This is a genomic window from Streptomyces sp. NPDC058691 (assembly GCF_042714775.1).
Taxonomy (GTDB): Bacteria; Actinomycetota; Actinomycetes; order Streptomycetales; family Streptomycetaceae; genus Actinacidiphila.
This window is the reverse complement of record NZ_JBHXSO010000025.1, coordinates 54,221-110,757: the sequence shown is the minus strand read 5'-3', so window position 1 is coordinate 110,757 and position 56,537 is coordinate 54,221. Positions and strand designations below refer to the sequence as shown.

At 73.4% G+C, this 56,537-nt stretch carries 51 protein-coding genes (2 of these 51 running past the window's edge); 24 read left to right on the top strand and 27 right to left on the bottom strand.

The window, feature by feature from the left end:
* Positions 1-348: the 5' portion of a hypothetical protein gene (locus ACFWVC_RS19680; protein WP_384287114.1), read on the bottom strand. 165 nt of this gene lie to the left of the window's left edge; 348 of the gene's 513 nt are visible here — the first part of the coding sequence; the start codon lies at positions 346-348; its stop codon lies off the left edge, out of view.
* Between the two features lie 118 nt (positions 349-466).
* Positions 467-2,404 (bottom strand): amino acid transporter, encoded by a 1,938-nt coding sequence (locus ACFWVC_RS19675; RefSeq protein ID WP_384287110.1) that lies wholly within the window; start codon positions 2,402-2,404, stop codon positions 467-469.
* A 488-nt stretch (positions 2,405-2,892) separates the two neighbouring features.
* Here ACFWVC_RS19675 and ACFWVC_RS19670 point away from each other — a divergent pair, with 488 nt between their 5' ends.
* Positions 2,893-4,464: a Na+/H+ antiporter gene (locus ACFWVC_RS19670; protein WP_384287106.1), complete on the top strand. Its 1,572-nt coding sequence runs from the start codon at positions 2,893-2,895 to the stop codon at positions 4,462-4,464.
* A 17-nt stretch (positions 4,465-4,481) separates the two neighbouring features.
* Here ACFWVC_RS19670 and ACFWVC_RS19665 read toward each other — a convergent pair whose 3' ends face one another.
* Positions 4,482-5,024 (bottom strand): universal stress protein, encoded by a 543-nt coding sequence (locus ACFWVC_RS19665; RefSeq protein ID WP_384287103.1) that lies wholly within the window; start codon positions 5,022-5,024, stop codon positions 4,482-4,484.
* Between the two features lie 240 nt (positions 5,025-5,264).
* Between ACFWVC_RS19665 and ACFWVC_RS19660 the strand changes: the two genes are divergently transcribed.
* From ACFWVC_RS19660 to ACFWVC_RS19640, 5 genes are all read left to right on the top strand, one after another.
* Positions 5,265-5,672, top strand: coding sequence for an SAV_915 family protein (locus tag ACFWVC_RS19660; protein WP_384287100.1), 408 nt, complete (start codon positions 5,265-5,267; stop codon positions 5,670-5,672).
* A 131-nt stretch (positions 5,673-5,803) separates the two neighbouring features.
* Positions 5,804-7,963, top strand: coding sequence for a potassium-transporting ATPase subunit KdpB (kdpB, locus tag ACFWVC_RS19655; protein ID WP_384287096.1), 2,160 nt, complete (start codon positions 5,804-5,806; stop codon positions 7,961-7,963).
* Between the two features lie 2 nt (positions 7,964-7,965).
* Positions 7,966-8,805 carry a potassium-transporting ATPase subunit C gene (locus ACFWVC_RS19650; RefSeq protein WP_384287091.1) on the top strand — a complete coding sequence of 280 codons (840 nt, stop codon included), beginning with the start codon at positions 7,966-7,968 and terminating at the stop codon, positions 8,803-8,805.
* A gap of 2 nt (positions 8,806-8,807) precedes the next feature.
* Entirely contained in the window at positions 8,808-10,430 is a 1,623-nt protein-coding gene (gene kdpA / locus ACFWVC_RS19645; RefSeq protein ID WP_384287088.1) for a potassium-transporting ATPase subunit KdpA, read from the top strand.
* Between the two features lie 597 nt (positions 10,431-11,027).
* The gene (locus tag ACFWVC_RS19640) at positions 11,028-11,549 is read left to right on the top strand and encodes an HD domain-containing protein (RefSeq protein ID WP_384287085.1); all 522 of its coding nucleotides are present in this window, start codon (positions 11,028-11,030) and stop codon (positions 11,547-11,549) included.
* A gap of 9 nt (positions 11,550-11,558) precedes the next feature.
* On the opposite strand, the gene ACFWVC_RS19635 is transcribed toward ACFWVC_RS19640, so the two are convergent.
* From ACFWVC_RS19635 to ACFWVC_RS19625, 3 genes are all read right to left on the bottom strand, one after another.
* On the bottom strand, positions 11,559-13,757 hold the full coding sequence (locus ACFWVC_RS19635; protein WP_384287081.1) for an FUSC family protein: 2,199 nt from the start codon (positions 13,755-13,757) through the stop codon (positions 11,559-11,561).
* Positions 13,758-13,861: 104 nt separating this feature from the next.
* A complete protein-coding gene (locus tag ACFWVC_RS19630; protein ID WP_384287074.1) occupies positions 13,862-14,551 on the bottom strand; it encodes a peptidoglycan-binding protein in 690 nt (229 codons plus the stop codon).
* A gap of 146 nt (positions 14,552-14,697) precedes the next feature.
* Positions 14,698-15,699: an AbfB domain-containing protein gene (locus tag ACFWVC_RS19625; protein ID WP_384287067.1), complete on the bottom strand. Its 1,002-nt coding sequence runs from the start codon at positions 15,697-15,699 to the stop codon at positions 14,698-14,700.
* A 324-nt stretch (positions 15,700-16,023) separates the two neighbouring features.
* Here ACFWVC_RS19625 and ACFWVC_RS19620 point away from each other — a divergent pair, with 324 nt between their 5' ends.
* The gene (locus ACFWVC_RS19620; RefSeq protein WP_384287063.1) at positions 16,024-17,514 is read left to right on the top strand and encodes an MFS transporter; all 1,491 of its coding nucleotides are present in this window, start codon (positions 16,024-16,026) and stop codon (positions 17,512-17,514) included.
* A 21-nt stretch (positions 17,515-17,535) separates the two neighbouring features.
* Here the strand turns inward: ACFWVC_RS19620 and ACFWVC_RS19615 are convergent, their stop codons facing one another.
* Together ACFWVC_RS19615 and ACFWVC_RS19610 are read right to left on the bottom strand one after the other, a co-directional pair.
* Positions 17,536-18,051, bottom strand: a complete 516-nt coding sequence (locus ACFWVC_RS19615) for a DUF664 domain-containing protein (RefSeq protein WP_384287059.1) — start codon at positions 18,049-18,051, stop codon at positions 17,536-17,538.
* A 40-nt stretch (positions 18,052-18,091) separates the two neighbouring features.
* On the bottom strand, positions 18,092-19,030 hold the full coding sequence (locus ACFWVC_RS19610; RefSeq protein ID WP_384287055.1) for a LysR family transcriptional regulator: 939 nt from the start codon (positions 19,028-19,030) through the stop codon (positions 18,092-18,094).
* Between the two features lie 63 nt (positions 19,031-19,093).
* Between ACFWVC_RS19610 and ACFWVC_RS19605 the strand changes: the two genes are divergently transcribed.
* Entirely contained in the window at positions 19,094-20,011 is a 918-nt protein-coding gene (locus ACFWVC_RS19605) for a DMT family transporter (RefSeq protein WP_384287049.1), read from the top strand.
* Here the strand turns inward: ACFWVC_RS19605 and ACFWVC_RS19600 are convergent.
* Positions 19,978-20,721 carry a class I SAM-dependent methyltransferase gene (locus ACFWVC_RS19600; protein ID WP_384287044.1) on the bottom strand — a complete coding sequence of 248 codons (744 nt, stop codon included), beginning with the start codon at positions 20,719-20,721 and terminating at the stop codon, positions 19,978-19,980. The genes ACFWVC_RS19605 and ACFWVC_RS19600 overlap by 34 nt on opposite strands.
* A 56-nt stretch (positions 20,722-20,777) precedes the next feature.
* Positions 20,778-22,319 (bottom strand): S1 family peptidase, encoded by a 1,542-nt coding sequence (locus tag ACFWVC_RS19595; protein ID WP_384287042.1) that lies wholly within the window; start codon positions 22,317-22,319, stop codon positions 20,778-20,780.
* 234 nt (positions 22,320-22,553) lie between these two features.
* On the opposite strand from ACFWVC_RS19595, the gene ACFWVC_RS19590 reads away from it, so the two are divergent.
* Positions 22,554-23,000 (top strand): SRPBCC family protein, encoded by a 447-nt coding sequence (locus ACFWVC_RS19590; RefSeq protein ID WP_384287038.1) that lies wholly within the window; start codon positions 22,554-22,556, stop codon positions 22,998-23,000.
* A gap of 66 nt (positions 23,001-23,066) precedes the next feature.
* On the opposite strand, the gene ACFWVC_RS19585 is transcribed toward ACFWVC_RS19590, so the two are convergent.
* The 6 genes from ACFWVC_RS19585 to ACFWVC_RS19560 all read right to left on the bottom strand — a co-directional run bounded on the left by ACFWVC_RS19585 (position 23,067) and on the right by ACFWVC_RS19560 (position 27,416).
* On the bottom strand, positions 23,067-24,185 hold the full coding sequence (locus ACFWVC_RS19585; protein WP_384287033.1) for a chemotaxis protein: 1,119 nt from the start codon (positions 24,183-24,185) through the stop codon (positions 23,067-23,069).
* Between the two features lie 114 nt (positions 24,186-24,299).
* Positions 24,300-24,530, bottom strand: a complete 231-nt coding sequence (locus ACFWVC_RS19580) for a hypothetical protein (RefSeq protein WP_384287155.1) — start codon at positions 24,528-24,530, stop codon at positions 24,300-24,302.
* On the bottom strand, positions 24,517-24,783 hold the full coding sequence (locus tag ACFWVC_RS19575) for a DUF6400 family protein (RefSeq protein WP_384287029.1): 267 nt from the start codon (positions 24,781-24,783) through the stop codon (positions 24,517-24,519). Before ACFWVC_RS19575 ends, ACFWVC_RS19580 begins: the two co-directional genes overlap by 14 nt.
* A 118-nt stretch (positions 24,784-24,901) precedes the next feature.
* A complete protein-coding gene (locus tag ACFWVC_RS19570) occupies positions 24,902-25,492 on the bottom strand; it encodes a VanZ family protein (RefSeq protein WP_384287027.1) in 591 nt (196 codons plus the stop codon).
* Between the two features lie 171 nt (positions 25,493-25,663).
* Positions 25,664-26,857: a PP2C family protein-serine/threonine phosphatase gene (locus ACFWVC_RS19565; protein WP_384287025.1), complete on the bottom strand. Its 1,194-nt coding sequence runs from the start codon at positions 26,855-26,857 to the stop codon at positions 25,664-25,666.
* Positions 26,858-26,909: 52 nt separating this feature from the next.
* Positions 26,910-27,416, bottom strand: a complete 507-nt coding sequence (locus ACFWVC_RS19560) for a MarR family winged helix-turn-helix transcriptional regulator (RefSeq protein WP_384287023.1) — start codon at positions 27,414-27,416, stop codon at positions 26,910-26,912.
* A 50-nt stretch (positions 27,417-27,466) separates the two neighbouring features.
* On the opposite strand from ACFWVC_RS19560, the gene ACFWVC_RS19555 reads away from it, so the two are divergent.
* On the top strand, positions 27,467-27,898 hold the full coding sequence (locus ACFWVC_RS19555; RefSeq protein WP_384287021.1) for a nuclear transport factor 2 family protein: 432 nt from the start codon (positions 27,467-27,469) through the stop codon (positions 27,896-27,898).
* 85 nt (positions 27,899-27,983) lie between these two features.
* Here the strand turns inward: ACFWVC_RS19555 and ACFWVC_RS19550 are convergent, their stop codons facing one another.
* Positions 27,984-28,997, bottom strand: a complete 1,014-nt coding sequence (locus ACFWVC_RS19550; protein ID WP_384287019.1) for a ricin-type beta-trefoil lectin domain protein — start codon at positions 28,995-28,997, stop codon at positions 27,984-27,986.
* 231 nt (positions 28,998-29,228) lie between these two features.
* Here ACFWVC_RS19550 and ACFWVC_RS19545 point away from each other — a divergent pair, with 231 nt between their 5' ends.
* From ACFWVC_RS19545 to ACFWVC_RS19520, 6 genes are all read left to right on the top strand, one after another.
* Positions 29,229-29,777 (top strand): sigma-70 family RNA polymerase sigma factor, encoded by a 549-nt coding sequence (locus ACFWVC_RS19545; RefSeq protein ID WP_384287017.1) that lies wholly within the window; start codon positions 29,229-29,231, stop codon positions 29,775-29,777.
* 194 nt (positions 29,778-29,971) lie between these two features.
* On the top strand, positions 29,972-33,814 hold the full coding sequence (locus tag ACFWVC_RS19540) for a S8 family peptidase (RefSeq protein WP_384287014.1): 3,843 nt from the start codon (positions 29,972-29,974) through the stop codon (positions 33,812-33,814).
* Positions 33,815-33,964: 150 nt separating this feature from the next.
* Complete coding sequence (locus ACFWVC_RS19535) at positions 33,965-34,966, top strand: helix-turn-helix domain-containing protein (protein WP_384287012.1); 1,002 nt, start codon at positions 33,965-33,967, stop codon at positions 34,964-34,966.
* Positions 34,967-35,175: 209 nt separating this feature from the next.
* Positions 35,176-35,811: a hypothetical protein gene (locus tag ACFWVC_RS19530; protein WP_384287009.1), complete on the top strand. Its 636-nt coding sequence runs from the start codon at positions 35,176-35,178 to the stop codon at positions 35,809-35,811.
* A 324-nt stretch (positions 35,812-36,135) separates the two neighbouring features.
* Complete coding sequence (locus ACFWVC_RS19525) at positions 36,136-36,390, top strand: hypothetical protein (protein WP_384287007.1); 255 nt, start codon at positions 36,136-36,138, stop codon at positions 36,388-36,390.
* A 399-nt stretch (positions 36,391-36,789) separates the two neighbouring features.
* The gene (locus tag ACFWVC_RS19520) at positions 36,790-37,107 is read left to right on the top strand and encodes a hypothetical protein (protein ID WP_384287004.1); all 318 of its coding nucleotides are present in this window, start codon (positions 36,790-36,792) and stop codon (positions 37,105-37,107) included.
* A gap of 136 nt (positions 37,108-37,243) precedes the next feature.
* On the opposite strand, the gene ACFWVC_RS19515 is transcribed toward ACFWVC_RS19520, so the two are convergent.
* The 3 genes from ACFWVC_RS19515 to ACFWVC_RS19505 form a co-directional block, all read right to left on the bottom strand.
* On the bottom strand, positions 37,244-38,599 hold the full coding sequence (locus tag ACFWVC_RS19515) for an FAD-binding oxidoreductase (protein WP_384287002.1): 1,356 nt from the start codon (positions 38,597-38,599) through the stop codon (positions 37,244-37,246).
* A gap of 130 nt (positions 38,600-38,729) precedes the next feature.
* Entirely contained in the window at positions 38,730-40,133 is a 1,404-nt protein-coding gene (gene sthA, locus ACFWVC_RS19510) for a Si-specific NAD(P)(+) transhydrogenase (RefSeq protein ID WP_384287000.1), read from the bottom strand.
* A gap of 100 nt (positions 40,134-40,233) precedes the next feature.
* Complete coding sequence (locus ACFWVC_RS19505; RefSeq protein ID WP_384286998.1) at positions 40,234-41,481, bottom strand: glycosyl hydrolase; 1,248 nt, start codon at positions 41,479-41,481, stop codon at positions 40,234-40,236.
* Between the two features lie 351 nt (positions 41,482-41,832).
* Between ACFWVC_RS19505 and ACFWVC_RS19500 the strand changes: the two genes are divergently transcribed.
* Complete coding sequence (locus ACFWVC_RS19500; RefSeq protein ID WP_384286995.1) at positions 41,833-42,927, top strand: LacI family DNA-binding transcriptional regulator; 1,095 nt, start codon at positions 41,833-41,835, stop codon at positions 42,925-42,927.
* Positions 42,928-43,544: 617 nt separating this feature from the next.
* On the opposite strand, the gene ACFWVC_RS19495 is transcribed toward ACFWVC_RS19500, so the two are convergent.
* Positions 43,545-44,012 carry a winged helix-turn-helix transcriptional regulator gene (locus tag ACFWVC_RS19495; protein WP_384286992.1) on the bottom strand — a complete coding sequence of 156 codons (468 nt, stop codon included), beginning with the start codon at positions 44,010-44,012 and terminating at the stop codon, positions 43,545-43,547.
* Between the two features lie 103 nt (positions 44,013-44,115).
* Between ACFWVC_RS19495 and ACFWVC_RS19490 the strand changes: the two genes are divergently transcribed.
* Together ACFWVC_RS19490 and ACFWVC_RS19485 are read left to right on the top strand one after the other, a co-directional pair.
* Positions 44,116-45,675 carry an MFS transporter gene (locus tag ACFWVC_RS19490; RefSeq protein WP_384286987.1) on the top strand — a complete coding sequence of 520 codons (1,560 nt, stop codon included), beginning with the start codon at positions 44,116-44,118 and terminating at the stop codon, positions 45,673-45,675.
* 12 nt (positions 45,676-45,687) lie between these two features.
* The gene (locus ACFWVC_RS19485; protein WP_384286985.1) at positions 45,688-46,125 is read left to right on the top strand and encodes a PaaI family thioesterase; all 438 of its coding nucleotides are present in this window, start codon (positions 45,688-45,690) and stop codon (positions 46,123-46,125) included.
* On the opposite strand, the gene ACFWVC_RS19480 is transcribed toward ACFWVC_RS19485, so the two are convergent.
* From ACFWVC_RS19480 to ACFWVC_RS19455, 6 genes are all read right to left on the bottom strand, one after another.
* Positions 46,119-46,790 carry an alpha-ketoglutarate-dependent dioxygenase AlkB family protein gene (locus ACFWVC_RS19480; protein ID WP_384286983.1) on the bottom strand — a complete coding sequence of 224 codons (672 nt, stop codon included), beginning with the start codon at positions 46,788-46,790 and terminating at the stop codon, positions 46,119-46,121. The genes ACFWVC_RS19485 and ACFWVC_RS19480 overlap by 7 nt on opposite strands.
* A complete protein-coding gene (locus tag ACFWVC_RS19475) occupies positions 46,787-47,635 on the bottom strand; it encodes an ABC transporter substrate-binding protein (RefSeq protein ID WP_384286980.1) in 849 nt (282 codons plus the stop codon). Before ACFWVC_RS19475 ends, ACFWVC_RS19480 begins: the two co-directional genes overlap by 4 nt.
* On the bottom strand, positions 47,632-48,366 hold the full coding sequence (locus ACFWVC_RS19470) for a 2OG-Fe(II) oxygenase (RefSeq protein WP_384286976.1): 735 nt from the start codon (positions 48,364-48,366) through the stop codon (positions 47,632-47,634). The genes ACFWVC_RS19475 and ACFWVC_RS19470 overlap by 4 nt, the downstream gene beginning before the upstream one ends.
* Positions 48,367-48,380: 14 nt before the next feature.
* Entirely contained in the window at positions 48,381-48,890 is a 510-nt protein-coding gene (locus ACFWVC_RS19465; RefSeq protein WP_384286972.1) for a methylated-DNA--[protein]-cysteine S-methyltransferase, read from the bottom strand.
* A 118-nt stretch (positions 48,891-49,008) separates the two neighbouring features.
* Positions 49,009-50,499, bottom strand: coding sequence for an AlkA N-terminal domain-containing protein (locus ACFWVC_RS19460; protein WP_384287151.1), 1,491 nt, complete (start codon positions 50,497-50,499; stop codon positions 49,009-49,011).
* 71 nt (positions 50,500-50,570) lie between these two features.
* Complete coding sequence (locus tag ACFWVC_RS19455) at positions 50,571-50,993, bottom strand: hypothetical protein (protein ID WP_384286967.1); 423 nt, start codon at positions 50,991-50,993, stop codon at positions 50,571-50,573.
* A 163-nt stretch (positions 50,994-51,156) separates the two neighbouring features.
* Between ACFWVC_RS19455 and ACFWVC_RS19450 the strand changes: the two genes are divergently transcribed.
* The 5 genes from ACFWVC_RS19450 to ACFWVC_RS19430 form a co-directional block, all read left to right on the top strand.
* Complete coding sequence (locus ACFWVC_RS19450; protein ID WP_384286963.1) at positions 51,157-51,990, top strand: hypothetical protein; 834 nt, start codon at positions 51,157-51,159, stop codon at positions 51,988-51,990.
* 491 nt (positions 51,991-52,481) lie between these two features.
* Positions 52,482-53,774, top strand: a complete 1,293-nt coding sequence (locus ACFWVC_RS19445; RefSeq protein WP_384286958.1) for an ABC transporter substrate-binding protein — start codon at positions 52,482-52,484, stop codon at positions 53,772-53,774.
* 44 nt (positions 53,775-53,818) lie between these two features.
* Complete coding sequence (locus ACFWVC_RS19440) at positions 53,819-54,673, top strand: carbohydrate ABC transporter permease (protein ID WP_384286956.1); 855 nt, start codon at positions 53,819-53,821, stop codon at positions 54,671-54,673.
* On the top strand, positions 54,673-55,596 hold the full coding sequence (locus tag ACFWVC_RS19435) for a carbohydrate ABC transporter permease (protein ID WP_384286954.1): 924 nt from the start codon (positions 54,673-54,675) through the stop codon (positions 55,594-55,596). Before ACFWVC_RS19440 ends, ACFWVC_RS19435 begins: the two co-directional genes overlap by 1 nt.
* Positions 55,593-56,537, top strand: partial view of an alpha-galactosidase gene (locus ACFWVC_RS19430; protein WP_384286952.1) — the 5' portion only. Its footprint extends 1,167 nt past the window's final position; 945 of the gene's 2,112 nt are visible here — the first part of the coding sequence; the start codon lies at positions 55,593-55,595; its stop codon lies beyond the right edge, outside the window. Before ACFWVC_RS19435 ends, ACFWVC_RS19430 begins: the two co-directional genes overlap by 4 nt.

The window sequence follows — 56,537 nt, the reverse complement described above, 5'->3', positions numbered from 1 at the left end:
CCGCGGATCGACCTCCACGCGGCGACCGGAGGCGTCGTACAGCAGCAGGTGCGCCCCGGGGCCCTGGTGCTGCCGCAGCGCCACCAGGGCGTCCGTGCGCACCGTATGGGTGCGCAGCGTGCCGCGTACCGAGAGCCAGCCCTCGCCCGCCGTCACGCGCGGCGGCACCAGCACCGCCAGGACCAGGACCGAGAGGCCCGCCCAGAGCCCGGCGCGCGCGGCGCCGAGCGTGCCGGCGGCCGCGTCGAGCACCAGGGCGAGGGCGAGGAAGCCGAGCGCGCAGCGCGCCGCGAACCGTGCGTCCCCGGCCCAGCGGCGGTCGGTGTACCCGGTGGTGGTCCGCTTCATGCGGCCGACCGTAGGAGCGGCCTCCCCCGGGGTGACCGGGGTTGACGCGCCCCTGACGGTCCGCCGCGGGATCCTGGCGCGGTCCTGACGGCCGGTCGCGGGTGGGCCGGCGGCCGGGTCAGCCGACGTGCACGCGGGGGCGGCGGGTGCGGTCGGGCTCGGCCTCGCGCAGGACCTCACGGGTGACGGGGGCGACCTCGCCCTGCCCGAAGAGGAAGAAGCGCAGGAAGTTCGCGAACGGGGTGCCCTCGGTCCACTCGAAGTAGATGTGCGGCCGCTGCCCGCAGGCGTCGCGCACGTGCAGGAGCAGGGCGGCCAGCGCGTTGGGGATGGACGAAGACTCCAGCGTGAGGACCCGGTAGCGGCCGTGCAGCACCTCGCCGCGCACGGTGAGGCCGGACTCGAACTCCGAGGGGTCGGAGACGGTGACCTCGACGAAGACGAAGTCGTCCTCCGCCGGGATGTCGTTGTCGGTGCGGATCTGCTGGATCTTGTCGCGGTACTCCGCCAGGTCGCGGCGGTCCGGCTCGTTGGCGATGAAGCGGATCCTGCGGTGGGCGATGTCGCGGACGAAGCGCTGGGCCATGTCGTCCAGCGTCACGCTGGTGACCCGGAGTTCGAAGGCGCGGGCCAGCCGGGACAGCAGGGAGATGAGGATGATGCCCGCGATGAAGCAGGCACCGATCTTCACGCCGTCCGGGCGCTCGATGACATTGACGACGGTGGTGTAGAGGAAGACCGCCGAGATCACGGCGAACGCGATGGTCCAGCCGCGCTGGCGGGCCTTGCGGGCGGCGATGGTCACCGCGATGGCCGCGGAGCTGATCAGCACCAGCACGCCGGTGGCGTACGCGCCGCCCTGCGCGTCGACGTCCGCGTCGAAGATCCACGTGACCAGGAACGCGACCAGGGTGAAGACCAGCACCATCGGGCGCACCGCGCGCGCCCAGTGCGGGGCCATGCCGTAGCGGGGCAGGTAGCGCGGCATCAGATTGAGCAGGCCCGCCATGGCCGAGGCGCCGGCGAACCACAGGATGCAGATGGTGGAGACGTCGTAGACGGTGCCGAACACGTTGCCCAGGTACTCGTGCGCCAGGAAGGCCAGCGCGCGGCCGTTGGCCTGGCCGCCGGACTCGAACTCCTTGGCGGGGATGAGGAGCGTGGTGATGAAGCTGGTGGTGATGAGGAAGCAGCTCATGATGACCGCGGCCGTGGTCAGCAGCTTCTTCGTCCCGCGGATCCGCCCGGTGGGCTTCTCCTCGGTGTCACTGGGGTCGCCCTGCACATGGGGCATGACGGCGACGCCGGTCTCGAAGCCGGACAGGCCGAGCGCCAGCTTGGGGAAGACCAGCAGGGCCACGCCCACCATCGCGAGCACGTTGCCGTGTTCCGCCGTCAGCGCGCTGGACCAGTCGGTGACGACGTGCGAGGCGGTCGCCACGTGCCACAGACCGACGATGACCACCACCACGTTCAGCGCGAGATAGAGCCCGACCAGGGCCACGGCGACGCCGATCGCCTCCAGGAAGCCCTTGAGGAACACCGCGCCGAGCAGCGCCACCAGGAACAGCGTGATGATCATCTCGTGGCCGTGCAGCACGCTCGTCAGGTGCGGGTTCTCCACCAGGTGGGTGGAGGCGTCCGCCGCCGACAGCGTGATCGTGATCAGGAAGTCCGTGGCCGCGAAGCCCAGCAGCGTCAGCACGAAGAGCTTGCCCTGCCAGAACGACAGCAGCCGCTCCAGCATCGCGATCGAGCCCTCGCCGTGCGGGCTCTCCTCCGCCACCCGCCGGTACACCGGCAGCGCGCCCGCCAGGGTCACGATCACCAGGACGATCGTGGCGACCGGCGACAGCAGGCCGGCGGCGAGCGCCGCGATGCCCGGCTGGTATCCCAGGGTGGAGAAGTAGTCGACACCCGTCAGGCACATGACCCGCCACCACCGCTGCCCGCGATGGGCGCTCTCGGGTACCGGCTGCCCGCCCTGCTGGTGCCGGGCCATGTCGGACAGGCCCTCCAGCAACCACGCGCGCAGCCGACTCGGATGAGCGGACATGGCCACGTTGCACTCCCGTCGACAACAGTCAAGATTCCGCCGTCGGCGGACGGCCACGTCAGCGTACGCAGACCGGCCGGGGCCTTCGGCGCACGCCACGGCGGCGCGACGGCACCGCGGTGCCCCGACGCCGGCTCCCGCGTGAGCGGCCGAGGCGGCCCGAGCGCCGCGGCGCTCGGTGCGCGCCGACGGCCGTCCGGTGATCAATTCCGCAGGTAGGGGCGGGAATCAAGGGCGCGCGGGGGAGCGGGAGCGCCGGGCCGGGTGACGGTCCGGCGGGCGGTGGGGTCCCCCGGGCCGCCAGGGGCCGGTCCTTGACGGGCTCCATACGGCTGACGCGCAATCCTGACGTGTTCTTAACGCCCCGCCTCCCCCGGGGACCCGGACGGGCGCCGGAGCCGGGTAGATTCGTCTGCGGTGTGCCGGGAAGTCTGGTCGGCGGACAGTGCGCAGCAGCCGCAACAGCTCCTTCCCGTGGGGACCCTCACATGACCGTCCTGACCGCCGTCCTCCTGCTCGTGGCCCTGGCGTCCGCCGTCGCCACCGGCGCCCGGCACTGGCGGGTCCCCGCGCCCTCGCTGCTGGTCGTTGCCGGGCTGATCGTGGGACTGCTGCCGTGGGTGCCCGCGGTGCACGTCGCACCCGAGGTGATCAGTGTCGTCGTGCTGCCCCCGCTGCTGTACGCCTCCGCCGAGGAGATCTCCTGGCGGGAGCTGCGCCGGGTGTGGCGCCCGGTCACGGTCCTCGCCTTCGGGCTCGTCGTGACCTCGGCCGCCGCCGTCGCTGCCGTGGCGACCGCCGTGACACCGCTCGGCGGGCCGATGGCGCTGGTGCTCGGTGCCGTGCTGGCCAGCACCGACCCGGTCGCCGTGACCGCCCTCGGGCGCCGGCTGTCGCTGCCGCCGCGGGTGAAGGTGCTGGTGCAGTCCGAGAGCCTCTTCAACGACGCCACGAGCCTGGTGCTGTTCAAGGTCGCCGTCGGCGCGGCGGTCGCCTCGGGCTCGCTGCTCACACCGGCCGCCGCGGGCCGCTTCCTCGAACTGGGCGGTGGCGGCGCGCTGGTCGGCGCCGCCGTGGCCGGACTCGTCACGCTCCTGCGCCGGCGCACCGAGGACCCGGTCCTGGAGACGGTCGTCTCGCTGGTCACGCCGTACGGCGTCTACGTGCTCGCCGAGGATCTGCACACCTCCGGGGTCACGGCGGTCGTCCTGGCGGGCGTGGTGCTGGGCAGCGCCGGGCACCGGTTCACGAACGCGCCGATCCGGCTGCAGATCCACGCCGTCTACGCCACCGTCGTCTTCCTGCTGGAGAACGTCGTCTTCGCGCTCATCGGCCTCCAGCTGCCGACGCTCGTGCGCGAACTCGAACCGTCGGCGCGGGGCCTGCCGCTGCTGGTCGGGGTGGTCGCGGTGGCCGCCACCGTCGTCGTCGTACGGCTCGTGTGGGTCTTCCCGCTCTCGGCCGTCATGCAGCACCGCCGCAAGGACGGCCCGGTCTCCTGGCGGGTGCCGCTGGTGACCTCGTGGGCCGGTACGCGCGGGGTCATGCCGCTGGCCGCGGCGCTGTCGGTGCCCGTGGTGACGGCGGGCGGGGCACCGCTGCCGCACCGCTCGCTCGTGCTCACCCTGACGACCGGCGTGGTGGTCCTGACCGTCGTCGCCCAGGGGTTCACCCTCGCCCCGGTGGTGCGGCGCTCGGGCATCGCGCTGGAGCCGGAGCACACCGCCCGCGAGGAGGCCCGTGCCCGGGACGCCCTGTCCCGCGCGGGGCTGCGCTACCTCGACCAGCTCGACGACCTGGAGGCCGCCCCGGCGTCCGTCGTCGTCCAGCTGCGCCGCCACCTGGAGGCCGGACTCGACGAGGGGGACGAGAGCCCCGGGGCGGACCGTGCCGCCGCCTTCGCCGAGGCCGTCGCCGCCCACCGGGACCTGCGCCGGGCGCTGATCGGCGTGCAGAGCGACGAACTGCGGCGGCTGTACGAGACCGGCCAGGTGAGCGACGCCACGCTGCGCGCCGTCCAGCGGGCCCTGGACCTGGAGGAGGCCGGGCTCAGCGGGTGAGTGGGCGAGTGGCCGAATCAGAGCGTGAAGGAGTCCTGCGGCCCCCGCCCGAGGCCGAATCGCGCGCGTGACCCGCGGCGCTCGGCCTCCTCGAGCTGCGAGAGCAAGGGCGACGGCGGTACGGCGAGCACCGGGCAGCGCGCGTGGTCCAGGCAGTGGCGGGCCACCGACGGGGACAGCAGGCGCCGCAGCAGGCCGTGCGAGCCGGTGCCCACGACCAGCAGATCGGACTCCTGGTCGGCGACCCGCACCAGAGCGGGACCGGGCAGGCCGAGGGCGATGACGGGACGCAGCGGCGGGTCCAGGGGGATGCTGCCCCCGAAGGCCGTGTCCAGAGCGGCGAACAACTGCCGCCGCGCGAGGGATTGCCAGCGGTCGAGCAGGGGCGGTGACGGCGGCCGGCTGGAGCCGAAATCGACCCCGACGTTCTCCCAGGCGATCACCACCGTCAGCGCCGCCGATCGGCGGCGGGCCTCCTCGACGGCCCGGTGGAGTGCCGCCAGGCTGCCGAGGGAACCGCTGACACCGACCACTACGCGGTCTTCGCGGGGCTCTTGCATGACTCCCATGCAAACGCCGCGCCGCCGGCAGGCAACGGTCCTTGTCGCGATCCTGACGTCGCCGCCCCGGGGCCTGACGGAGCCCTGACCCGCCCGCGGCCGCGGCGTCAACAAATCGCCGCGCGCCGTCAACGTCCCGTCAGGGAGGGCCGTCACCCCCCGTGCCCCGGGCATAGCTTCTGGTGCGCCCCGGTCCGACGTGCCCGGACCGGGGCCCTGTCTTCCCTCTTGGAGGAATCCATGACCGAGCCCGCCGCCGAGGACGACCCCGAGCCTTGCGAACGCACCCCGGCCGGAGCCGGCGGGACGCTCTGCGTCCCGGTCCGGCCGGGACCCGCCGGTTGCGTCGCGCGCATGTTCCGCACGCCGCTGGGCGACCGCACCGCGGTCGCCTTCACCACACCGGAACGCCTCACCGCGACCCTCGGTGAGGAACAGAACTGGATCAGCCTCTCCGAGTCCGCGCTGCGCTCGCTGGCCCGGCCGCTCGGTGTCACCGCCCTCACGGTGGACCCCCAGTTCGCCGCCCCGGCCGTCAAGGAAGATCCCGACGAGTCGCCCGACCGGTTCGGCTCCCAGCTCATGGGCGTCCTGCGGGTGACCGGTGCGATCGCCCTCGTCGACGCACTGTGTCTGTGGATCAACTGACGAGTCCGCAGTCCGGCCCCCGCAAGGGCCCCTCCTGAACGCCCTCCGGGCAGGTGCCGTCCCCGCGTTGCCCTGCCCGGAGGTGCCCGACCGCCTCCGCATCACCGCCTGATTCCCCCGGAGCACCGCAGATGACCACAGCCACAGCACGCGTAGAACAGGCTCCGGGGAGCGAGGCGGAACCGCCCGGTCCCGGCCGGGACCGCCGGGTCGGCGCGGGCCTGCTCGATCCCCAGCAGCTGTGGCCGGCCCTGCCGGAGGCGCTGCGCAAGCTCAACCCGGTCACGCTCTTCCGCAACCCGGTCATGTTCGTCACCGAGATCGGAGCGGCGCTCACCACCGGGCTCGCGGTCGCCCACTCCTCGCTGTTCGCGTGGCTGATCACCGCGTGGCTCTGGCTCACCGTCGTCTTCGGCAACCTCGCCGAGGCCGTGGCGGAGAGCCGCGGCAAGGCGCAGGCGGACTCGCTGCGCAGGACCCGCCGGCAGACCACCGCCCGCCGCCTGACGGAGACGGGGGAGGAGACCGTCCCCGCGGTGGCCCTGCGGCGCGGCGACAGGGTGGTCGTGGCGGCCGGCGAGCTGATCCCCGGTGACGGCGACGTCGTCGAAGGCGTCGCCAGCGTCGACGAGTCCGCGATCACCGGAGAGTCCGCACCCGTCATCCGCGAGTCCGGCGGCGACCGCTCCGCCGTGACCGGCGGCACCAAGGTGCTGTCGGACCGCATCGTCGTACGCGTCACCCAGGAACCCGGCGACAGCTTCCTGGACCGGATGATCGCCCTCGTCGAGGGTGCCAACCGGCAGAAGACCCCCAACGAGCTGGCCCTCAACCTGCTCCTGGTCATGCTGACCTTCGTCTTCCTGATCGCCGTCGTCACCCTGCAGCCCATGGCGATCTTCTCCAAGGGCATCACCGGCGCCGCCCCCGACAGCACCGCGCTGACCGCGGACGGCGTCACCGGCATCGTCCTGGTCTCCCTGCTGGTCTGCCTCATCCCGACCACCATCGGGGCGCTGCTCTCGGCGATCGGCATCGCGGGCATGGACCGGCTCGTGCAGCGCAACGTGCTCGCCGCGTCGGGACGCGCCGTGGAGGCGGCGGGCGACGTGAACACCCTGCTGCTCGACAAGACCGGCACCATCACCTACGGCAACCGCCAGGCCGGCGGGTTCCTGCCGATCGGCGGCGTCGAGCCGGAGCAACTCGCCCAGGCCGCCCTGCTGTCCAGCCTCGCCGACGAGACCCCCGAGGGCCGCTCGATCGTCGCCCACGCCCGCGAGCACTTCGCACCGACCCGGCACCGCGCCGACGAACTCGACCTGCCGGACGCCGCATGGGTGCCCTTCAGCGCCGTCACCCGCATGTCCGGCGTGGACCTGCCCCAGGGCGGGCGGCAGTTGCGCAAGGGCGCCGCCGCCGCGATCGCCGGATGGGTGCGGGAGAACGGCGGCACGGTGCCGGCCGGTTTGGACGTGTACGTCGAGCAGGTGTCGGCCTCCGGCGGCACCCCGCTGGCGGTGGCCGAGCGCCCGGCCGACGGGCCGGCCCGGGTGCTCGGCGTCGTCCACCTCAAGGACGTCGTCAAGCCCGGCCTGCGCGAACGCTTCGAAGAGCTGCGCCGCATGGGCATCCGCACCGTCATGATCACCGGCGACAACCCGATCACGGCCCGCGCCATCGCCGAGGAGGCGGGTGTCGACGACTTCCTCGCCGAGGCCACCCCCGAGGACAAACTCGCGCTGATCAAGCGGGAGCAGGAGGGCGGCAACCTGGTGGCGATGACCGGTGACGGCACCAATGACGCCCCTGCGCTGGCGCAGGCGGACGTCGGCGTGGCGATGAACACCGGTACCTCGGCCGCCAAGGAGGCCGGGAACATGGTCGATCTCGACTCCGATCCCACGAAGATCGTGGAGATCGTCGAGATCGGCAAGCAACTGCTGATCACCCGCGGGGCGTTGACGGCCTTCTCGATCGCCAACGACATCGCCAAGTACTTCGCGATCCTCCCGGCCATGTTCGGCGGGGTGTACCCCGCGCTCGACGCCGTCAACATCATGCGGCTGCACTCGCCGTCCTCCGCGATCCTGTCCGCCGTCGTCTTCAACGCCGTCGTCATCGTCGCGCTGATCCCGCTCGCCCTGCGGGGCGTTCGCTACCGGCCGTCCTCCGCCTCCGCCCTGCTCACCCGCAACCTGTGGGTGTACGGCCTCGGCGGCGTCGTCGTCCCCTTCCTCGCGATCAAGCTGATCGACCTCGCCCTCGTCCAGTTCGTCCCCGGGATCTGACCATGCCTCCCCTCACCCGCCTCCCGCACTGGGCGGCCCATCACCTGGCCGCCGTGCGGGTCGTCGTGGCACTCACCGTGCTCGTCGGCCTGGCCTACCCGCTCGGCATGACCGCGCTCGGGCAGTTGCCGGGGTTCCGCCAGACCGCCCACGGCACCGCCCTCGGCAGGTCGTACACCGACACCAAGGGCCGCCCGTTGCCCGGGTACTTCCAGTCCCGGCCCTCCAACGCCGGTGCCGGCTACGACCCGGCCGCCTCGGCGGCCGGCAACCTCGGGCCCGAGAGCGTCGTCGACACCCCGGACAGGCCGAGCCTGCTCACCCAGGTCTGCGCGCGCAGCAAGGCGGTCGGCGAGCTGGAGCGCGTCGACGGCTCCCGCCCCTACTGCACCGCCGACGGCGTCGGCGCCGTGCTCGGCGTCTTCCGCGCGGGCGGCACCACCGGCGGCGTGGAGCGCGTGATCAGCCTCAACCAGCCGTGCCCCGCAAGGCCGTTCACCGCCTCGTACGAGGGCGTGGCCGTCGTGTGCGCCACACCGGAGACCGACTGGTCCCAGGCCGTCGTCGTCCCCGTTCGCGGCGACGCCCCGGCCCATCCCGTGGTGCCCGCGGACGCCGTCACCGCGAGCGGCAGCGGCCTCGACCCGGACATCAGCCCCGCCTACGCGCGCCTCCAGGCCCCCCGCGTCGCCCGCGAACGCGGACTGCCCGAGAGCAGCGTCCGCGCGCTCGTCGCCAAGTACACCACCGGCCGCGCGCTCGGTGTGCTCGGCGAGCCGGCCGTCGACGTCGTCGAACTCAACAGCGCGCTCGACCGCGCCCGTCCGCTCCAGGGAGCCTGAGCATGACCGTCTTCGGCTGGCTCCAGGCCACCCTCGTCATCGCCGTGGTCGTGGGCCTGCACGTCCCGCTCGGCGACTACCTCGCCCGCGCCCTCGACGGCGGGCGCCATTTCGCCCCCGAGCGGCTGCTGTACCGCGTCTGCGGCATCGACCCCGACAGCGAACAGAACTGGCGGCACTACCTCTTCGCGCTCCTGGCGTTCTCCGCCATGAGCATCGCCGCCCTCTTCGCGCTCTTCACCTTCCAGGACCGGCTGCCCTGGTCGCTCGGCCGTGACGGCATGCCCTGGCAGCTCGCGCTGCACACCGCGGTCAGCTTCACCACCAACACCAGCTGGCAGAACTACGCCGGCGAGTCCACCACCGGTCACCTCGCCGTCATGGCGGGCCTGGGCACCCAGGCCTTCGCCTCCGGCGCCGTCGGCATCTGCGCCGCCCTCGCGCTCGTCCGCGGCCTGGTACGGCGCGGCACCGACGAACTCGGCAACTTCTGGGTCGACCTGATCCGTTCGACCTTCCGTGTGTTCCTGCCGCTGGCCGTCGTCTCCGGGCTGCTGCTCATGGCACTCGGCGTGCCGCAGCACCTGTCCGGCGTCGACCAGCTCGCCGGCCCGGTCGGCTCCTGGGAGCCCATCAAACTCATGTCGGGCGACGGCGGCGGCTTCTTCAACGCCAACAGCGCCCACCCCCTGGAGAACCCCTCCGCCTGGACCAACACCGTCGAGATCGTGCTCATGCTGCTGATCCCGACCGCACTCATCCGCACCTACGGCCGCATGGTCGGCAGCCTGCGGCAGAGCTGGACGCTGCTGGCCGTCGTGGGCATCCTGTTCGGCCTGCTGCTGGTCGCCGGCAACCTGGCGCAGGGCGCCCACACCGGCACCGTGACGGCGGCCGTCGGCGGCCAGACCGAGGGCACCGAGACCCGTTTCGGAGTCCCCGCGAGCACCCTGTTCGGCGTCTCGGCCACCGCCTCCGCCGACGGCGCGGCCAACGCCTCGTACGACAGCTTCTCCAGCCTCGGCGGAGGCGTGCTCCTCGCGGGCATGATGCTCGGCGAGATCGCGCCCGGCGGCACCGGCAGCGGGCTGTACGGCCTGCTCATGGCGGTCCTGGTCGCGGTCTTCATCGGCGGGCTGATGGTCGGCCGCACACCCGAGTACCTGCGCAAGCGCATCGGCTTCGGCGAGATGCGGCACGTCGTGCTCTACGCCCTGGTCGCCCCGACCGCGATCCTGGTCTGCTCGGCGATCGCGGTCGCCCTGCCCGAGGGCCGCTCGTCCATGGGCAACACAGGGCCGCACGGGCTCAGCGAACTGATCTACGCGTACACGAGCAACACGGCCAGCAACGGCAGCGCGATGGCCGGGTTCAACGGGGCCACCGACTTCCACAACCTCCTCATGGTGGCCGCGATGCTGGTCGGGCGCTACGTGCCGATCGTCTTCGTGCTCGCCCTCGCCGGGCGGCTCGCCCGGCAGCGCCCCGGTGTGGTCACGGCCGGCACCCTGCGGCCGTACGGCGTCAACTTCGTCGTCCTCGCCACCGGGGCCGCGCTCGTCCTCGCACTGCTCAACTTCCTGCCGGCCCTGTCCCTCGGGCCGGTCGCGGAGGGGCTGCTGTAGCCGCCCGGCGATGCCATGGTGCGAGCCGGGCGGGCGGTCCGTGTTTTGGAGCCGTCCGCCCGGTTCGCGTGCATCGGGGCCCGGTGGCGTGGAGCCGGGCTCCCCGGGGGGACTGAAGCGCGTGACCGGTTCTGGCGCCCGTGCCCGCTGAGGGAGGGAGGCCGATTCCGTCGGCCGCGCCGCCGCGGTCCACGCTGGTGGGCGCTGTCCGGTGGGCGGTTGTTCACCGCTGCCACGCCCGGTTTCAGCGCGGTGCGGGCGTCATGGCCGGGTCCGGCCGGTACAGGCCGGGGAGGAGGCGGGTGTCGACGGCGGCACCGCCGTCGTTGCGCCGCGGCGTGCACGGCCGGCAGGCCGGCGTCGGGCAGGGCGGCGCCCACGCGGTCGGGGTGAGGCGCGTGCGTATGACCGGTCCGGCGCCCGCGCGGGCCGGAGCAGCGGGGCTCCTTCGCCCTCGTCCAGGGGCGGGCACGGTCTCTCCCCGGCGGGTGAGGGCCTCGGCGTCGAGGACTCTCGGTCTGCCACGGCACCGCCGCCCGCCGGGCGTTCGCCGCAGGCGCTGGACGGGCCGGGCGGCACCCCGGAGGATGGGGTGCCGTGAAGGTGAACAGCGTCTCCGACGCCGACGCGCTGGCGAGCAGCGCGCACGAGGGGCAGACCGACCGTATCGGCGTGCCCTATGTCGAGCATGTCCGCGCCGTCGCCGCGGGGCTCGCGCCCTTCGGGGCCGAACTGCAGATGGCGGGGCTCCTCCACGACGTCATCGAGGACACGCCCTGGACCGCGGAGCGGTTGCGCGCCGCGGGCGTACCCGACCGCGTCGTCGCCGTCGTCGAGCAGGTGACCAACCAGCCCGGCGTCGCCTACGAGGACAAGCTGCGGCGGATCGCCGGCAGCCGGGACGCCACCCTGGTCAAGATCGCCGACAACGCCCACAACAGCCGGGACGACCGCGCCGCCCGCCTCGACCCCGCCGCGCGCGAACGCCTCGCCGCCAAGTACCGGGCCGCCCGCGAGGTGCTGTGGCCGGCCGCGTCCCGCGAGGACATCGCGGCGATACTCGCCATCGTCAACCCGGACCTGCTCGCCGCGCTGCCGGCGGAGGACGGTGCTCCCTGAGGGCCGCGCTCAGTTCGAGGCCGTCGCCGGGGCCCGCGGCGCGGGGCGGGCCGCGGTGATCGCGGCCTGGAGACTGGCCAGCCAGATCGCGGCGTCGACCGCGTAGTAGAGCAGCGGGTCGGGGGGCCGGCCCCCCGAGGCCGCGCAGACGTCCTTGATGACCGTGCGGTCCGTCGGCACCTCGTCCTGGTGCGGGTCCTCGGCGACGGGGCGTTCGCGGCCCAGGCGCAGGTCGTAGCTGAACGGCAGCGCCACGCCCCGCAAGTGGTGGGCCGCGTCGCGCAGGTGCGCGGCGCTCAGCGGCCAGGCGGACAGCGCGCCCGGTGGGCAGTTCTCCAGCAGGGTCTGCCCCATCGTGATGACGCGGTTGCCGGCCAGCATGATCACCTGGAAGTCGGTGTCCCCCGACGACGCGTGCCGGGGGTCGTGCCGCTCGGTGGCGTACTGGGCGTAGGTCGCCTCGGCGATCAGCTGGGCGAGCCGCGCCTGCGGAAGGGCGTCGGTGGCCCGGACCCCGTCGGTGATCGTGCCGGTGATGTCGGCGACCGCGCGGCTGCCCTGGTCCAGGAGGCGGGCGCAGGCACGCCGCAGCTCGCCGGTTCCGCCGTGCGGCCAGGCGAGCAGCCCGACGACGGCGCCCGTCACGGCCCCGGTGAGCACGTCCAGCACGCGGGCGGCGGCCAGTTCGGGCCCGCTGCGGGCGATCTGGGTGAACGCGGCGGCCACGGTCAGGGTGAAGAACGCCTGGCCCCAGCCGGGCCCGAGCACCGGGCCCGCCGCGAAGGCCAGCAGCATGCACGGCGGCAGCAGCGCGGCGAACACCAGCGGCGTGCCCGCGGCGAGGTACAGGATCAGCGCCGCGACCACGGCTCCGGCGAGCGTTCCGCGCAGCGCGGGCCGCAGCGCGGTACGCGTGTCGACGGCGCTGGTGCGCATCACGGTGAGCGTGGTCAGCAGCGCCCAGAAGCCGTGCGACAGGCCGAGCGCGCCGACGACCAGCCGGACCGCCGCGAGGGCCACGGCGATGCGCACCGCGTTCTGGAAGTACACCGACCGGGGGGTGAGATGGGCGCGCAGCCGGTGGTAGTACAGCTCCGCCGTGGAGCGCCCGGCGTACCAGAAGGCACTGGCACGGACCTCCGGCGAAGCGCTGTCCGCCGGCACGCGGGCGCCGAGCGCGATCCGGACCGCCGTGACCACGAAGTCCGCCGTGTGCGTGATGTCCAGCGCGATCGCGCCGTTGCGCACCATCGTGGCGGAGTCCGTGCCCTTCCCGCGCGGCCGTACGCGGTGCGACTCGAAGGCGCTCGCGGCGGCACCGCAGACGGCCTGCATGGGCGGCGGGGCCCGGCCGGTCAGCGCGCGGTCCACGTCCTCGCAGGCCGCCGCCGAGGTCAGCAGCAGCCCCACGGCGGCCGGTTCCGGCGGGGCCGCCCCTTCGTCCGCCGACTCCGTGAGCTGCTGTGTCTGCGCGAGCAGATGCCGCATCTGCGAGGCCGCCTCGGACAGCGCCCGGTCCCGCGCGGACGCCGACGCCGGGCGCTCGTCCGTCGGCACGTGGCTCATCCGCAGATCCTGCGAGGCCTTGAGCAGTGTCCGCGGGTCCTGTCGGCGGGGCGGGTCCGCCGCCAGTCCGTACAGCGCGTCGGCCGCCGCCCGGGCGGCCCGCGCGAGCCGGTGCTCGTACCGCCCGGGGCACGGCGCGGGCCACAGGCAGATCTCCGCGACGCAGATGAGCACGATCCCGGCCACCAGGCCCGCCAGTCGCTGACCGAGGGTCGACGGCGCGTACGGCGGGAAGCACGGAAGGATGTAGAACAACTGCAGCCCGTTGGCGAGGCCCACCAGCTTCGGCCCGCCGACCCCGCTGAACGTGACGAGGAAGCCCACCGCCAGCATCCCCAGGGCCGCGGTCCAGGACTGCGCCGCCAGCAGCGTGCCGAGCGTCACCAGCGCCATCGCGACCGGCAGCGCCTTCAGCAGGGTGCGCGCCCGCTCGCGCGGTGTACCGGGGACGGACGACAGACCGCCCGCCGCGACGGCGCCGAACAGGGCGTAGATGGCCACCGTCCGGTCGCCCAGGCCGTATCGCGCGGCGTAGAAGCCCGTGCAGGCCACCACGGTCACCCGCGCCGAACGCCGCAGCGTGCCCAGACCCGGATCCCGGGCCCGAAGCCACTCCAGTCCGTTCCGGCGCGCCTCTCCCATCGTCAAACGGTAGGCCGCCCGATGACGCCGGGCCACCGCGGCACGGGGGGCGGGCCGCGGCGGCGCACGGCTCAGGCCGTGGTGCCCCCGCGGACGCGCCGGGGTCAGCCCGAGACGGTGCCGGGGGTGCGGGACTCCAGGTCGCGGCGGGTGGCGTCGCCGTATTCGCCGCTCTCGTCGCCGCGGATGCCGTACCAGACCTGGAAGCGGGCGACCGCGGCCGTCAGGCGCCGGTCGAAGCGGCCGTCGACCGCGCCGCCGGTGTAGACGTCGGGGATGCGCAGCAGGCGGGCCTGGAGTTCGCTGACGGCGGGGCCGCTGTCGCCCTCGCGGAGCGCGCCGGAGGCGGTTCCGGCGGCGGGCGGCGCCGTGGTGGCGGGCGCGGTGGGGACCGTGGGGGCCGCGGGCGTGAGGGTGGCGCCGGGGGAGAGCAGCGCGAGGGCGAGGCCGAAGCCGGCGGCGCCGGCGCCCGCGACGAGGGCGCCGAGACCGGTCAGGCGGGCCGTGCGGGACGAGCGGCGCCCCTGGGAGCCGCCGCGGACGGGAGGATCCGGGGGCCTCGCCGGCGCGGGGCGCTTGCCGGGGGGCGGTGCCGCCGCCGGGGGCGGCAGGGGCTGGGTGTCGGGGCCGGGACCGCCGTCGCGTGGGGGAGGGGCGGCCCCGTCGGTGGGGCGGAAGAGGTCGAGGGACTCCTCCCAGGAGCTGCCCGCGGCCGCGGACTCGCGTGCGGGGATGACGCGCGTGGGCTCGATCAGGCGGCGCCGTGACGGCCCTCCGGCGGACGGGTTCGGCACTGCGGTAACCCCTTGTCTCCCCCCTCGGCCCTGTTGGTTCGCCCACGTTAGGACCGAACTGCCTTACTCCTGCCGGGAATCGGCGAACGGACCCCACCCGGCGCCGCACTGCGCTATGCGCGGCCCCGCGAGCGGAGCGCGGCCCGTCAGCCGGACCAGGGCGGTGCGATCCGGAAGGAACTGTCGGCGCGGTAGGGGGAGTCGCGCCGGTAGGGGTCGATGCGCAGCCGGAAGTCACGGTGCCGCAGCAGGCGCTCCGGGTAGTTGTACGACGCGAAGGAGACCGTGCCCCGCCAGGCACCGGGCCGGGCGCAGAAGGTCGCGTCCTCGCGGAAGAGCGCGGAGCCGTCCGGCCGGTCGAGGCGGATACGGAAGTCCTCGTGCCGCACGTAGCGGCCGTCCGGCGTGGCGAAGGACGAGCAGCGCGCGTCGGCCAGTCCGGGCACGAGGACGAAGGTGGCGGCCCGGCGTGTCGCGCGGGAGGACGACGCGCCGACGTGGTCCAGGCGGCCGGTGTCCCCCGGGGCGCTCCAGAAGCGGCCGGGGAAGTTCACGGACTGCAGCGACAGGCTGTGCCCCCGGGGCGCGCGCGAGCCGTCCCCTGGCGCGCCCGCCCGGTGCCGGCTCGCGGTGGCCCGGGGCGTGGCGGGCGCACCGCGGGACGGCTCGGAGGCACTGCTCGCGGGAGGCGTGGTCACGGCCGGGAGCCGGGTGGTGGCGGCCTGGATCCGCGGGGTGGAGGGCGAGGGTGAGGGCGACGCCTTCCCCGCGCCCGACGCGGGCAGCGCGGGCGTCCCGGACGCGGCCGTCAGGCCGCCGGGCGGCTGGGCGAGCGCGGCGTGCTCGGCGGACGCCTCGCCCTGCGCCGGCGCGGCGTCGTGGAAGACCGTAGGCGCGAGCAGGGCGCACACCGCCACCACCGCGGTGCCCGCGACCAGCCGGAGCGCCCGTGTCTGGCGCCGGGGGACCGGTGTCGCCCGGCCGGGCGCGGTGAGGGCGACGTGCAACGGGGCGCGCGGCGCCCGCCGTGTCCACGCGTCGTCGTCGAAGCCCGGGAAGGGGTGGCGCGTGCCGCCGGGGGCGGTGCGCCGCGGCTGGAAGACGTCCAGTTCATCGTCATCGGGGCCGTCGGGCTCTGCGGCTGTCACGTGGCGCGCTCCGTCGCTGTGGGGCCGGGGGACGGACGGCGGTGTCCGGCTGTTCGGCGGCCTTCCGTGACCGGTGAGATTAGCGAGACCGGGTGGTTTCTGCGGGGCTTCGGTGAAAACCGTCATCCAGTGATCCTCCTGTTGCTGAACGCTCAACTCCCCTTCTATCGCAGGGTGGTTGACGTTCGACCGGATCGGCTCCGACCGCCCCGCCCGGGCCGCCACCGGCTCCCACCGGCCGTTCCCCCGGCATGAACGTCCCCACCTGCGGGAAGACGCGCCTGCGGAACCCGCCCCGTACGCAGAACGCCAGGAGGTGTCCCCATGGCAGGGTCAACCGCTCACGCCGATCCGCCGGGAGCGATCCGTACGGACGTGCCCGCACGGCTGGACAGGCTGCCCTGGACCCGCTGGCACTGGCGCATCGTGATCGGACTCGGCACGGTCTGGATCCTCGACGGCCTGGAAGTGACCATCGTCGGCAACATCGCCGGCCGTCTCGCGGAGTCCGGCAGCGGCATCGACATCAGCACCACGCAGGTCACCACCCTCGCGGCGGCGGTGTACGTGGCGGGAGCGTGCCTGGGGGCGCTGTACTTCGGCCGCCTCACCGACCGGCTCGGCCGCAAGAAGCTGTTCATGGTCACCCTCGCCGTCTATCTCGCGGCGACCGCGGTCACGGCGTTCTCGTGGACCGCCTGGTTCTTCATCCTGTGCCGCTTCTTCACCGGCTTCGGCATCGGCGGCGAGTACGCGGCCATCAACTCCGCGATCGACGAGCTGATCCCGGCCCGGGTCCGCGGCCGGGTGGACCTGATCATCAACGGCAGCTTCTGGGTGGGCGCGGCGGTGGGCGCCTTCGCCTCCATCGCCCTGCTGGACACCGCCCTGTTCGCCACCGACGTCGGCTGGCGGCTCGCCTTCGCCATCGGTGTCGTCCTGGGCCTGGTGATCCTCCTCGTCCGCCGCCATGTGCCGGAGAGCCCGCGCTGGCTGTTCGTCCACGGCAGGGCCGAGGAGGCCGAAGGCATCGTCGCGGAGGTCGAGCGCGAGGTCCACGCGCAGACCGGGCAACGCCTTCCGGAGCCCGAGGGCAGCATCCTCATCACCCCGCGCGGCGACATCGGCTTCCTCACCATCGCCCGCACGGTGACCCGCACCTACCCCCGGCGCACGATCCTCGGCCTCGCGCTCTTCGCGGGCCAGGCCTTCCTCTACAACTCCGTCACCTTCGGCTACGCCGTCATCCTGACCACGTTCTTCGACATCCCCAACGGCAGCACCGGCTACTACTTCGCCGTGATCGCGGTCGGCAACTTCATGGGGCCGCTGCTGCTCGGCCACCTCTTCGACTCGGTGGGCCGCAAACCGATGATCTCCGGCACCTACATCGGCTCCGGCGTGCTGCTCCTGGGCACCGCCTGGCTGTTCCAGCAGGGGATGCTCAGCGCGTTCACGATGACCGCCTGCTGGACCGCCGTGCTCTTCCTGGCCTCGGCCGGTGCCAGCGCCGCGTATCTCACGGTCAGCGAGATCTTCCCGCTGGAGACCCGGGCGCTGTGCATCGCGTTCTTCTACGCGGTCGGCACGGCGCTCGGCGGCATCACCGGCCCGCTGCTCTTCAACGGCCTGGTCAGCAGCGGCAAGCCGTCCGACACGACGCTGGCCTTCTGCATCGGCGCGGTGCTGATGATCCTGGCCGGGTGTGTGGAGGCGGCCATCGGCGTACGCGCCGAGCGCCGCAGCCTGGAGTCGCTGGCCACGCCGCTCAGTGCCGTCGACGAGCCCGGACGGACCGCCACCGCGAAGGGCTGAGGCCGCGCGCGGCCCCTTCGGTCAGTGCGTGCGACCGCCGGCCAGACCGCGCAGGAACGCGGCCTGGCCGGCGTGCTGGAGGTCGTCGGAGACGACGCTGACCAGCCGGACGGCGAGCGTCACGGGCGGGTCCCAGCCCTCGTCGACGACCCGCTCGAAGTCGGCCTCGTGCAGCGTGCGCAGATAGCCCACGGTGTGGTCGTGGACGGCGTCGTGGTAGCCGGTCAGCAGCTCGCCCGAGGACACCCGCACCGCGTCGACCTCCTTGCGGACGTGCCCGTACCCGGTGTCGGACGGCGGCAGGGCCAGGTCGAAGCGGTCGGCCCAGCCGTCGGCGGTCCACAGCTGTTCCGTGCCGGCGGCGTCGGCGACATGGTCGTCCTGGACCCGCGTCAGATGCCAGACCAGCCAGGCGATGGAGTTGGAGCGGTCCTCCAGGCGGGCGTGCAGCTCGTCGGGGGACAGGCCGTCGACGGCCTCGTGGACGACCTCCTGGATCCGGCCGAAGGCGTCTACCAGCAGCTGGGCGCTTTTCACGGGTACTCCCTACGATCGGTCCGGGACTGCGCGGTCCACGCTAGGCGGCTGCCCCGGCGGCGGCCTTCAGACACTCCAGGACCCGGCGCAGCGCCGGCTGCTCCGCGGTGCCCGCGGCGAGCAGGGCGGAGACGGTGCGGATCACCGGGCGGGCCGGGGGGTGGAGGCTGACTCCGTCCAGGACCGCAGGAAGGGCCATCCGCGGTACGAGGGCGACGCCCGCCCCGGCCCCGACGAGGGCGGTGAGCACGGAGAAGTCGCTCGCCAGCGCCACCGGCCGGGGGACGAATCCGGCGGCGCCGCAGGCCCGCCGGGTCAGCTCGTGGCACGAGGTCCCGGGACCGGGCATCAGCCAGTTCTCCCCGGCGAGCCCCGCGAGGTCGGCGGGCTCCCCGGCGGCGAGCCCCAGGCGGTCCGCGAGGGCCGTGGGGAGGGCCAGCAGCACCGGCTCGTCGAGCAGATGGTGCTGCTCGCACCCCGCCGGGACGTCATGGGGCAGCAGGCTGTACGCGTGGACCACCGCGATGTCCGTCTCGCGGCGGCGCAGCGCTTCGGCCGCGGCGTCCGGCTCGTGCTCGGCGATGCGCAGCTCCGCCGGTCCCGAGCCGTCCGCCGCGGCCGCGGCGGAGAGCCGCGACCAGGCAGCGGGCAGCAGCACGCGCGCGGCGGAGGGGAACGCGGCGACCCGCACCGGCGCCCGGCCCCCGCCCCGCAGGCCGTCGAGCGCGGCCTCGGCGGCGGCCAGGTCGCCGAGGACGACCTCGGCGTGCTCCACCAGGAGCCGGCCCGCGGCGGTCAGCCGCAGCGTGCGCCCGTGCTTCTCCAGGACGGCGACGCCCGCCTCGCGCTCCAGCGCGGCCAGTTGCTGGGAGACCGCGGGACCGGTCAGATGCAGGGCCTCGGCGGTGGCGGCGATCGTGCGGTGCACCGAGAAGTCGCGCAGCAGGCTCAGGCGGCGGACGTCGAGCAAGAAGCTCACCTTCTTGTTCCGCGAAGGAAGAGTAACTGGATCTTTGTCATCCTAATCGGGACAGTGGAGAGCGTGAAGAGCTCCCCTCGCTTCCTGGCCCTCGCCGGCACCGTGGTGCTGTGGGCGTCCGCCTTCCCCGCGATCCGGGTCGGGCTCGAAGGGCTCGGTGTCGCCGGGCTGTCGTTCCTGCGCCTGGCCGTCGCATCGGTGGCGCTGGCGGTCGTGGCGCCGCTGACGGGGGTACGGCGGCCGCGCGGGCGCGACCTGCCGCTGATCCTGCTCTGCGGGCTGACCGGTATGAGCGCGTACCAGGTACTGCTGAACTGGGGCGAGGTCCATGTCCCCGCCGGGACCGCGAGCCTGCTCGTCGCCCTCGCGCCCGTGTTCAGCGTGCTGCTGGCCACCGCCTTCCTCGGCGAGGCGCTGACCGTTCGCATCGTCCTCGGCAGCCTCGTGGCCATCGCGGGCGCCGCCGTCATCGCCTTCGCCCACGGCGGCGCGCGGGTCTCCGCGGGGGCTCTGGTCGTCCTCGCCGCGGCCGTCGTCCAGGGGACCTATCACGTGGCCACGAAGCCGCTGCTGGGCCGCTACTCGGGCCTGGAGGTCGCCTGTTACGCCATGTGGGCCGGGACGGCGCTGCTGCTGCCGCTCGCGCCGGGCACGGTCGCGGCGATGGCCCACGCGCCCGCCGCCGCCCTCGGGTCCGCCGTCTACCTCGGCCTGCTGCCCTCCGCGCTGGGCTTCGTGATCTGGGGGTACGCGGTCGCCCGCACGACGCTCGCCGTCTCGACCGCGGCGCTCTACCTCGTCCCGCCGGTCGCCATCGCCGTCGCCTTCGTGTGGCTCGGCGAGACCCCGCACTGGATCGAACTGGCCGGCGGAGTGCTCGGGATCGCCGGGGTCGTCCTCATCAACCGGCGGCGGTCCCCGGCCGGCGCGGTACCGGGGGCGCGGGCTCAGCGGAGCGCGACCGCCAAGGTGACGACGTAGGGCTCCTCGACCGTGCCGTCCGGGAAGAGCGCGGACAGCCGCTCCCGTTCCGCCGCGAGGAATTCCCGGGCCCGCTCCTGGCCGAGCACCAGGAACGCGGAGTGGCTGCCCAGGCTCCCCAGGTGGACGTCCAGCGGCACCCGGCGCGTCCAGGCCACCCGGCGCACGGCGAACTCCGGCCCCTCCGGCACCCGGTCCTTGGAACCGCCGCCCAACGCCCCGCCGCCGTGCCCGAAGTACGCCCGCAGCCGGGCCTCCTGGTCCGCCAGCCACGGCGCCGAGCGGTCGAAGTCGTTGCGCCACACCGCGAAGGCCCCGCCGGGACGCAGCACCCGCAGTGCTTCCGGCACCGACGCCGCCGGGTCCGTCCAGTGCCAGGCCTGCGCGTACGTCACGAAATCCATGACGCCGGTCGCCAGCGGCAGCCGGTCGCCCTCACCGCGCACGACGGGCACGTCCGGCAGCGAGCGGCGGAACTGGGCGCTCATGCCGTCCCCCGGCTCGACGGCCACCACACGGGCGCCGCGGGCGTGCAGCAGCGCCGTCGCGATACCGGTCCCCGCCCCGACGTCCGCCACACGGGCACCGGCCAGCGGCCGATCGGCGACCTCCTCCAGGGCGTCCAGCAGGGCCACCGGGTAGGAGGGGCGGTTCGCCGCGTACTGGGCGGCCGCCCGGTCGAAGGAACGGGCGCGCGAAATGATCGTCATGCCTCCATCCTGCGTCGCCGCGCGCCCACCGGGCGAAAAGCTTTGCCCTTCCGTGGTCAATTCCACTGGCGGCGGTAGGCGTGACCCCCTCCGCCGCCCGCGGGCCTGATCCACAGCGTGGCCAGCAGCCCCAGGAAACTGATCGCGATGACGAGCACACCCGGGCCGATGCCGCGGCCGCTGCTGATGGCGGCGAAGGCCGACGTGTCGGCCGCGGTGCCCGGATAGCCGGCGGCGCCCGGTGCGGCCGGGGCGTTCTGCCCGTTCTGCCCGCCCTGCGCGCCGGGGGCGGCCGGCGCGGCCGGTGCCGCGGGCGTCGCCTGCCCGTTGGGGGCGCCCTGCGCGTTCCGGTCGTCCGGAGTGGCGCCGCCGGCGCCCGTGCCGGTGCCCGGTGCCCCGGCGGGCGCGGAGGAGCCCGGGGCCGTGCCGGCGTCCTGGGCGCCCGGCGTCGCGCCGTCGCTGTCCGTGGCGCGGGGGATGCCGACGCCGAGCGTGGCCAGCGCGGTCGTCACGGGCTGGAAGAAGGTGATGCCGCCGCTGGTGCAGTCGCCGCTGCCGCCCGAGGTGACGCCGAGGGCGAGGCTCTGGGCGAACAGCGGGCCGCCGCTGTCCCCGGGCTCGGCGCACACGGTGGTCTGGATCAGGCCGCCCACCTGGCCCTCGGGGTAGTTGACCGTCGCGTTCAGACCGGTGACCTGGCCCGAATGCAGGCCCGAGGTGCTGCCGCTGCGGAAGACCTGCTGTCCCACCAGCGCTTCGGCCGCCCCGTTGATCCGCACCGCCCGGCCGTCGCCCAGGTTCACCAGGCTCGCGCGGTCGCCGGCGTCGGTGCCGTCGCCGGGGCCGCCGTAGCGGATCAGGGAGAAGTCCCCGCCGGGAAAGGAACTCACGACCGTCGTACCGACCCCGGTGGCACCCCGGTTGTCGCCGAACCAGGTGGTGCCGACCGGGCCGCAGTGCCCCGCGGTCAGCAGGAACGTCTCCTTGCCGTCGGTGACGTTGAAGCCGGCCGAACAGCGGCTGCCCCGGGTGAAGATGGGCGCGGCTCCGGCGGTACGCGGGGTGAAGGTGTCCTTCGTGCGCTCCATGCGGACGGCGCCGCCGATGCCGTCGGCCACGTCCTTCAGCCGCGACCAGTCGGCGGCCGAGACGGTGCTGTCCGCGAGGACCACCACCGTGTTCGTCTTCGGGTCGACCGACCAGGCCGTGCCCGCCACCCGCGGCGCCTCACGGAGCGTGTCGCCGGCCGAGCTCAGCTCGCGCATGCTGTAGCGGACGATCTTCGCCTGGGCGCCCGCCTCGGTGACCTCGGCCGCGGACGCGTCATCGGTGACGGCGACCACCGCGCGGCCCTGGGCGTCCACCCAGCTCCCCGCGCTGCGGGAGTCGCCGAGCCGGCTCTCCAGCTCTCTGGCGAGGGTGGCCGCGCTCCCCACGCTCTGCGCGCCGTCGGCCGGGGCGTCCAGGACCCGGTGGCCGCCGCCGCCGTCCTGTGACGCGTTCGCCCCTGCCTGCGACACCATCACCCCGCCGCAGACGACTCCCGCGACGGCCACGAGCCGTATCGCGCGCTGCACGTGACGCCGTGTGCGCCTCACCCAGACCCCTACTTCCGCATCCGTACGCGAACCCGCGGACCCGGGCCCACCCTCCATACGTGCGGTACGCGCCGTGCGCTCACCGTCACGGCGACCCGTGTCCGGCAAAGGGCGGAGCCGGGGCTCCCGGGTGCCCGGGCGGGGGCGAGGACCTATCGTGACGGAGAGGCGCCACGTGGGCGCCGCCCGCGACGGCGCGTCCGCGCCGCCGGGGGTGAGCATCAAGGAGTCGTGATGGGCGGACAGTTCGAGGCAGTGGTCGAGATCGACCGGTCCGTGGGCGAGGTCTTCGCCTACCTCGCCGACGGAACGCACGACCCCGAGTTCAGCCCCCGGGTGCAGGAGATCAGGAAGAGCCCGGCCGGCCCGACGACCGTGGGCACGATCTTCACCAGCGTGGTGAAGGACGCCGGCATGAAGACCCGCCGGGAGTTCCGGATCACGGTACTGGAGGCGCCCAACCGGATCCGCTGGGCGGAGCAGTCCAAGAACCTGGTCACCGCGGTGCAGGGGGGTTACGACCTGGAGCCGGTCACCGAGCGCGTGACGCGCCTGCGGATCTTCAACGAGCTGGAGGGGCACGGCATCGGCAAGCTGCTCACCGGACTTGCCCTGAGCGCGGCCCGCAAGGACGCGCCTGCCTTCGGGCAGCGCATCAAGGCGGCCGTCGAGGCCTCCTGACCGCGCGGCGGGTCCGGCCGCGCTCTCCGGGTCACCCCGGGGGCGCGGCCTGCCCCGCGTCAGCCGTCAGTAGCGCAGCACCGCGGCGATCCGCTCGTGCTCGGAGAGGGTGTCGGGGGGCAGGAAGACGACCTCGGCGCCTTTGTCGAGCGCGGTCTCCACGACCTCGTCCACGATGTCCTCGCGCACGCCCTCCTCGAAGCCGCCGGCCCGTTCGCCGTCGCCGTCGAGCGGGAGCAGATGCCCGTCCGACAGCCGTACGACGCGCTGGTAGTCCTCCTCGACCGCGACCAGTTCGGCCCGGCCCTCGCACACCGACTCCCAGACCTCGTCCAGTCCGGCGGCGAAGGTGCGGCGACTGCGGGCCTCGTCGAACCGCGCGCCGACCCGTTCCGACTCCTGGCGCCCGAACTCCTCCTTCGCGGGGGCGAGTTCCTCCAGGAGCGTCAGCTCGGGGGCGTCCGCCAGACCGCCCTTGAGCACGGTGGCCACGGCGGAATCGGCGGCCGTGCCGACCTCCTTGAGCAGCCCGACCGCGTCGGGGAGCCCGACCAGGTACAGCGGCCGGTCGTCCGTGCCCAGCAGCGTGGCCAGCGCACTGTCGACGGAGCGCAGGAAGCGCCGGGTCTCCTCGTCGCTGAAGGTGCTCGGGTGGTCGCCGATCTGCTCGAGGCGCTCGGGGTCCCACTCCAGGTGTTCCGGCTCCGCGGGGAAGCCGTCGCCCTCGTGGGGGTGGAGCGACTGCCCGCTGCCGCTCCACAGCGTCGCGCGGTCCGCGGCGACGCCGAGCACCCAGTACGGGCGGGCACGGGCCTTGGCGGCGACCAGGTTCTGGGTGAGGAAGCTGTCGCTGATGACCACGCGCTCGGGCACCGGACGCGGCAGGACCCACAACTGGTGGTCCTCCTCCGTGGCGTACATGACCAGCCCGTCGAGTGAATGACGCAGGTCCACCTCGGAGGCGACCCGCTGGAGCTGGCCCTTGATGCGTATCCGCGCCCGGCGCGAGGCGTCGGGGTCGTTCTCGACCCGGCGTTCGGCCTCGGCGATGAGATTGCGCAGCCGCACCGCGTCCTGGGCGTTGTCCGGACGCCGGTGCGTAGGCATGGTCAGCGACACCGCTGGATACGGCCTGGTCGCGCGGAGTTCCCGCAGGGTTCCGGCCGTGAGGGCGTCGGTTTCCATGGTTGCCTCCCTGAGGTCCACGGTTGCTCCCCGCAGACGGGGGCAGCCCACCTCCCGAGCGTTTCACACCCCGCGCCGGGTCGCCTGCCGGGGGGACGTGTCCCCGGCGGCGGGTCAGCCGGACGTGCGGTGGTGGGCGCCGAAGCGGCTGTCCCAGGACCACATGTGCGTGCAGGACGGGCACTGCAGATGCACGACGGGGCCCTGATTGGACAGCAAGTAGCGCCAGTGGTCGGGGCAGTTGCGGCCCGCGGCGCAGGTGGCGCACTCCGCGTGGTCCGCACAGCGGGGGCAGGGGACCCAGGCCCGGCGGCCCGGGTCCGCCGAGGGATCAATCGGAAGCAGCACCGTCGTCCTTCCCGGTCTCGTCGCGGGCCGGCAGGACGCCGGCGGCGACGAGCATCCGGTGCACCGCTTCCTGCTCCTCGTCCAGTCCGGAGTAGAGCAGCCGGTGGGCCTCGTCCTCGCCGCGCAGGACCTCGACGGGGTCCCAGTCGTCGCCGAGGGCGGCGACGACCTCGGCGCGACGGGCCGTCTCGTGCTCGGTGAAGTCGAGCTCGAAGGTGTGGAGCTGGTCCGGGGAATCGTTGTGGTTCATGGTCGCTCGCCCGCTCCCGCGGCACTCGGGGGTGAATCAAACGTGTGTATCAAAATGCCGGACTTGCTGGGAAGTGCTCAGGCCCCGAATGTGACGCATTCCATGCTGTCCCGGCTGGTCAGGGCCGTTTGGCAAGTCCGCGGCGTACGGTCGCGAAAGGCCGGAAGGGCTTGCGCGGGGAGGCGGTGCCGGCCTTCGCGGGAGCGGCCTTGCGGAGCGTGGCTTTGCGCGGCGTGGTCTTGCGCGCCGCGGTCTTCGCCGCAGGAGCGGCCTCCGGGGCGGCGGCGACCGGCTTGGGCGCCGCGTGCACGACCCGGCCGAGCCGGCGGCCGATGATCAGGTAACCGAGCAGGGCGCCGGTGGTGTTCATGATCACGTCATCGACGTCGAAGGCGCGGCCCTGCACGACCGCGCCCTGCGCGAGCTCGACGAGGACCATCACCAGCCCGGTGGTCGCCACGACCCGCAGCGCGCCGCGCGCCTTGGGGGCCAGCACCGGCAGCAGCACGCCGAAGGGCATGCCCAGCAGCACGTTCCCGCCGACCTGGCGGACGGCCCCCGCCACCGTGTACCGCTCGTAGTACTGGCGCAGCGAGGCCCCCGGGTGCAGGTTGGCGTGCGCCAGACCCGTGGAGGCGTACGAGGGGGAGAGCGTCGCGCGGGCGAGCACCGCCCCGAAGGCCACCATGGCGACGAACGCCAGCGCCATCGCGGCCCACCGGCCCACCGTCGCCAGTACTGAACGGCGCCCCGGCTCCATTGCCTCCGGTGACCGTCGTCGAAACACTGACCGACCCACTGAGCCCCTCCTCCGGTCTGACCCCGCCTCCGAGCGGATACCCAGGAAGCACCGGGCAATTCCCTGGTCCGGGGGCCGGTTTCAGCAGGGAGGGGCCGCCTGCTGCGGGGGCGGCGGCGGGGAGGCCGGTCGCCGCGTGGCTCCCGGGTCGCGGCGCGGGGTGGGCGAAGGGGTGCGGTGGACCGCGAGGAGCGCCGCGTCGTCGCCCAGGCGACCGCCCGCGTAGCGGAACAGGTCGTCGCACAGGCGCCGCAGCAGCCGCTCCGGGTCGCGGGCCGGCCACCCGGCCACGCGGTCGGCCAGGGGATAGAAGGCGCCGGTGGCGTCGCGCGCCTCGATGACGCCGTCGGTGTAGAGCAGCAAGGTGTCGTTGGGCTCGAACGCGAACGAGGCGACGTTGAGATCGGTGGGGGCGAACTGCGTCAGGCCCAGCGGCGGCGCGGGCCGGTCGACCTCCAGGGCGACGACCAGGCCGTCGCGGATCAGCAGCGGCGGCGGGTGCCCGCAGGCGATCATCCGCAGCACCGGTTCGGCGTCGGGCAGGTCGGCGATGAGGACGGTGACGAAGGACTCCGCCTCCTCCGGGTCGTCGTGCGCCGCCGGATCGGTGAGGTCGGAGGAGAGCGCCTGCTCCAGGAGCGCGATCAGTTCCGGCAGTTCGGCCTGGCGGTGCGCGGCCGCCCGGAACGCGCCCAGCGTCAGCGCGGCCTCGTTGACCGCCTCCAGTCCCTTGCCGCGCACATCGCCGACGATCAGGCGGGTGCCGTTGTCGGTGCGCACCGCCGCGTACAGGTCGCCGCCGATCTGCGCCTCCGCCTCGGCGGCGAGGTAGACCGAGGCGATGCGCAGCGGGCCGATACGGCGGGGAATCGGGCGCAGCAGGACGCGCTGGGCCGTCTCCGAGACCGAGCGGAGCTGGGTGACTTCCTTCTCGTGCTCCACCCGCAGGTGGGCGAAGAAGGTGGCGAGCAGCGACATCAGGGCGAGCGTGGTGATCTGCGCCAGGTGGTTGACGTCCAGCGGTGTCGTGCGCAGTATCGCCACGATGACCTGCGCCACCACGGCGATGCCGCCGACCAGCGCGGTGAGCCGGGGCCCGGCGAACGAGGACGTGATGGCCGGGGCCGCGACCAGGAACGGGCCCAGGTGGACCTCGGGCGGCGACAGGACGTCCACCACGGTGACGATCACGATGAGCGCGAGCATCGTGCACACCATGGCGTGTCCCGGCCATCGCGACCGCCGCCAGCACGACAGGCGCCGCCTCAGCTCCATGTCTCTTGGATACACCCGTCGGTGTACCCCCGCCCGCCGCGGGTTCGGGCGTTCAGCGCGGGGGCCGTACGTCGCGGCGGCGCACGCCCTCGGCTCCGCCCAGTTCCTCCAGGAGCTCGGCCAGCACCGCGCGGCCGGCCGTGAGGCGTTCCGCCCCGCACCGCCTGGTCAGCCGCTCCTCCAGCGCGCTGCGCGCCCGGCGTGCGGCGGCGACGGCCTCGCGGCCGCGTGGAGTGAGGCGCACGAGCCGTACGCGGGCGTCGGCCGGGTCGGGGACGCGCTCGGCGTAGCCGAGGCGCTCGAGCTCGACGACGGCTTTGGACGCGCCCTGCTGCGTCATGCCGAGCTTCGCGGCGAGGTCGCCGACGGTGGGCTGTCCGTGCACGAGGTGCTGGAAGACGTAGCCGTGCGAGGTGCGCAGGTCGCCGAAGCCCTGGGCGGCCAGCTCCGCCTGGACGGCGTCGGCGGCGGCGGAGCCGGCGAAGAGGGCGAGGGTGCCGGTGTCCAGGCCGAGCGGTTCGGGCGGCTCGGTCGGGTCAGGGAAATGCGGGGAACTCATGATCCCATCCTGCATTTGACAACCATGGTTGTGCAACTATGGTTGTTGATATGACGCGCACCGGACTTCAGAGTCATCCGCTGATCGATCTCGCCGTCGCCTACCACGAGGCCGTCTCGCGCGGCGCGGTCGGCGACGAACTCGCCCGCTACTTCACCGAGGACGTGGTCCACCGGGAGCTGCCCAACGCGCTCTTCCCCGAGGGTGCCGTCCGGGACCTGTCCGCGCTGCTGGAGGCGGCCCGGCGTGGGCGGCAGGGGTTGCGGGAGCAGACCTTCGAGGTCGTCAACGCCGTCGCCGCCGGGGACGCGGTCGCGCTGGAGGTGGTGTGGTCGGGGACGCCGGCCGTGCCGCTGGGCGATCTGCCGGCCGGGCATGTGCTGCGGGCGCACATCGGCACGTTCCTGGAGTTCCGCGGGGACCGGATCGCCGGGCAGCGGAACTACGACTGCTACGACCCGCTGCGCGCCGCGGCCGCCTGAGCCGGGGGCGCTTGGGCCGGGGGCGCCCCCGCCGCCTCTTCGGCGGCGGGGGAGTCCGTCGGGCGCGGCCCGACATGACGTTCCGTCAGTTCCGGTACCACTTCTGGTTGGACGTGCCGTAGCAGGTCCACAGCTGGAGCTTGGTGCCGTTGCCGGTGCCCTTGTCGACGACGTCGACGCACTTGTCGGCGTGCGGGTTCACCAGGTCGCCCGCGCTGTTGAGGACGAACTGCTGGGCCCAGCCGCCGTTGCACCTGGCGAGCTGGACGGCCGTGCCGTTCGCGGTGGACGCCCAGGCCAGGTCCATGCACAGGCCGAGGGAGTGGACCGAACCGTCGGAACGGAAGTCCCACTTCTGCGAGGCGCCGCTTCCGCAGTCCCAGATCTGCAGGCGGCTGCCGTCGCGGCCGATGCCGTCCGCCGCGTTGGTGATGTCGACGCACCGCCCGGTGGCGGAGCTGCGGATGCGCACGCCCGGGACCGTGGCGCTCTGCTGCGTCTTGGTGGGCGTGGCGGTGGGCTTGGCCGCCGAACCACCCGATCCGGAGCCGGACTTGGTGGTGCCGGAGCCGGACGAACCCTTGCCGCCCGTACCCGCTCCCGTGCTGCCGCCGCCGGTCGTGCCGCTGCCGCCGGTGGTTCCGCCCCCGCCGCTGTGGACGGTGCCGGTGGAATCGCCGCCGGTGACGACCGTCCCTGTGCCACCACCCGTCCCGCCGCCGGTGCCGCTCACCGGGCCCCGCGGGCCGGAGTCCTGCGGGCCGGCGTGGGTGCCGCCGGTGGGCGACACGGTGGCCGCGGAGGGGGCCGTTCCCGGCTCACCGGGTGTGCTCGCGGACACGGAGGCGGCCGGGGCGGCGATGGCCTCCGGGCCGCCGTCGGCGCCGCGTTCGGGGAACACGTCGATCCGCGCGAGGACGGGAACCACCAGCACCGCGCAGCCGACGACGGCGGTCGCGGTGGCGATCGCCGCCCATACCCGCTTGCCCGGCAGCAGCCCCCGGCGGGGCAGTGCGGGACGCCGGGCGAAGTGCTCGGCGAAGCGTTCGGGTGCGCCTTCGAGCACCTCGGGGCGCCGTGGCTCGGATGGGGACGGCACATCGTCTCCTGTCGTATCGGTGGGGCTGCCGGGAAGCATGGAGGCGCAGGTCCGCGCGACTTCTGCCGGAACGTGCACATTGGACGAACGTCGTCTTAAGAGCCTCGCCAAACGATCGACTGTTCGCCAACCTCGTAAGTACAGCACGCCCTGGCGGGCAATATCGTTCACCCCATGCGCATGAACGAGTCCGGTCGCCAGGGGCGATTAGACCCTCCGGGAGCCGGCGCCGTGACCCCCACAGCACACGACGCGCAAGGGGGGCGGCCGGATCCCGCGACCCGCCTCCTTGCCGAGACCGAGGGCCTGCGACGCTACATCGGCGGCCTGATGGGCGGCGACGTGCACGCCGCCGAGGACGTCCTCCAGGAAACCCTGCTGCGGGCCTGGCAGTGGGCCGGACGGCTCGACTTCGACGGACGGCCGATCCGCATGTGGCTCTTCCGCGTCGCCCGCAACCTCGCCGTCGACCACCGCCGCCGCGACCGCTCCGTACCCGTCGGGGTCACCGCCGCCGACTTCGCGGGCACGGCGCTCGCGCCCGTCCACGACCACGCCGACGCCGTCGAGGACCGCTCCCTCCTGGTCGGCGCCCTGCGCGCGCTCGCCCCCGCGCACCGCGAAGCGGTGGTCCGCGTCCACGTCATGGGGCAGGCCGGCGAGGACGTCGCCGCCGAGCTGGGCGTCCCGCACGGGACGGTCAAGTCCCGTACCCACCACGGTGTCCGCGCCCTGCGCGCGGAACTCGCGCGCCGCGGCGTCCATGGCGCGGCCGCCTGAGGGCCCGCTCATGAGGGCCCGCCGCCCCCGCGGCAGAGTGCCGCGCTGACACCTTAGCGACGCCATGGCGAGGCCCCGTGGCGCCGTTGGGACATGTCGCAGCTGTGACACCTGAGGTCAGTGACATGCCCATCGCCACAGCAGATTCTGTCGGACAGCGCGTGACCTCCAGCTGTACGAAAGGTGCTTGGCTGATGGCATGGATCCGCCTGACGGCGGCAATATCGACAGGACTGTTGCTGACCGCCGGAGGCGTACCGTCCGCCTCCGCCAGGACACCCCAGGACTCCGCGGCGCGACCCGCCGGCGGCCAGGGCGGGTCGTCCGTGACCGTACGACTGGTGACCGGCGACCGCGTGACGGTGACGCCGGGAGCCGACGGGCACCACGCCGCGTCGGTGGAGCCGGGGCCGGGCCGCCAGGGCATCGTCTTCCGGACCTTCGAGAAGGACGACGGCTCACTGACCGTGCTGCCCTCGGACGCCGCCGACCTGGTGGCCGCGGGGACGCTGGACCGCCGCCTCTTCGACGTGACGGCCCTCATCGCCCAGGGCTACGACGAGGCACGGACCTCGGCGCTGCCGCTGATCGTCTCGGCCGCCCCGCGTTCCGGCCTGGCCAAGGTGACCGCGCGGAGCGCGAAGACGGCGGCCGCCGTCGCCGGCCGGATCGCCGCGTTCAACGTGCCGTCGGCCCCCGAGCACCGCCTGGACAGCATCGACGCGCGGTCGTTGCGCGTGGCCGGGGACGACCTCGGCGCGTTCTGGAAGACCCTGCGCCCCGGCGACGCCTCGGGTGCCGCCAGAGTCGCGGCGACCCCGCGCGTCTGGCTGGACGGCAAGGTGGCGCCCGTACTGGACCGGAGCACCGCGCAGATCAACGCGCCCACCGCCTGGAAGGCCGGCTACGAGGGCCAGGGCGTGAAGGTGGCCGTGCTGGACACCGGCGTCGACGCCGGCCACCCGGACCTCAAGGGGCGGATCGCGGAGTCCAAGGACTTCTCCGACAGCGGCAACACCGATGACCACTTCGGTCACGGCACGCACGTCGCCTCGATCGTGGGCGGCACCGGAGCGGCGTCGTCGGGCACCCGCCGCGGTGTCGCCCCGCACGCCGACCTCCTGGTCGGCAAGGTGCTGGGCGACGACGGCTACGGCTCGGAGTCGGCCGTCATCGCCGGCATGGAGTGGGCGGCCGGCGAGCACGCCAAGGTCGTCAACATGAGCCTGGGCTCGGACGCGCCGACCGACGGCACCGACCCGATGAGCCAGGCCCTCAACACCCTGTCGTCGCCGGGCGGCACGCTCTTCGTCGTCGCCGCGGGCAACGCGGGCGAGCAGGGCGACTCCACCATCGGCTCGCCCGGCGCGGCCGACGCCGCTCTCACGGTGGGCGCCGTCGACCGCGACGACTCCCTCGCCTCCTTCTCCAGCCGCGGTCCGCGCCTCGGCGACAAGGCCGTCAAGCCCGATGTCACCGCCCCCGGCGTCGGCATCGTCGCCGCGCGCGCCTCGGGCACCACCATGGGCGACCCGGTCGACGCGAACTACACGGCGGCGTCCGGCACCTCGATGGCCACCCCGCACGTGGCGGGCGCGGCCGCGCTGCTCGCCCAGGAGCACCCGGACTGGAACGCGCAAGCGCTGAAGGACGCGCTCATCAGCACCGCGCACACCGTCGCCGGCACCAAGGTGACCGCGCAGGGCGGCGGCCGCATCGACCTGGCCACGGCCACCGGCGCCGTCACGGCGACCGGCACCGTCACCCTTCCCGCGCTGCAGACCGACGGCACCGGCGGGCAGCAGCAGGCGGCCACCGTGCACTACACCAACTCCGGCGACCAGCCGGTCGACCTGAAGCTCGCCGTCGCCCTGGCCAACGCGGACGGCATCGCCCTGCCGGCCGGCGTGGTCACCCCCGGCTCCGGCACCGTGCACGTCGCCCCCGGCGCCTCGGCCGACGTGCCGCTGCGCACGGACGCCGCGCACGCGGTCCGCGGCACCTACTACGGCTACCTCACCGCCACCGGCGCTGGCGGCGCCGTGGTCGCCCACACCACGGTCTCGCTGGCCGTGCACGCGCCCCTGCACCAGCTCACCGTGGTCGCCCGCGACCGCGACGGCAAGGTGATCCCGCAGGCCGCGCCGACGATCTGGGGCGCCGACGGCTTCGCCCAGTACACCAGCTTCGAACCCTCGGTCGCGGTCGTGGAGGAGGGCACCTACCAGGTCAGCTTCAGCACGCTGGACACCGCCGCCGACGGCCAGGAACTGCGCGAGGTGGTCAACCCGCAGGTGAAGGTCACCAAGGACACCACGGTGACGCTCGACGCCTCCAAGACCACCGAGGTGAAGATCCGCACGCCCAAGCCCGCCGAGCAGCACGGGATCCTCAGCTACCAGACGTACCGCCGCATCGAGGGCCACGGGCTGATCCAGGGCGTGATGTTCTTCGACGTCGCCAAGCGCGTCTACGTCAGCCCGACCGCCCAGGTCACCGACGGGACCTTCGAGTTCGCCTCGCGCTGGCAGATGACGGCGCCCCAGCTGCGCGCGAAGGTCTCCGGCACCTCCTCGGCCTTCACCCCGTACTACCTGCCGGCCTCCAGGGTCTTCGACGACAAGGGCGTCCGGCTGACCGCGGTGGACGCCGGCGCCGGCACGGCCGCCGACCTCAAGGCCGCCCACGTGCGCGGCAAACTGGCCGTCATCCGCTACGACTTCGGCAACGACACCGCGCTGGCGAAGGCCGCCGCGGACGCCGGGGCCAAGGCGCTGATGCTCGTCATGCCCGAGGGCTTCTTCCCCTGGACGCGGTGGTACCCCGACGGCGAGCGGATGGCCCTGCCCATCATGCGCGCCGGGGCGGTGGAGGGCACCGACCTGCTCAAGCGGGCCGGAAAGCGCACCACGACGGTGGACTTCTCGGGCACGGTGCACAGCCCGTACCTGTACGACGTCATGCAGGTGTCCAAGCAGCGCGTACCCGAGCACCTGGTGTACACCGTCTCCGACCACGAGAGCGCGGTCGTCCGCGCCGACTACACCCGCACCGGCGCCTCCGGCTGGGCGAGCGAGCAGCGGTTCGGCTGGCGGCCCTACCAGGAGACCGCCTGGAACCAGTACACCCGCGACGTGCCGGTGGGACGGCAGCGCGTCGAGTACGTCACGGCCGGTGACACGCTGTGGAACCACACCGTGCACCACAACCTCGTCATGAACCGCGACTTCGAACTGCAGGCCGGCATGCGGGACGCGCCGCACACCTACCGGCCCGGACAGCGCGTCACCGAGCGCTGGTTCGCGGCCCCGGTGCGTCCGTCGATCCCGCACGGCGTCGGCGGCTGGCCCGCGTCGGTGCGCAACGGCGACACCCTGTCCTTCTACGTCCCCGAGTTCGCCGACTCCGCGGCCGGCCACTGGTCCTACGCGGAGGTCGTCAGCGGCGGCGGCGTCGGCACCCGGGCGCCCGACCTGAGTGACGTGGCCCACGCGGAGCTGTACCGGAACGGGGAGCGCATCGCGCAGTCCGACCTCGGTGCGTGGGGCGACTTCGAGGTGCCTGCGGGCAAGGCCGGATACCGGCTGGACCTGACGACCGCCCGTACCTCCGACGACTGGCGCTTCTCCACCTCCACCAGCACGTCCTGGACGTTCCGTTCGGACACCGCGGCCCGCCCGGCCCTGCTGCCGCTGCTCCAGGCCGACTGGTCGGTGCCGGTGGACCTGAACAACGCCGTGGGTTCGCAGCGCACGCACACCCTCGGCCTGGACGTCCGCACCCAGGACGGCCTGGCCGCGCCCCGCGTGGTGGCGCTGCGCGTCGACGCCTCGTACGACGACGGACGGACGTGGCGGCCGGCCCGCACCGCGCGGCACGGCGGCACGCACTTCACCGCCGCCGTCGAGCGTCCGGCGGGTGTGCGCGGGGACGCGTACGTCAGCCTGCGGGTGACCGCGGTGGACGCCGCGGGCAACACGGTGCGGCAGACGATCGACCGCGCCTACCTGCACCACGGCCCCTCCTCGGGGCGGTGACGCCGGTCCGGCCGAACGACTGAGCAACGGCGGGTGCCGGGGCGCGACCCCCGGCACCCGCCGTTTGCTTGCCCGGCGGGGTCCGGCAGTGCAAACTTCGACGGGCCGTTCCGCTTCACGGGGCCGGCCGCGGCGAGGGAGGGGCACGGCATGCTGGAGGCGGCAGGCCTCACGGCGATCGAGGAGACGGTGTACCGGCTCCTGGTCGGGACCGCGACCGCATCGGCCCAGGAGGTCGCCGACCAGACCGGACTCCCGCGCGACTCCGTCGAGGCGGTCCTCGCGGCCCTGCGCGGCAAGGGACTCGCCAGCCCGACGGACCGCGACCCGCTGCACTACGCCGCCGTGCCGCCCGACGTGGCGCTCCTGCCGCGGCTGCAGCGCAACGCCGACGCACTCGACAAGGCCCGCACCGCCGTCACGGACCTGCTCGACAGCTACCGCAGCACCCGCCGCAGGCATGACCCCGGCCAGCTCATCGAGGTCATCACCGGCGCCGAGGCACTGCGCCAGCACCTGCGCCAGATGCAGGACAACGCCCGCCACGAGATGCTCTGGTTCTGCAAGGCCCAGTACGTCGCGATGCCCTCGGGCAGCAACCGCGCCGAGTACGACGCGCTCGGCCGCGGGGTGCGCTACCGCGTCCTCTACGAACAGGCCTTCTTCGACGACGAGGGTGCCATCGACAACGTCGTCGAGGGCGTGCGCGCGGGCGAGATCGCCCGCTCGGTCCCGCACCTGCCGCTGCGCCTGGCCGTCGCCGACCGGGCCATCGCCATCTGCCCGCTGGTCCCCGGCGGACCCCAGGGCAGCCCAAGCGAGGCCACGGCAGCGCTCGTACGCGGCAGCAGCCTGCTGGAGGCGCTCATCTCGCTGTTCGAGCGCTACTGGGAGACCGCGGTCCCGCTCAATGTCAGTGCCTCCGGCGGTGTCGAGGGAAGCGACGGGGTCGTCGACTCCGACCCGCTCTCCGAGACCGACCGACGGCTGCTCTCGCTGCTCGTGGCGGGCGTCGCCGACAAGGCCATAGCCAGTCAGATGGGGCTGAGCAGGCGCACCGTGCAGCGCCACATCCAGCACATGATGACGCTCGCCGGCGCCGACACACGGATGCAACTCGCCTGGCAGGCCGCCCGCCGCGGCTGGCTCTGAGGCGGGCCGCGACCGTGATGTGACGGAGCGTCAGATCAGAGAAGGGCGGCTCGCCGGCGCGCGGACGCAGGCCGTGCGGGCCGGCCGTGGCGGGCCGCGGTCCACGGGCCCCGGACCCCGACCGTTGGCCAGAGCTTCCCGCCCTCGTCGCGGACCCGGCCGGTTGGTGGGAGGCTTGAACCATGAGTACCCGCCTACCAGCGGGTTCCGTGGAGCAGGCTGCCCTGCCGTCCTGGTCGCCCATGCTGGCGGTGGCCGGTCCGCTGCCCGGGCCGGAGGACGAGGCGCAGTACGGGTTCGAGCCGCTCTTCAACGGTGCCCGAGTTCTGGTCCATCTGCCGGGGGACGGCCGGGTTCGGCTGATCTCCGGGATCGGCCAGGACGTCACCAGCGTGTATCCCGAACTACGACAACTGCCCGACGTGCTGCCACCGGGGATGGTCGCCGTGCTCGACGGCGAGATCATCACCTTGGGCAAGCACGGCGGTCCTTCCATGGAACGGCTGCAGCGGCGGATGAGTCTGCGGCATCCCGCGGCCGTCGATCAGGCGGCCGGGGACATGCCCGCCCGGCTGATGGTCTACGACATCCTCCACTTGGGGGAGCCGGTGCTGCACTCCCCGTACACCGCCCGCCGCGCCCTCCTGGACGACCTGGGCATGTCGGGCCCGTTCGTCGCCGTCCCGCCCTACTGGCCGGCCATGGCGGCGGAGGCACTGCAGCACATCCGTCAGGAGGGTTATGACGGGATCGTGGCGAAACGGCTGACCAGCCCCTATCTGCCGGGGCGGCGCAGCCGCGACTGGATCAAGATCAAGAACATGCATCCGGACGGGTCGCACTGATCCGTCCCGGCAGGCTCATGCCGTCATCCGTCGGTACCGTGGCCCGGTCGCGCACCGGGCCGCCCGGCTGACGAGATGTCGGCGTGAGTTTCCCGCCTCCTTCTCTCCTCACCCTTCTTTTCTTTCTCCTTCTTCCCCTTTGCGCTTCCCCTTTGTGTGGCTCCCGCGTTCCTCCGCGCCGACGGGATGCGACGTGACGCGCCCGCCTGTCTCCGTCCCGTGACCGCCGCGGGCGCGTTCCCCCCTGTTCTCCGGTACTGGCCGCGCTGCCGCGGGGGTAGACGTACTCCGCAGCAGTCAATGGGGAGAAGAGGGCACGGGGACATGACGCATGACGTCGCGCAGATCGTCCGCAGGATCGTCGCCGAGTGCGCGGGCGTGGCGGTGGACGAGGTGAGGCCCGAGGTGACCTTCGCCGGGCTCCGCCTGGGGGACCAGGGCAAGCAGCGGGCGGCCGACGCCGTGGAGCGCAAGGTGGGCGTGATGCTGCTGGCCGACGAGGTCGAGCGGATGGGGACGGTGGGCGACCTCGTCGACACCGTGTCGGAGAAGCTCTCCGAGCAACTCTCCTCAGGCTGATCACACACTCTCGGTAGTCGCGCACGCTGCGTAGCCGGCGCGAACCCTGTGCTTCCGGGGCTCAGGTGTCGAGCTCAAGTCTCCTGTAGGGCAGGGCACTTGAGCTGCGGACGGCGCGTCAGAACGGCGGCTGCCGCCCCTTCGAGGGCGGGTTTATTTGTCCGAGTTCGCGTAATTTGTCGGAATCCTTTGACTCTGGGCCACTAACGTGCCTACGGTGCTCTTGGGACGCCTTCAACTAGGCACATCGGATATGGCGTTCCACACCAGTGATGGTGTGTCCCGTCCCAAGGACCCGGGCACACCCCGGTCGCACCGGGGCCACGCGCACGAAACCGGTGCGGCGGCGGTCAGACTTTCTGGCCACTCCTGAAACGTTCACACCGTAAAGGGAACGACATGCGCGCGAACAAGTTTACGACTCGCAGGATCGTCGCAGCGGCCTTCGTTGCTCCGCTGCTGGCAGTTGCCGGAGCATCAGCGGCCAGTGCGGCATCACCGCACGAGGCTGCCCCGCAGAAGGCAGTCGCCTCCGCGCACGAATGGGGCGGCGGCTGGGGCGGCGGCGGCTGGGGCGGCGGCGGCTGGGGTGGCTGGGGCCACGGCGGCTGGGGCGGCGGCTGGGGCAACGGCTGGGGTGGCTGGGGCAACGGCTGGGGCGGCTGGGGAGGCGGCTGGGGCCCGGGCTACGGCGGCTACTACGGCTTCTTCCGCTGAGGTCTGACGATCTGAGCGCAACAATGGCAGTACGACAGGGCCGTTACCTCGCAAGAGGTGGCGGCCCTGCCGCGTGCGCCGAGTGCGGCCGGTTCCGGGCCTTCCCGAGGACCGGCCGGAGTACTCCAGGGCCTGGTCAGGGGAACGAGTGGAAGAGCCCGTCGGGGTCGTACCTCGCCCGCAGCGCCCCGAGCCGCGCCCAGTCCGCCGCCGTGTACGACCTGCGGGCACGCGAGTCGTCCGCGGACAGATCCGCCTCGGCGATGTAGTGCCCGGTCCCGAGCGGCGCGACGGACGCCATCGTCTCGCGCAGCCACCGGACGTTGACCTCGTCCCGTGACGGGTCGTCCCAGACCGCGTACGGCGCGACTTCGGTGTCGCCCAGGGCGGAGAACGCCATGTCGCGCCAGAGCTCCCGGTTCCGAGAGGCCGGGGCGAGCGGCGCCAGGACGAGGGACTTCGCCGAGGGCGCGCGGCTGAGGGCATCGCCGAGCCGGCTCAGCAGGGTGCCCCGGTCCGCGTAGGACCACAGGGTGTCGGCCGCGTAGCGGTGCCTCTCCGGCCAGACCTCGGCGGCCCTCGCGTACAGGGCCTCCATGGACGTGGGCTCCGCGACGGCCCGGCGCAGCGGGGGTGCCGAGAGGGGCGCTCCGGCGAGCGGTGCCAGCGCGCGGGCGGCCTCGTCGTGGGAGCCCGCGAACGCGGTGCCGGACAACGAGACGACGACCTCCCCCGAGCCGGCATCGGTCAGGAGGGTGAAGGCGACCTCCACGTTCGGGGGCAGTTCCTCGGCAGTGTCGGTGGCCCAGTCGGCGAGGCTCTCGACCTCGCCGAGGTGGCACACGTAGGAGGTCGTGGCGATCGCCGCCGGGCGGGGCCGCAGGGCCAGCCGGAACGCGGTCACGACGGCGAAGAAGCCCGGTCCCGCGCCTCGCGCCGCCCAGAAGAGGTCGGCGTTCTCCCGTTCGTCGCAGCGCACGACCTCGCCGTCCGCGGTGACGGCCTCGATCGCACGAATGCTCGCGCACGCCGGTCCCCACTCACCGGAGTTCCAGCCGAGGCCCCCGCTGAGCAGATAGCCGCCGAGGGCGACCGTGGGGCAGTGCCCGGTCGGGAAGGCGAGACCGGCGCCGGCCAGGGTGCGCGACAGCCCGGCGGACAGCATCCCGGGCTCGACGGTCGCGGTGGCGCGGGCGGGGTCCACGGCGCAGCGGCGCAGGGCCGACAGGTCCAGCAGCATCCCGCCGTCGCGCAGGGGCGCGCCGCACCAGCTGTGGCCCCCCGTGCGCACCGCGACCCGCAGGCCCTCGGCGCGGGCCATCGCGATGGCCGCCGGTACGTCGCGCACCGAAGCGGCGCGGACGATGACATCGGGGTGGCGCCGCGGCTGGTACCCGTTCCACAGCTGACTGCTCCGGACGTCCTCGTAGCCGGCGTCGCCCTTGCGGACGATCGCCCCCTCGACGCCCGGAATCCGCGTGGGATCGCTCATGACGACCTCCTGGCCGCCGTCAGGCGGTGTGGCGCATGCGTCGTCCCAGGCTAACCGCAGGCCGTACGGGTCGCCCGCGGCCGCGGGCGACCCGTACGCGGGACCCCGGTCCCGCGACCGCCGCGGGGACTCAGCCGGTGAGCCGGTCGATCTGGCGGATCTTGTTGGTCGCGTCGAGCGCGGCCACCTTGTAGGACTCGGCGAGCGTCGGGTAGTTGAACACGGCGTCCACCAGGTAGTCGACCGTGCCGCCGCAACCCATCACGGCCTGCCCGATGTGCAGCAGCTCCGTCGCCCCGGAGCCGAAGCAGTGCACGCCGAGCAGCGTGCGGTCCGCGGGCGACACCAGGAGCTTCAGCATGCCGTGCGAATCGCCGATGATCTGGCCGCGGGCCAGCTCGCGGTAGCGCGAGATACCGACCTCGAACGGGACGTTGTCGTCGGTCAGCTGGTCCTCGGTCCGGCCGACGAAGCTGATCTCGGGGATGGTGTAGATGCCGATCGGCTGCAGGCCGCGCATGGCGTTCACCGGCTCCTCGCACGCGTGGTACGCGGCGGCCCGGCCCTGCTCCATCGAGGTGGCGGCCAGCGCGGGGAAGCCGATCACGTCGCCGACCGCGTAGATGTGCGGCACCGCGGTCCGGTAGTGCTCGTCGACCGTTATCCGGCCGCGCTTGTCCGCGGCCAGCCCCGCCTTGTCGAGATCGAGTGCCTCGGTGAGCCCCTGCCGGCCCGCCGAGTACATCACGGTGTCCGCGGGGATCTTCTTGCCGCTCGCCAGCAGGGTCAGCGCGCCGGTGGCATGCCGCTCGACGGCCGCCACGGTCTCGCCGAAGCGGAAGGTCACCGCCAGGTCGCGCAGGTGGTACTTGAGGGCCTCGACGACCTCGACGTCGCAGAAGTCCAGCATGCCGTCGCGCTGCTCGACCACCGTCACCTTGGTGCCGAGCGCGGCGAACATCGAGGCGTACTCGATGCCGATGACGCCGGCGCCGACGATCACCATCGAGCGGGGGACCCGCTCCAGGTTCAGCACGCTGTCGGAGTCCATGATCGTGCGGTCGTCGAACTCGACGCTCGCCGGGCGGGCCGGCCGGGTGCCCGTCGCGATCACGATGTGCCCCGCCGTCACCAGCGTGTCCTGGCCGGAGGCGTCCCGCACGGCGACGGTGTGCTCGTCCACGAAGCGGCCGGTGCCCGGCAGCATCGCGACGCGGTTGCGGGCCAGTTGGCTGCGGATCACGTCCACCTCACGGCTCACCACGTGCTGGGTGCGCGCGGTGAGGTCGGCGACGGTGATGTCCTCCTTGAGGCGGTAGCTCTGCCCGTACATGTCGCGCTGGGTCAGGCCGGTGAGATACAGCACCGCCTCGCGCAGGGTCTTCGACGGAATGGTGCCGGTGTGGATGGAGACGCCGCCCAGCATGTCGGGGCGGTCGACGATGGCGACCCGGCGGCCGAGCTTGGCCGCGGCGATGGCGGCCTTCTGGCCGCCCGGGCCGGATCCGATGACGAGCAGGTCGAATTCGGTCACGGGCCGAGTCTGACAGGGGGTGACGCTCCGGGGAAAGGGAGGTCCCGGGTCGGGGACGGCGCACGCCGTCCCGCCCGCGCCCCGCCCTGCCCGGGCGGCGTCAGCGGGCCCCGGCGGGGGTGACGACCTCGGTGATGCCGCGCGCGGCCAGGTGGGCCCGATCCTGCGCGCGGTCGGCCAGGACGAGGGCCGGACGGACGCCGCGCGCGGTGAGGGCCGCCCACGCCTCGAACACCTCGCCCCCCGGGGCGCAGGTGGCGCGGTGCGGCGCCGTCCCGGGGTCGCCGACGTCCACGACGAGCGCGGTGGTGCGGGGGAGCGGGGCCGGCGCCGGTCCTGAACGCAGTTCGGCGGCCGCGCGGGCGACGGCGGCGCCGACGGGTTTCACCCGGCGGTCGTTGGTGAGCAGGCCGAGCGTGTACTCCAGCTCCGGGAAGTCGGCGAGGCTCCGCGCGACGTCGTGCGAGCACCACCAGGTGATGCCCCACAGGTCGGTGCAGTCCAGCGCGTTGGCGATGGTGGCCGAAGCGAAGGCGGCGGCGTGGTCCGGAGGGATCAGCGGCGCGGGGGCGCCGACCTCCTGGAGCCAGACGGGCCGGTGCGGGTCGGTGGCCCACGCCTTGGAGAGCTCGATGAGGTAGGCGGCGTGGTGCTCGGTGGCGACACCCGCGTGGCCGTGCCGCTGCGCGGTGCCGTTGAACACCCAGGAGTGCACGGCGGTGGCGAATCCGAGGCGGGCGGCCTGGCCGGGCGTGAAGGCGTGGTCGTCCTGGTACCAGGCGGCGTCGTACTCCGCGTGCAGATGCAGCGCGCCGGGGGCGCCGCGCTCGCACGCGTCGAGCATCAGGCGCAGCCACGCCTCGGCCTGCGCGGGGCCGATGCGGTCGGGGTCCGGGTGCGGCGGGCCGGAGAACTGGTTGATCTCGTTGCCGACCGTCATGCCGAGGAAGTTGGGCCGGTCGGCGAGGGCCGCGGCCAGGGTGCGCAGATACTCGGCCTCCGCCGCGACGACGTCGGGGTCGGTGAAGATGTTCCGCCGGTGCCAGGTGCCGGTCCACGCGGGCAGGAAGTCGAAGCTGGACAGATGGCCCTGCAGACCGTCGACGTTGACGTCCAGTCCGCGCTCGGCGGCGGCGTCGGCCAGGGCGACCAGTTGCTCGACCGCCCGCGGCCGGATCAGCGCGCGGTTGGGCTGGAACAGCGGCCACAGCGGGAACACCCGGATGTGGTCGAGGCCCAGCCCTGCGATGGAGTCGAGATCCGCGCGGACCGCGTCGAGGTCGAAGTCCAGCCAGTGATGGAACCAGCCCTGGCTCGGGGTGTAGTTGACGCCTAGGCGCGGGGTCATGGCAGGTCCAGGTGTCGGGGGGTGGGCGCGGGCGGCACGCCGGGGCTGTCGGGCGGGCCGGGGGAGGGGCCATGCCGCGACCGGCTCGGCCGGGGGAGCCGGCCGCCCGGCGCCCCCGCCAAACTCGCATCGCTCACCGGGAAAGTCAACTCATGCTGGGCAAAGGCTCTTTGAGCGGCCGAACGCACAGGTCAGGGCCTCGGTAAAGGAATTGGCAAAGAAATGGGGGAGACGTGCTAATGCGCTTTAGAAGTGCCGCGCTCAAGCGCTATAGCGATGGGTGGCACCCCGCTGGTGAATACTGGCAGCCCACAGCGGGGATTCGTGGACGCGGACGGTGAGAGGGGCTTGATGACGGCGCACGAGCGGCCGGCGGAACCGGCGCCCGCGGGCCGCGCCGACCGGCGCGTCCCCGCGCGCCGCCCGACCATGAAGGACATCGCCCGCCGGGCGGGCGTGTCCGAGAGCGCGGTCTCCTTCGCCCTCAACGACCGGCCCGGCGTGTCCGACGCCACGCGCCGCCGCGTCCGCGCGGTCGCCGAGCAACTGGGCTGGCAGGCCAGCACCGCCGCCCGCGCGCTGTCCGGGGAGGGCGCGGCCACGGTCGGCCTGGTCCTGGCCCGGCCGGCGAACACCCTCGGCGTCGAGTCGTTCTTCCTGCAACTCGTCTCGGGCCTCCAGGAGGTGCTCTCCGCACGCCAACTGGGCCTGCTCTTCCGCGTGGTGGAGGACGGCGAGGCGGAGTGCGACGTCTACCGCAGGTGGTGGGCGGAGCAGCGGGTCGACGGGGTGATCGTGGTCGACCCGCACGCCGGCGACCCCCGTCCGGAACTCCTGGCCTCCCTCGGCCTGCCCGCCGTCGTCATCGGCACCACGCCGGACGGGACCGCCGCGCACCCCGGGATCTCCACCGTGTGGGCCGACGACACCGCCGCGATGGCCGCGATCGCCCGCCACCTGCACGCCCTGGGCCATCGCCGCGTCGTGCACGTGGCGGGGATGCCGCAACTGGCCCACACCGCGCGCCGCATCGCCTCGCTGCGGGCCGAGGCCGACCGCCTCGGGGTGGCGGCGGCCCGCTCGGTCACCACGGACTACTCCGGCGACCAGGGTGCGGAGGTCACGTGCCGTGTGCTGGCCGAAGCCGATCCGCCCACGGCGATCGTCTACGACAACGACGTGATGGCGGTGGCGGGGGCGGCCGTCGCCGCCCGGCGCGGGCTGTCCGTACCGGGCGACCTGTCCCTCGTCGCCTTCGACGACTCGCCGTTGTGCCGGGCCACCCATCCTCCGCTCACGGCGCTGGTGCGTGACACCCCCGGGGTGGGGCGGTGTGCCGCGACGGAGTTGCTCGCGCTGCTTGATGGCGCTGTCGCGCGGGGCGTCCAGGTGCCTACGCCGGAGCTTGTTGTTCGTGGCAGTACGGGGCGGTTGCGGTCCGGGTAGGTTTTTTTCCCCGCCCTCCCGCCCGTGTGCTCTGTGAAGTCCGGGCGGCCCGGCGCGCGTGTGGGGTGGGCCGGGTGCGGGGCCTCCGGGGCTGGCCATTCTGGACTGGGATATTTACGTGCGTTTCCGGCACCTGCCCATCCCGTCCCGACCCGGATGCCGCACACAAATATCCCGCACCGTCCAGAACGCCCACCCCTGCACCCCCGCCCCCTCGGTTTCGTCATGCGCCTGATCCCCAGTGGGGGATTGAGGCGGCCATGGCGCACGCCGATGGGTGGTGCGGCGGCACATCAGCCGCCCAGGCGTCACCGCCCACACGCCATGGGGCTGTCGCCAGGCAACCGCGGTCAGCCGGACTGCCTCCCTACCCCCCGCTGGGGATCAGGCGCTTGCTACTACGGAGGGGGCGGGGTCGTAGGGGTGGGTGTTCTGGACTGTGGAGCATATTTGGGTGCACAACCCGGGGTGATCAATGGAGAGTGCCTGAGGCACCAAAATGTGCTGTCCAGAATGGCCAGCCCCGGAGGCCCCGAACCCGGCCCAGGAACCACGCGCGCCGGGGTGCGTGACTTCACAGGGCACACGGGAGGGCGGGCGGGGGAAAGCATGCCACGTCAAAGCCGCGGACGCGCCGCCGGGCCCGGGCGGCGATCCACCTCCTCGCCAGACGCGAGGAGGTGGCCCTCCCCGCACATGAGGGACACCCGCACGGGCGCCCCGCACGCGTGGTGCGTCGCCAGGAGCGAAGGGCCCTCGGGATCGGCGAGGTACTTGTCGCCCCACTGGCGGAGCGCCGTGATCAGGGGGTAGAGGTCACGGCCCATGGCCGTGAGCACGTACTCGGAGCGCCGCCGCGCACCCGGCTCCTGGTAGTCGCGCAGTTCCAGGAGGCCGCGCTCGACCATGCCGTTCAGCCGGGTGCTGAGGACCGAGCGGGACACGCCCAAGTGGTTCTGGATGTCGCTGAACCGCCGGACCCCGCGCGTGACCTCGCGGAGGATCAGCAGCACCCACGGCTGGCCGACGAGGTCGACGGCGCGCCCCACCGAGCAGTTGGACACGTCCTGGTCGAGGTATTCCATGCGGTCGATCCTATCTGAGTTCTCCAGAAGAACTCAGGCATGGTAACGTGCGCCACACAGCTGGGTTCGAGAGTCGTACCCAGCTGAGGAGGGACACCCACCCATGACACCCCCCACCGCGGCCGTCGCACCGGCCACCGCGCAGCCCCGCACCACCCGGCAGAACCGGGGGCAATGGATCGGATTCGTCGTCGCGAGCCTCGGCCAGATGGCGATGTTCGTGAACATCACCCAGACCACGGCGGTCCTCGCGCCCCTCCAGCAGGACCTGCACGTATCCGGCTCCGCGCTCGTCTGGATCGCGGGCATCTACTCGATGATGGTCGCGAGCTTCGTGCTCTCCGCCGGCACCGTCGGCGACATCCTGGGACGCCGCCGCGTCTTCGCGCTCGGCATGGGGCTCCTGGGCGCGGGAAGCCTCGTCGTCTTCCTGGCGTCCGGCGCCGGGACCGTGATCGTGGGTCAGGCGCTCATGGGCATCGGCGGCGCGGCGATCCTGCCGAACAGCCTGTCCCTGGTCACCCACATGTTCCCGGACCCGCACGAGCGCACCCGGGCGGTCGGGATCTGGGTCGCGGTGTCCGGCATCGGGCTCGCGGTCGGTCCCGTCGCGGCCGGGCTGATCCTGGAGCGCTTCTCCTGGCACGCGGTCTTCCTGGTCAACGTGGTGCTCGCGGTGGTCGTGCTGCTCCTCGTACCGCGCTTCGTCACCGAGAACCGGCACCCCGGCCGCCACCTCGACCCGCCGGGCCTCGTGCTGGCCGTTATCGCCATCGGCGCGCTCAACTACGGCCTGGTCGAGGGCGGGCACAGCGGATACGGCACCTGGCGCCCGATCGGCGCCTTCGTCCTCGCCGCGGTCGCGCTGGCCGCGTTCGTCGCGCACGAGTCCCGCACCCGCACGCCGATGCTCAACCTGCGCCTGTTCCGCAACCGCACCTTCGCCACGGCCAACGTCGTCGCCATGATCGGCCAGTACTCCTTCGTGGCCGTCGCCTTCGCCCAGGTGCTCTACTTCGAGCGGGTCCGGCACGAGTCGATCCTGCGCGCGGGACTGCTGCTCCTGCCGGTGATGGTCGCGTACGTGCTGGTCAGCTATGTGGCCGCCGCCATAGCCCGGCGCGTCGGCTTCAAGACGACCCTCGGCGTCGGCACGGTGCTCGCGGCGGCCGGCGCCCTGCTGATGACCGCGCAGACCCCCACCACGTCCGTCGTGGTGATCGGCGTGCTGATGGCACTGTTCGGGGCCGGCGCGGGGCTCATCCTGCCGCCGGGCACCGCCGTGGCGGTCATCAGCGTGCCGCACACCGACGGCGGCATGGCCAGCGGCACGGTCAACCTCTTCCGCCAGGTCGGCGGCACCCTCGGGGCGACCGTCACCGGCACCGTCCTCACCAGCGGCCTCGCCTCCCGGCTCCCGGACGCGCTCGCCGAGCGCGGCACCCCGTCCGCGGTCACCGGACAGGTGGTCAAGGCGGTCGGCAGCGGATCCTCGGGCGCGGGACTGCCCGCGGGGCTGCGCGCCACCGTCGACTCCGCGGTCGGCGACGCGTTCTCAGGGGCACTGCACCTCGCGGTGCTGATCCCGGGCGTGGCCATCGCCGCGGCGGCCGTCGCGGCCGTCACACTGATCCGCAACCGTCCCACTCCGCAGCAGCACTGAGGGAGCCCCGCCGTGCCCGAAGCAGCCCAGCCCGACTCCACACCCGACGCCTTCCTCGCCCTGGAGCGTGCGGGAGCCTTCCTCCGCGCCGCCGGCCTGCACTTCGACTCCGTCGCCGCGACCGAGGTCCGCGGTCACGTCGAGGTGACCGCGGAGCACCACACCCCGTGGGGCATCACCCACGGCGGGCTCTACACCACCGTCATCGAGAGCGTCGCCAGCGTGGGCGCGTCGGTCGCGGTGGAGTCCCGGGGCCAGTTCGCGGTCGGTGTCGGCAATCAGACCGACTTCCTGCGGTCGCACGTCACCGGGCGCCTCGACGTGGTCGGCACGCCCATCCAGCAGGGCCGCAGCCTGCAGCTGTGGCTCGTGGAGATCAGCGACGAGGCCGGCAAGCCCATCGCCCGCGGCCAGGTCCGGCTGTTCAACCGCGACCTGCCCGGTCACTGACCGGAGGCGTCCGTCAGACCGGTGACCCGCATGGTGATGTTCAGCCGCCCGGCCGCGAGGCCGGTGGCCGGGTCGCCGGTCCCGGGCAGGATCTTCGTGACCCCGTGGTACGCGAAGCGCGACGGCCCGCCGAAGACGAACAGGTCGCCGGAGGCCAGTTCCAGATCGGTGTAGGGGCGGTTGCGGTTCTCGGTGTTGCCGAAGCGGAAGACACAGCTGTCGCCGACGGTCAGCGACACCACGGGGGCGCCGGAGCGCTCGTCGTTGTCCTGGTGCATGCCCATCCGGGCGTCGGCGTCATAGAAGTTGATCAGGGCGGTGTCCGGTGCGTAGCCGTCGCCCGCCGCCGGGTCCTGGTACGCGTCCGCCAGCGCCCGGCGGCCCAACTCGGCCAGCCAGTCGGGGAGTTGCGCGACCCGGGCGCCGTTCACGTCGCCCGCCGTCCGTGTGTAGCGGTACGGCTGCCAGTGCCAGCCGAGACACACGGTCCGCACCGACATCACGCCGCCGCGCGGCAGCCTCGTGTGACGCATGGGAACCGGCCCGGTGGCCCAGCCGCGGCACGCGGTCACAAGCCGGCGCTGCTCGTCGGGACCGAGCCAGCCGGGCACGTGCACAGCGCCGGGCGCGACCTCCAGCCGTGGGCGGGGGATCAGGGCGCTCATCGCGCGTCCCCCGCGGCGGTACGGACCACCCAGCCGCGGTCGAAGCGCCAAACGCCGCCGTCTGGCGCCGCCCCGCGCAGCCCCTGAACCGCCGCCGCACCGGTCACGGCCGCGATGCGGGGGTCTCCCAGCGTGGCGAAGCCGACCGTGCGGGCGGGGTCCCAGCCGGTGCCGTGCCGCAGCCGGCGGACGAGCTGCGCCCATCCGCGGGGTGCCGCCGCCACCGCCCAGGCGTCGGGCGCGTCCGCGGTCAGCCGCCGGGCCGGCCGCAGCCAGGAGGCCGCCTCCTCGGGCCAGTCCACGACGGCGGCGATCTCGCGACCCGCAGCGCGCCAGGCGGCCGCGACGGCCGCCGCCGCTTCACGGGAAGCCGCGTCGCGGCTGTGGCCGACCGTCACGACCCGCGCGCCGTCCAGCAGGCCGAGGAGGGCGGTGACCTCTGCGGTGGTGTGCGCGGCGGGCGCGGGCAGTTGCTCCAGTACGGCGAGATGGCCGGGCGTGAGGAGCGGCGAGGGCGCGGGCGCCTCGTCGGCGGGGAGGTGCGGCAGTTGCATGGTTTCCGGGTCCCGGTTCGGTCGGCTCGCCTTCCATTGTGCGTACTCGCGCGGCAGGCATCGCGCGCACGGGCGGTGGCCCGCCGCCACGGCCGTCGCCTCGTCGGCGAAGAACACCCGCTCGCGGACATAGCCGCCGCGGGCCAGTGCCCGCAGCGCGCTCGGGCAGTCCAGCCTGCCGTAGCGCCGGCCGCGCCGGTGCCCGCCGAGGGCGCCGGGCGCGGTGCTGGGGTACGGCTGCCCGTCCGGTCCGGTCAGCGTGTACGTTCGGGCACGACGGGGGCGGGTCACGTCGCGTCGTGGAAGACCAGCCCCAGCGTGTGCCGGCGGCCGGAGCGGACGGTGCTGACGCCGTGCCGCATGGGGCCGGCGGACCAGCCGCGCGCAGAGCGGACGGGGCGGTCGCGAGTGGTGAACACCAGCGCGTGGCCCTGGGGGAGTGCGGTGGCCGAGCCCCGCGACTGGGCGCGCGCCCGCTGCTCGGTCATGAGGAACTCGCCGCCGGTGTAGTCGCCGCCGGGCTCGTCCAGGCCGATCACGACCTGGAGCGGGAAGACCAGTTCCCCGTACAGGTCCTGGTGCAGCGCGTTCCAGTCGCCCGCGCCGTAGCGCAGCAGGATCGGGGTCGGCCGCCGCTGGCCCGCGGCGTGGCACATGCCCAGCCACTCCTCCAGGGTGTCCGGCCAGGGCGCGGGGCGGCCGAGCCGGGCCGCCCAGTCGCGTGCGACGGGCAGCAGCCGGGGGTAGAACGCCTCGCGCAACTCCCGTACGAGGTCCGGCAGCGGGTGGGCGAAGTACCGGTACTGGCCGGAGCCGAAGCGGTGCCGGGCCATGTCGACGGTCGAGCGGAAGCGCGCCGGCTCGTCGTACAGACCGGCCACCGCGCGGCATTCGGCAGGAGTGAGGACGCGGTGGGCGGTCAGGGCACTGCCGTACGCGTCGAGCTCGCCCGCGAGCGCGGGCCAGTCGGCGGCTGCGACCCGCTCGCGGGCCGCCGCCGGGGCGTGGGTGGTCGAGGTCATGCGGGTCCTCCGGGTCAGGCGGTGCGGTGGCCGGATTCCAGCGCCAGCAGGTGCTCCTTGCGGGCCATGCCCCCGGCGTAGCCGGTCAGGGCGCCGCCGGAGGCGACCACGCGGTGGCAGGGCCGGACGACCAGCAGCGGGTTGCGGCCGATCGCGGCGCCGACCGCGCGCGATGAGCCGCGCGGCAGGCCGCTCCGCTCCGCGACGTCGGCGTACGAGAGGGTCGCGCCGTAGCCGATGGTCTCCACCGTCTTCCACACCTGCTGCTGGAACGGGGTCCCGGCAGTGGTGAACTCGATGTCGAAGTCGGTCAGTTCGCCCGCGAAGTAGGCCGTGAGCTGGCCGACGATCTCGGCGAACGCCGCCGGGTCCTCGCGCCAGCCGGCCGCGGGGGTGGTGATGCCGCCCTTCTGCCCGGGAACGGACAGTGAGGTGAGCGCCGTGCCGCCCTTGGCGGTCGCCGACTCCTCGCCGACGAGCAGGAGCTCGCCGAGGGGGCTGTGCGCCGTGGTGTAGACCGTCATCGGTCCGGTCCTTCCGTCGTTTCGTGCGGTACGTCTCCGAGTCTGGTCGCTCGGCGGGGGTGGTGCTGGCGGGTTTCGGACGTCGCATTCCCGCTGCCCGGAGGGCCGGACGGCCCCCTCAGGTCAGGGTCTGCGCGGCGTTCCAGAGGTGGTGCATGGCGTACGTGCGCCAGGGGCGCCAGGCCTCGGCCTCCTCCAGTGCGACGCCCGCCCGCGCGGCGCCCGCACGCACCGCCACGTCGCCCTCCAGCAGGACGTCGGGGTCGCCCAGGGCGCGCATCCGCAGGTAGCCGGCGGTCCAGGGGCCCACGCCGCGCAGGGCGAGCAGCGCCTTCTCCGTGGCGTCCCGGTCGACCCCCGGGTCGAGGACGACGGTGCCGTCCGCGAGCGCCGCGGCGAGGCCGCGCAGCGTGTCCCGGCGGGCACCGGGCATGCCGAGCTCCGACAGCGACGCACCCGCGAGGGTGTCCGCCGTGGGGAACAGATGGGTGAGGCCGCCGCTCGGCGCGGGCAGCGGTGTCCCGTACGCCGCCACGAGCGCGGCGCCCAGGTGCCGCCCCGCGGCCAGGGTGACCTGCTGGCCCAGCACGGCGCGGACCGCCATCTCGTGCGGATCGGCCGAGCCGGGCGCCCGCATGCCGGGGCGGAGCGCGGCCAGTGTCCCCATCGCCGGGTCGGCGGCGAGCCGTTCGGCCACCGCGTACGGGTCCGCGTCCAGGTCGAACAGGCGCCGGACGCGCTGGGTGGCGGTCGTCAGGTCGCGCAGCTCGCTCAGGTGCAGCCGGCACTCCAGCCAGCCGTGGCCCTTGCCGGCCGTCTCATCCACCTCGGCGACGGCGTGGCCGCCCGGCAGGCGCAGGGTGCGGCGGTACGTACGGCCGCCGGGAGGTCCGGTGACCTCCTCGATGCCCGGGACGGCGCGGCGCTCCAGGTGGTCGAAGACCTGCGCGGTGTCGTAGGCGCCCCGATAGGCAAGGCGCAGCGGCACCCCGCCGGCGGCGGGGGACGCGCCCTCGCCGCCGCTGCCGGCCGCGTAACGCCCGCCGCGGGGCCGGGCCGCGCGCAGTTCGGTCGGGGTCATGCCGTAGATCTCGCGGATCGTGTCGTTGAACTGCCGCACGCTCGCGAAGCCGGCGGCGAACGCGATGCCGGCCGTCTGCATCCCGGTCGTCTGCAGCAGGACGCGCGCGGTGTGCGCCCGCTGGGCCCGCGCCAGGGCGATCGGGCCCGCGCCGAGCTCGGCGTTGAGCTGCCGCTGCACCTGGCGGGCGCTGTACCCCAGCCGCGCCGCGAGGCCCGCGACGCCCTCACGGTCCACGATGCCGTCGCCGATGAGGCGCATCGCCCGGCCGACGACGTCCGCCCGCACATTCCACGCGGCGGAGCCGGGCACGGCGTCCGGGCGGCACCGCCGGCAGGCCCGGAAACCGGAGCCCTGTGCGGCGGCCGCGGTCGGGAAGAAGCGCACATTGCGCCGCCGGGGCGTCACGGCGGGGCAGCTGGGCCGGCAGTAGATGCCCGTCGTCGTCACCGCGAAGAAGAATTCCCCGTCGAAACGGGCGTCCCGGCCGCGCACCGCCTCGTATCTGGGGTCGTCCATCGTCACCATTCCACTGTGCGGCATCCCGCGCGCGAGCACCGGCGGATATCGGACACGGAGTTCCGGCGACGGTGACCGGGTCAGGCGGCGGCCGCCCGGGCGGCGTGGCGGATCCGCCACGCGAACGCCGCGGCGCCGAGGGGAATCCCGGCGAGCCCGCCGAGCGCGGCGCCCGCGTCGTGGTCGTCGGCGGAGATCCAGAACCCCGCTGTGCCCCCCAGCAGGGTCATGGCCAGCAGGACGACCGCTCCCGCGACCGCCGCGGAGCGCCGGCCCGGCGGCCGGGTCCGGTACAGCTCGGCCACGGGGACGCCACCGACGAAGATGCAGAGCCCGAGGCCGGTGAGGAAGCTGCCGCCCGGCCGCAGGCCGAGCGGCCAGATGATCAGCCCGATGAGCACCATCGGGACGAGGGCCACGAGCAGGTGCGCGACCGTAGCGGCTGCGAGATCCCGGGCCCTGGGCGGTACGGGGCCGGTCCGTGCGGTCTCCTCCTCCGACATGCCCGGAGCGTACCGGCCTGTCCCGCCCGTTGGGCACCCCTGCCCCCATCGGACACCCGGCGGGGGCGGTGCGGGTGGGAAATGGTTACGGCCCTGTCGGTCGCGCGCACTACAGTCCGCACAGCGAACGCACAACATCAACACGCAACAGGGGTGGGACCAGATGAGCATGTCGAGGCACTTGCGCCTTGCCGCCACGGTGGGGGCCGCGGCCGTCGCGCTGACCGCGACGGCCGGCTGCCAGGCGGCGCACGACACGGCGACGGCCGTGGGCAAGTCGGACTCGATCGCGAAGATCCTCGCGCGGGTCACCGACCGTACCGAGAAGGTCGGGTCGGCGAAGGTCGAATTCGTCACCGACCCCGGGCAGGGCACCCCGATCACGATGACGGGCACCTACTCGTGGGGCAAGGGACTCGCCTACGACGTCATGATGGACACCGACGCGGCCCAGATGCAGGCCCTTCAGGACGCCCCGAAGCTCCGGACCCTGATGGTGGACGGTGCCTACTACTACAACGTGGACCCGCAGCCGGCCGGCCCGCTCAAGGGCAAGCACTGGATGCGCGTCGACGTGTCGGCGATGCTCGGTGAGCAGGGTGCCGCGGCGGTCGAGAAGAACGGTGACCCGACGGCGGGGCTGCGCTACATCGGCATGTCCAAGGACGCCAAGGACCTGGGTGAGGAGTCGGTGCGCGGCATCAAGGCGCATCACTACCGCGTCACCTTCGACAAGGACACCCTGGAGGCCGCAGGACTGTCCTCGGAGGACAAGAAGAACCTCCTCAGCTCCATGACCGGTTCCGCCGGCGGCATCGACATGGACGTCTGGGTCGACGGCAAGGACCTGCCCGTCCGGTTCGTCCAGGTGATCGGGAAGATGAAGGTGACCGCGGACTTCCTGAAGTTCGGTGACGCCAAGACCGTGACGGCGCCCCCGGCTTCGGACACCGCCGACCTCAGCGAGCAGGTGAAGGCCGGCCAGTCGGGCTCCTGACCGCCTGCTGTCCCTTCTCCGACGCCCCCGTTCCGCCCGCCGCGGACGGGGGCGTTCGTGTGTCCTGACGTGGGCACGGCCGTGGTCTCGCCATCCCGTTTTTAAGTTAATTAGCAATTAATATTGACAGGCTCCGGGCGCCCCGCCACAGTTTCCGCCGTGGCACCGGCGCCCGGCACGGCCGAGGTGGGGCGCCCCGCAGGGCCGGCCGCTCTGTGGGCGTCCGTCGGGCGTTGGTGGCCGCGTCCATCGGACCGTGCTCCGGGCGCCGCTCGTCGCGCGCTCGGATCTCTCGCGCCACTTCGTACGTCCGCACGTTCCAACAGGCGTGTCCGCGGGCCTCGTTCGGCCGGGGGTGCACTCTCCCAGAAATAAATTAGTAATTAATCTTGACGCCGCTCTGACCCTGCGAAAGGCTGTGCCTGCCGCACCCAGAGCCGGGCCGTCAGGGGGCCTCAGCTCCGTTCCGTGGGCACATTAGGAGTACACAGATGACCGCCTTCAACGCCAGCCGCCGCCGGTTCCTCGCCGTATCCGGCGCCGTCGGCACCGGTGCGCTGCTCAGCAGCTGCGTCACCCAGAGCCCGGCCGCATCCGGAGGAAAGTCCGGCGGCCCGGTGACCCTGCAGTCCAACCTCTCCTCCCCGCAGGCCAAGACCGCGATGCAGCAGATCGTCGCGGCGTTCAACAAGCGCGGGGAGACCGAGGCGCAGCTCAACACGGTCGCGTCCGAGACCTTCCGCACGCAGCTGCCGACCTACCTCACCTCGGCCAACCCGCCGGACGCGTACACCTGGTACCCCGGCTCCGTCGCCGAGTCGTACGCCAAGAAGGACCTGCTGCTCGACATCAGCGACGTCTGGGAGAAGCCCGAGCTCGCCGGCTACTCCGACGCCCTGAAGAAGCTGTGCACCTCGGCCTCCAGCGGCAAGAAGGTCTTCGTGCCCACCAGCTACTACTGGTGGGGCATGTTCTACCGGAAGTCCAACTTCGAGAAGTGGGGCGTGCAGGAGCCCAAGAACTGGGACGAGTTCCTGGACCTGTGCGACAAGCTCAAGAGCAAGGGCGTCGCCCCCATCGGCCTCGGCGCCGGCGGCGACACCCCGTGGGTCGCCTCCGCCTGGTTCGACTACCTGAACATCCGGGTCAACGGCGCCACGTACCACCGCGAACTCCTCGCCGGAAAGCACCGCTTCGACGACCCCGAAGTGCGCAAGGTCTTCGACAAGTGGGACGAGGCGCGCCCGTTCTTCGACCCCAACGGCACGGCGATCCCCTTCCAGGACGCCACCACCGCGCTGCTCCAGGGCCGCACCGGCATGATGCTGATCGGCACCTTCTTCGCCGACGCCGCGCCGAAGGACGCCATCGGGGACCTGGACTTCTTCCAGTTCCCGATCATCGACCCCAAGGTGCCGGTCGCCGAGGAGGCGCCCACCGACGGCTACTTCGCCAGCGCCCGCAGCAAGCGCACCGACGGCGTCAAGGAGCTGCTGCGCTACCTGGCCACCGCCGAGTCGCAGGAGCTGTACATCAAGAGCTCCTCGGGCACCGTGCTGCCCACCCACCCCGACGCCAAGGACGCCGGCACCCCGCTGGTCGCCAAGGGCCGCAAGCTCGTCGAGAGCGCCGCGGAGATCACCCAGTTCTTCAACCGGGACTCCAGCGACGCCCTCCAGCCGACCGCCGACACCGCGCTCGTGCACTACCTGGCGAAGCCCAAGGAGATCGGCTCCATCCTCACCACGTGGCAGCGCGGCGCACAGAAGATCTGGAGCCAGTGACAATGGCTTTGATCGGCTCCACACGACGGTCCAGGGCCACTCGGGTGCCCCCGGTGGTCCTGGCCTTCGTCCTCATCCCGCTGCTCGCCGAGGCGTTCTGGGTCTTCTGGCCGGCCCTCCAGGGGTTCTATCTCTCCCTGACCTCCTGGGACGGGCTGGGCGCCCCGAAGTTCGTCGGCCTCGGCAACTTCAGCGAGATGGTGCACGACGCGGTCTTCCGCACCGCCGCGATCAACACGGTGCTGTGGCTGCTGCTCTTCGGCGGGCTGTCCGCCGGTCTCGGACTCGGTGCCGCGCTGCTGCTCCAGCAGGAGCGGCGCGGCATCGGGTTCTACCGGGCGGCGCTCTTCCTGCCGGTGGTCTTCTCGCTGGTCGCCACCGCCCTGGTGTGGCAGGCGATGTACCAGCCGGACGGCCTGATCAACAATGTGCTGGAGGCCATCGGCCTCGGCGGCTGGAAACACGCCTGGCTCGCCGACCAGGACACCGCCTTCTACGCGGTGATCGTGCCCGCGCTGTGGCGCCAGGTCGGCTACGTCATGGTGCTGTACCTGGCCGGCCTCAAGGGCGTCGACCCGGCGCTGTACGAGGCGGCGAAGGTCGACGGCGCCACCCGCTGGCAGCAGTTCCGGCACATCACCCTGCCGCAGCTGCGCAGTGTCAACGCCGTCGTCCTGTCGGTGATCGTCATCGACTCGCTGCGCTCCTTCGACGTCGTGTGGGCGCTCACCCGCGGCGGCCCGTACCACTCCTCCGAACTGCTGAGCACCTACATGTACTCCACCGCGTTCCAGTCCCTGCGCCTGGGATACGGCTCCGCGCTCGCCGTGGTCATCTTCGTGCTGGCCTTCGGCGTCATCGCGAGCTACCTCGTGCGTGCCTTCAGGGAGGCCGACTGATGACCGCCACCCACGCCGCCGCGCGTGTCAAGGACCCCGAGGGCCCGGCGGACCGGGCCGGCGAGGCCCGGGCCGCGGAGTCCCGCCGGTCGCCGAAGCGGGGCCGCGCCCTGCGCACCGCCGGATTCCACCTCTCCGCGGGACTGCTGTCCGCGCTGTGGCTGCTGCCGATCGCCCTCGTCCTGGTCACCAGCACCCGGACGTTCGACGACATCGCCGCGCACGGCGTCGGCAGCTGGCCGCACTCGTTCACCTTCGACAGCTTCCGCCAGGCGTGGGTGGACGGCGGTCAGCAGCGCGCCCTCATCAACAGCATGCTGGTCACCATTCCCACCGTGCTGCTCTCGCTGGCCCTCGCCTCGATGGCGGCCTTCGCGCTCAGCCGCTACGACCTGCCTTTCCGGCGCGTCCTGCTGCTGCTGATGCTCGGCGGCAACCTGCTTCCCCCGCAGATCCTGCTGATCCCGGTCTCCAAGCTGAGTGAAGTGCTCGGCATCTACGACCAGTTGTACGCCCTGATCGGTGTGCAGGTCGGTTTCGGTGTCGGCTTCTACGTCTTCGTGCTGCACGGCTTCATGCGGTCGATCCCCGCCGAGATCCAGCAGGCCGCCGTCATCGACGGCGCGAACCCGTGGCAGATCTACTGGCGGGTCATCCTGCCGCTGGCCCGGCCGGCGCTGGCCGCACTGACCGCCCTGTCGTTCACGTGGATCTTCAACGATCTGCTGTGGGCCATCACGGTGCTGCGCACCGACACGCAGATGCCCATCACCGCGTCCCTGATCGGACTGCAGGGCCAGTACGTGTCCATGTGGAACGTCATCGCCGCCGGCTCGGTGATCGCCGCCGCCCCGACGGTGGCCGTCTTCCTCCGCTTCCAGCGCCACTTCGTGGCCGGACTCAACCTCGGAGCCGTCAAGTGACCGCGCACCACCGGTGGCTGTTGCGCACCGACACCACCGTCTACGCCGTCACCCTCGGCGGTGACGACCGCTGGGCCGAGCTCGCCGCCTGGGGGCCGCACGGCTCCGAGGACGGCCCGTCGCCCATGGACTGGTCGCGCCGCACCCACTTCATCACCCCCGCCGACGCCGCACCGGCCGAGTACATCCCGTACGGGCTGCGGCCGTTCACCGGCGCCGACCTGATCGCCTCCCGCCCCGGCGGCGACCGCGGCAGCTGGTGGAGCTTCGAGGGCGCCACCGCGGACGGCGACCACTCGCTGCGCCTGGACTTCGCCGACGACGTGCTCGGTCTGCGCACCACGCTGTGCTACGAGACCGTGCCCGGCACCGACGTCGTCCTGCGCTGGACGGAGCTGACCTGCACCGGGGACGGCGACGTACGGCTGGAGCGCTTCGACTCCGCCGCCGTCAACGTCCCCGTCCAGGGCGGCGCGCGGCTGACGTACCTGGCCGGCCAGTGGTCGCAGGAGTTCCAGCTCAAGGACGTCACGCTGGAGCGCGGGCGCTTCGAGATGGAGAGCACCCAGGGCTCGGCCGGGCACGCGTACCACCCCTGGCTCGCGGTCCAGGACGCCGCCGCCCCCGCCGAGGGCGCCACGCCGACCTACGGCATCGCCCTGGAGTGGTCCGGCAACTGGCGGATCACCGCCGACGCCGAGCCCGGCGGCGCGGTGCGCGTCCGCGCCGGACGCGTGCCCCACGAGGGCGCCGTCCGCCTCGCGCCCGGCGCCACTCTCGTCACGCCCCGGCTGGCCTGCGCCTTCAGCCCCGACGGGCTCGACGGACTGGCCCGCGTCTGGCACCGCTACGAGCGGCACCTGACCGGCGAGCGCATCGACCGGCCGCGCAAGGTGCTCTACAACTCCTGGGAGGCGACGGGCTTCGACGTCGACGCCGCC

Coding starts and splice junctions, on each gene's coding strand:
- ACFWVC_RS19675 (WP_384287110.1), bottom strand. CDS start 2,404: ATGTCCGCTCATCCGAGTCGGCTGCGCGCGTGGTTGCTGGAGGGCCTG.
- ACFWVC_RS19670 (WP_384287106.1), top strand. CDS start 2,893: ATGACCGTCCTGACCGCCGTCCTCCTGCTCGTGGCCCTGGCGTCCGCC.
- ACFWVC_RS19665 (WP_384287103.1), bottom strand. CDS start 5,024: ATGCAAGAGCCCCGCGAAGACCGCGTAGTGGTCGGTGTCAGCGGTTCC.
- ACFWVC_RS19660 (WP_384287100.1), top strand. CDS start 5,265: ATGACCGAGCCCGCCGCCGAGGACGACCCCGAGCCTTGCGAACGCACC.
- kdpB (WP_384287096.1), top strand. CDS start 5,804: ATGACCACAGCCACAGCACGCGTAGAACAGGCTCCGGGGAGCGAGGCG.
- ACFWVC_RS19650 (WP_384287091.1), top strand. CDS start 7,966: ATGCCTCCCCTCACCCGCCTCCCGCACTGGGCGGCCCATCACCTGGCC.
- kdpA (WP_384287088.1), top strand. CDS start 8,808: ATGACCGTCTTCGGCTGGCTCCAGGCCACCCTCGTCATCGCCGTGGTC.
- ACFWVC_RS19635 (WP_384287081.1), bottom strand. CDS start 13,757: ATGGGAGAGGCGCGCCGGAACGGACTGGAGTGGCTTCGGGCCCGGGAT.
- ACFWVC_RS19620 (WP_384287063.1), top strand. CDS start 16,024: ATGGCAGGGTCAACCGCTCACGCCGATCCGCCGGGAGCGATCCGTACG.
- ACFWVC_RS19600 (WP_384287044.1), bottom strand. CDS start 20,721: ATGACGATCATTTCGCGCGCCCGTTCCTTCGACCGGGCGGCCGCCCAG.
- ACFWVC_RS19590 (WP_384287038.1), top strand. CDS start 22,554: ATGGGCGGACAGTTCGAGGCAGTGGTCGAGATCGACCGGTCCGTGGGC.
- ACFWVC_RS19585 (WP_384287033.1), bottom strand. CDS start 24,185: ATGGAAACCGACGCCCTCACGGCCGGAACCCTGCGGGAACTCCGCGCG.
- ACFWVC_RS19575 (WP_384287029.1), bottom strand. CDS start 24,783: ATGAACCACAACGATTCCCCGGACCAGCTCCACACCTTCGAGCTCGAC.
- ACFWVC_RS19570 (WP_384287027.1), bottom strand. CDS start 25,492: ATGGCGCTGGCGTTCGTCGCCATGGTGGCCTTCGGGGCGGTGCTCGCC.
- ACFWVC_RS19565 (WP_384287025.1), bottom strand. CDS start 26,857: ATGGAGCTGAGGCGGCGCCTGTCGTGCTGGCGGCGGTCGCGATGGCCG.
- ACFWVC_RS19560 (WP_384287023.1), bottom strand. CDS start 27,416: ATGAGTTCCCCGCATTTCCCTGACCCGACCGAGCCGCCCGAACCGCTC.
- ACFWVC_RS19555 (WP_384287021.1), top strand. CDS start 27,467: ATGACGCGCACCGGACTTCAGAGTCATCCGCTGATCGATCTCGCCGTC.
- ACFWVC_RS19540 (WP_384287014.1), top strand. CDS start 29,972: ATGGCATGGATCCGCCTGACGGCGGCAATATCGACAGGACTGTTGCTG.
- ACFWVC_RS19535 (WP_384287012.1), top strand. CDS start 33,965: ATGCTGGAGGCGGCAGGCCTCACGGCGATCGAGGAGACGGTGTACCGG.
- ACFWVC_RS19525 (WP_384287007.1), top strand. CDS start 36,136: ATGACGCATGACGTCGCGCAGATCGTCCGCAGGATCGTCGCCGAGTGC.
- ACFWVC_RS19520 (WP_384287004.1), top strand. CDS start 36,790: ATGCGCGCGAACAAGTTTACGACTCGCAGGATCGTCGCAGCGGCCTTC.
- ACFWVC_RS19515 (WP_384287002.1), bottom strand. CDS start 38,599: ATGAGCGATCCCACGCGGATTCCGGGCGTCGAGGGGGCGATCGTCCGC.
- ACFWVC_RS19505 (WP_384286998.1), bottom strand. CDS start 41,481: ATGACCCCGCGCCTAGGCGTCAACTACACCCCGAGCCAGGGCTGGTTC.
- ACFWVC_RS19500 (WP_384286995.1), top strand. CDS start 41,833: ATGACGGCGCACGAGCGGCCGGCGGAACCGGCGCCCGCGGGCCGCGCC.
- ACFWVC_RS19495 (WP_384286992.1), bottom strand. CDS start 44,012: ATGGAATACCTCGACCAGGACGTGTCCAACTGCTCGGTGGGGCGCGCC.
- ACFWVC_RS19490 (WP_384286987.1), top strand. CDS start 44,116: ATGACACCCCCCACCGCGGCCGTCGCACCGGCCACCGCGCAGCCCCGC.
- ACFWVC_RS19480 (WP_384286983.1), bottom strand. CDS start 46,790: ATGAGCGCCCTGATCCCCCGCCCACGGCTGGAGGTCGCGCCCGGCGCT.
- ACFWVC_RS19470 (WP_384286976.1), bottom strand. CDS start 48,366: ATGACCTCGACCACCCACGCCCCGGCGGCGGCCCGCGAGCGGGTCGCA.
- ACFWVC_RS19465 (WP_384286972.1), bottom strand. CDS start 48,890: ATGACGGTCTACACCACGGCGCACAGCCCCCTCGGCGAGCTCCTGCTC.
- ACFWVC_RS19460 (WP_384287151.1), bottom strand. CDS start 50,499: ATGGTGACGATGGACGACCCCAGATACGAGGCGGTGCGCGGCCGGGAC.
- ACFWVC_RS19455 (WP_384286967.1), bottom strand. CDS start 50,993: ATGTCGGAGGAGGAGACCGCACGGACCGGCCCCGTACCGCCCAGGGCC.
- ACFWVC_RS19450 (WP_384286963.1), top strand. CDS start 51,157: ATGAGCATGTCGAGGCACTTGCGCCTTGCCGCCACGGTGGGGGCCGCG.
- ACFWVC_RS19445 (WP_384286958.1), top strand. CDS start 52,482: ATGACCGCCTTCAACGCCAGCCGCCGCCGGTTCCTCGCCGTATCCGGC.
- ACFWVC_RS19435 (WP_384286954.1), top strand. CDS start 54,673: ATGACCGCCACCCACGCCGCCGCGCGTGTCAAGGACCCCGAGGGCCCG.